The organism is Variovorax sp. MPBD4-3 (genome assembly GCF_058809745.1).
Genome location: NZ_JBXASW010000002.1, coordinates 112581 through 168536 on the forward strand (window position 1 = coordinate 112581; position 55956 = coordinate 168536).

50 protein-coding genes and 1 pseudogene (1 of these 51 cut by a window edge) are annotated in these 55956 nt (G+C 69.1%); 12 read left to right on the top strand and 39 right to left on the bottom strand.

Translation table 11 applies throughout. From position 1 onward, the window contains the following. The 3 genes from AC1RVW_RS01605 to AC1RVW_RS01615 form a co-directional block, all read left to right on the top strand. On the top strand, positions 1–923 hold the 3' portion of the coding sequence (locus AC1RVW_RS01605; protein WP_493197642.1) for a 2-hydroxyacid dehydrogenase. It extends 10 nt beyond the left edge of the window; the window shows 923 of its 933 coding nt (coding positions 11–933); its start codon lies beyond the left edge, outside the window; the stop codon is at positions 921–923. Positions 924–1080: 157 nt separating this feature from the next. After that, the gene (locus tag AC1RVW_RS01610; RefSeq protein ID WP_493197644.1) at positions 1081–2484 is read left to right on the top strand and encodes an aspartate aminotransferase family protein; all 1404 of its coding nucleotides are present in this window, start codon (positions 1081–1083) and stop codon (positions 2482–2484) included. 67 nt (positions 2485–2551) lie between these two features. After that, positions 2552–3046: an Lrp/AsnC family transcriptional regulator gene (locus AC1RVW_RS01615; protein ID WP_007828485.1), complete on the top strand. Its 495-nt coding sequence runs from the start codon at positions 2552–2554 to the stop codon at positions 3044–3046. A gap of 36 nt (positions 3047–3082) precedes the next feature. Here AC1RVW_RS01615 and AC1RVW_RS01620 read toward each other — a convergent pair whose 3' ends face one another. The 14 genes and pseudogenes from AC1RVW_RS01620 to AC1RVW_RS01685 all read right to left on the bottom strand — a co-directional run bounded on the left by AC1RVW_RS01620 (position 3083) and on the right by AC1RVW_RS01685 (position 15897). Beyond that, positions 3083–3781 carry an HAD-IA family hydrolase gene (locus tag AC1RVW_RS01620; protein WP_493197646.1) on the bottom strand — a complete coding sequence of 233 codons (699 nt, stop codon included), beginning with the start codon at positions 3779–3781 and terminating at the stop codon, positions 3083–3085. A gap of 205 nt (positions 3782–3986) precedes the next feature. Then, positions 3987–4181: pseudogene (locus AC1RVW_RS01625) on the bottom strand (NAD(P)H-quinone oxidoreductase); the annotation flags it as partial. 11 nt (positions 4182–4192) lie between these two features. Further along, the gene (locus AC1RVW_RS01630) at positions 4193–4522 is read right to left on the bottom strand and encodes a hypothetical protein (RefSeq protein ID WP_081270952.1); all 330 of its coding nucleotides are present in this window, start codon (positions 4520–4522) and stop codon (positions 4193–4195) included. Positions 4523–4649: 127 nt separating this feature from the next. Beyond that, complete coding sequence (locus AC1RVW_RS01635; protein ID WP_493197648.1) at positions 4650–5900, bottom strand: FAD binding domain-containing protein; 1251 nt, start codon at positions 5898–5900, stop codon at positions 4650–4652. Further along, positions 5897–6367 (bottom strand): VOC family protein, encoded by a 471-nt coding sequence (locus AC1RVW_RS01640; protein ID WP_081270950.1) that lies wholly within the window; start codon positions 6365–6367, stop codon positions 5897–5899. The genes AC1RVW_RS01635 and AC1RVW_RS01640 overlap by 4 nt, the downstream gene beginning before the upstream one ends. 53 nt (positions 6368–6420) lie before the next feature. Next, entirely contained in the window at positions 6421–8535 is a 2115-nt protein-coding gene (locus tag AC1RVW_RS01645) for a xanthine dehydrogenase family protein molybdopterin-binding subunit (protein ID WP_493197650.1), read from the bottom strand. Beyond that, the gene (locus AC1RVW_RS01650; RefSeq protein WP_081270948.1) at positions 8532–9014 is read right to left on the bottom strand and encodes a (2Fe-2S)-binding protein; all 483 of its coding nucleotides are present in this window, start codon (positions 9012–9014) and stop codon (positions 8532–8534) included. Before AC1RVW_RS01650 ends, AC1RVW_RS01645 begins: the two co-directional genes overlap by 4 nt. Positions 9015–9049: 35 nt before the next feature. Continuing rightward, positions 9050–10162 carry an NADH:flavin oxidoreductase/NADH oxidase gene (locus AC1RVW_RS01655; protein WP_493197652.1) on the bottom strand — a complete coding sequence of 371 codons (1113 nt, stop codon included), beginning with the start codon at positions 10160–10162 and terminating at the stop codon, positions 9050–9052. A 22-nt stretch (positions 10163–10184) separates the two neighbouring features. Further along, on the bottom strand, positions 10185–11327 hold the full coding sequence (locus AC1RVW_RS01660; RefSeq protein ID WP_081270946.1) for an amidohydrolase family protein: 1143 nt from the start codon (positions 11325–11327) through the stop codon (positions 10185–10187). Positions 11328–11367: 40 nt separating this feature from the next. Beyond that, positions 11368–12093 (bottom strand): ABC transporter ATP-binding protein, encoded by a 726-nt coding sequence (locus AC1RVW_RS01665; RefSeq protein ID WP_253820017.1) that lies wholly within the window; start codon positions 12091–12093, stop codon positions 11368–11370. Further along, positions 12083–12823, bottom strand: a complete 741-nt coding sequence (locus AC1RVW_RS01670; protein ID WP_106937856.1) for an ABC transporter ATP-binding protein — start codon at positions 12821–12823, stop codon at positions 12083–12085. The genes AC1RVW_RS01665 and AC1RVW_RS01670 overlap by 11 nt, the downstream gene beginning before the upstream one ends. Further along, complete coding sequence (locus AC1RVW_RS01675) at positions 12820–13755, bottom strand: branched-chain amino acid ABC transporter permease (RefSeq protein ID WP_106937855.1); 936 nt, start codon at positions 13753–13755, stop codon at positions 12820–12822. The genes AC1RVW_RS01670 and AC1RVW_RS01675 overlap by 4 nt, the downstream gene beginning before the upstream one ends. Next, positions 13752–14612: a branched-chain amino acid ABC transporter permease gene (locus AC1RVW_RS01680; RefSeq protein WP_285412504.1), complete on the bottom strand. Its 861-nt coding sequence runs from the start codon at positions 14610–14612 to the stop codon at positions 13752–13754. The genes AC1RVW_RS01675 and AC1RVW_RS01680 overlap by 4 nt, the downstream gene beginning before the upstream one ends. 34 nt (positions 14613–14646) lie before the next feature. Further along, a complete protein-coding gene (locus tag AC1RVW_RS01685) occupies positions 14647–15897 on the bottom strand; it encodes an ABC transporter substrate-binding protein (RefSeq protein WP_106937854.1) in 1251 nt (416 codons plus the stop codon). 412 nt (positions 15898–16309) lie between these two features. On the opposite strand from AC1RVW_RS01685, the gene AC1RVW_RS01690 reads away from it, so the two are divergent. Beyond that, positions 16310–17650, top strand: a complete 1341-nt coding sequence (locus tag AC1RVW_RS01690; RefSeq protein WP_493197655.1) for an MFS transporter — start codon at positions 16310–16312, stop codon at positions 17648–17650. Positions 17651–17661: 11 nt separating this feature from the next. Here the strand turns inward: AC1RVW_RS01690 and AC1RVW_RS01695 are convergent, their stop codons facing one another. Then, a complete protein-coding gene (locus tag AC1RVW_RS01695; RefSeq protein WP_081270939.1) occupies positions 17662–18882 on the bottom strand; it encodes an MFS transporter in 1221 nt (406 codons plus the stop codon). A gap of 111 nt (positions 18883–18993) precedes the next feature. Here AC1RVW_RS01695 and AC1RVW_RS01700 point away from each other — a divergent pair, with 111 nt between their 5' ends. Then, the gene (locus tag AC1RVW_RS01700) at positions 18994–19974 is read left to right on the top strand and encodes a LysR family transcriptional regulator (RefSeq protein ID WP_106937852.1); all 981 of its coding nucleotides are present in this window, start codon (positions 18994–18996) and stop codon (positions 19972–19974) included. 73 nt (positions 19975–20047) lie between these two features. Beyond that, positions 20048–21016, top strand: coding sequence for a LysR family transcriptional regulator (locus tag AC1RVW_RS01705; RefSeq protein ID WP_493197657.1), 969 nt, complete (start codon positions 20048–20050; stop codon positions 21014–21016). A gap of 36 nt (positions 21017–21052) precedes the next feature. Here AC1RVW_RS01705 and AC1RVW_RS01710 read toward each other — a convergent pair whose 3' ends face one another. Continuing rightward, complete coding sequence (locus tag AC1RVW_RS01710) at positions 21053–21727, bottom strand: TetR/AcrR family transcriptional regulator (RefSeq protein WP_106937850.1); 675 nt, start codon at positions 21725–21727, stop codon at positions 21053–21055. 125 nt (positions 21728–21852) lie between these two features. On the opposite strand from AC1RVW_RS01710, the gene AC1RVW_RS01715 reads away from it, so the two are divergent. Further along, a complete protein-coding gene (locus AC1RVW_RS01715) occupies positions 21853–23202 on the top strand; it encodes an amidohydrolase family protein (protein ID WP_493197659.1) in 1350 nt (449 codons plus the stop codon). Positions 23203–23240: 38 nt separating this feature from the next. Here the strand turns inward: AC1RVW_RS01715 and AC1RVW_RS01720 are convergent, their stop codons facing one another. From AC1RVW_RS01720 to AC1RVW_RS01740, 5 genes are all read right to left on the bottom strand, one after another. Continuing rightward, positions 23241–24218 (bottom strand): Bug family tripartite tricarboxylate transporter substrate binding protein, encoded by a 978-nt coding sequence (locus AC1RVW_RS01720; protein WP_493197661.1) that lies wholly within the window; start codon positions 24216–24218, stop codon positions 23241–23243. Next, positions 24215–24922 (bottom strand): VOC family protein, encoded by a 708-nt coding sequence (locus tag AC1RVW_RS01725; protein ID WP_285412496.1) that lies wholly within the window; start codon positions 24920–24922, stop codon positions 24215–24217. The genes AC1RVW_RS01720 and AC1RVW_RS01725 overlap by 4 nt, the downstream gene beginning before the upstream one ends. Positions 24923–25146: 224 nt before the next feature. Beyond that, positions 25147–25968 (bottom strand): alpha/beta fold hydrolase, encoded by an 822-nt coding sequence (locus AC1RVW_RS01730; protein ID WP_493197663.1) that lies wholly within the window; start codon positions 25966–25968, stop codon positions 25147–25149. Positions 25969–26093: 125 nt separating this feature from the next. Beyond that, positions 26094–28193 carry an ATP-binding protein gene (locus tag AC1RVW_RS01735; RefSeq protein WP_493197665.1) on the bottom strand — a complete coding sequence of 700 codons (2100 nt, stop codon included), beginning with the start codon at positions 28191–28193 and terminating at the stop codon, positions 26094–26096. Next, positions 28190–28567 (bottom strand): response regulator, encoded by a 378-nt coding sequence (locus tag AC1RVW_RS01740; RefSeq protein WP_172839931.1) that lies wholly within the window; start codon positions 28565–28567, stop codon positions 28190–28192. Before AC1RVW_RS01740 ends, AC1RVW_RS01735 begins: the two co-directional genes overlap by 4 nt. 155 nt (positions 28568–28722) lie before the next feature. Between AC1RVW_RS01740 and AC1RVW_RS01745 the strand changes: the two genes are divergently transcribed. After that, positions 28723–29457, top strand: coding sequence for a response regulator (locus AC1RVW_RS01745; RefSeq protein ID WP_081270341.1), 735 nt, complete (start codon positions 28723–28725; stop codon positions 29455–29457). 43 nt (positions 29458–29500) lie between these two features. Here AC1RVW_RS01745 and AC1RVW_RS01750 read toward each other — a convergent pair whose 3' ends face one another. Next, a complete protein-coding gene (locus AC1RVW_RS01750) occupies positions 29501–30022 on the bottom strand; it encodes a Dps family protein (RefSeq protein WP_081270340.1) in 522 nt (173 codons plus the stop codon). A 328-nt stretch (positions 30023–30350) separates the two neighbouring features. Between AC1RVW_RS01750 and AC1RVW_RS01755 the strand changes: the two genes are divergently transcribed. Both AC1RVW_RS01755 and AC1RVW_RS01760 read left to right on the top strand, forming a co-directional pair. Next, on the top strand, positions 30351–32651 hold the full coding sequence (locus AC1RVW_RS01755; RefSeq protein ID WP_493197668.1) for an FdhF/YdeP family oxidoreductase: 2301 nt from the start codon (positions 30351–30353) through the stop codon (positions 32649–32651). 118 nt (positions 32652–32769) lie between these two features. After that, a complete protein-coding gene (locus AC1RVW_RS01760) occupies positions 32770–33147 on the top strand; it encodes a VOC family protein (RefSeq protein ID WP_493197730.1) in 378 nt (125 codons plus the stop codon). 52 nt (positions 33148–33199) lie between these two features. Here AC1RVW_RS01760 and AC1RVW_RS01765 read toward each other — a convergent pair whose 3' ends face one another. Genes AC1RVW_RS01765 through AC1RVW_RS01785 form a run of 5 tightly spaced genes read right to left on the bottom strand, consistent with a single transcriptional unit; the run spans position 33200 to position 39297 of the window. Then, positions 33200–34528 carry a four-carbon acid sugar kinase family protein gene (locus tag AC1RVW_RS01765; protein WP_493197669.1) on the bottom strand — a complete coding sequence of 443 codons (1329 nt, stop codon included), beginning with the start codon at positions 34526–34528 and terminating at the stop codon, positions 33200–33202. Then, positions 34525–35793, bottom strand: coding sequence for a ribulose-bisphosphate carboxylase large subunit family protein (locus AC1RVW_RS01770; protein WP_409196872.1), 1269 nt, complete (start codon positions 35791–35793; stop codon positions 34525–34527). The genes AC1RVW_RS01765 and AC1RVW_RS01770 overlap by 4 nt, the downstream gene beginning before the upstream one ends. Positions 35794–35798: 5 nt before the next feature. Beyond that, positions 35799–36338, bottom strand: a complete 540-nt coding sequence (locus AC1RVW_RS01775) for a VOC family protein (RefSeq protein ID WP_285414748.1) — start codon at positions 36336–36338, stop codon at positions 35799–35801. Positions 36339–36381: 43 nt separating this feature from the next. Continuing rightward, a complete protein-coding gene (locus AC1RVW_RS01780; protein WP_493197671.1) occupies positions 36382–38271 on the bottom strand; it encodes a TRAP transporter large permease in 1890 nt (629 codons plus the stop codon). A gap of 6 nt (positions 38272–38277) precedes the next feature. Next, positions 38278–39297, bottom strand: a complete 1020-nt coding sequence (locus tag AC1RVW_RS01785; RefSeq protein ID WP_493197673.1) for a TRAP transporter substrate-binding protein — start codon at positions 39295–39297, stop codon at positions 38278–38280. 134 nt (positions 39298–39431) lie between these two features. Here AC1RVW_RS01785 and AC1RVW_RS01790 point away from each other — a divergent pair, with 134 nt between their 5' ends. Then, entirely contained in the window at positions 39432–40508 is a 1077-nt protein-coding gene (locus tag AC1RVW_RS01790) for a LacI family DNA-binding transcriptional regulator (protein ID WP_081270333.1), read from the top strand. 9 nt (positions 40509–40517) lie between these two features. Here the strand turns inward: AC1RVW_RS01790 and AC1RVW_RS01795 are convergent, their stop codons facing one another. Continuing rightward, entirely contained in the window at positions 40518–40931 is a 414-nt protein-coding gene (locus AC1RVW_RS01795; protein WP_081270332.1) for a BLUF domain-containing protein, read from the bottom strand. A 94-nt stretch (positions 40932–41025) separates the two neighbouring features. Continuing rightward, positions 41026–41853: a Crp/Fnr family transcriptional regulator gene (locus AC1RVW_RS01800; RefSeq protein WP_493197676.1), complete on the bottom strand. Its 828-nt coding sequence runs from the start codon at positions 41851–41853 to the stop codon at positions 41026–41028. On the opposite strand from AC1RVW_RS01800, the gene AC1RVW_RS01805 reads away from it, so the two are divergent. After that, on the top strand, positions 41852–44098 hold the full coding sequence (locus AC1RVW_RS01805; protein ID WP_493197678.1) for a DUF6351 family protein: 2247 nt from the start codon (positions 41852–41854) through the stop codon (positions 44096–44098). The two genes, AC1RVW_RS01800 and AC1RVW_RS01805, sit on opposite strands and share 2 nt — an antisense overlap. A 129-nt stretch (positions 44099–44227) precedes the next feature. On the opposite strand, the gene AC1RVW_RS01810 is transcribed toward AC1RVW_RS01805, so the two are convergent. The 10 genes from AC1RVW_RS01810 to AC1RVW_RS01855 all read right to left on the bottom strand — a co-directional run bounded on the left by AC1RVW_RS01810 (position 44228) and on the right by AC1RVW_RS01855 (position 55943). Next, positions 44228–46021: a carboxylesterase/lipase family protein gene (locus AC1RVW_RS01810; RefSeq protein ID WP_493197679.1), complete on the bottom strand. Its 1794-nt coding sequence runs from the start codon at positions 46019–46021 to the stop codon at positions 44228–44230. Between the two features lie 70 nt (positions 46022–46091). After that, on the bottom strand, positions 46092–47873 hold the full coding sequence (locus AC1RVW_RS01815) for a tannase/feruloyl esterase family alpha/beta hydrolase (RefSeq protein ID WP_081270328.1): 1782 nt from the start codon (positions 47871–47873) through the stop codon (positions 46092–46094). 179 nt (positions 47874–48052) lie between these two features. Further along, on the bottom strand, positions 48053–48955 hold the full coding sequence (locus tag AC1RVW_RS01820; RefSeq protein WP_081270327.1) for an SDR family NAD(P)-dependent oxidoreductase: 903 nt from the start codon (positions 48953–48955) through the stop codon (positions 48053–48055). Between the two features lie 36 nt (positions 48956–48991). Beyond that, entirely contained in the window at positions 48992–49933 is a 942-nt protein-coding gene (gene kce / locus AC1RVW_RS01825) for a 3,5-dioxohexanoate:acetyl-CoA acetone transferase (protein ID WP_081270326.1), read from the bottom strand. A gap of 59 nt (positions 49934–49992) precedes the next feature. Continuing rightward, the gene (locus AC1RVW_RS01830; RefSeq protein WP_493197682.1) at positions 49993–50742 is read right to left on the bottom strand and encodes an ABC transporter ATP-binding protein; all 750 of its coding nucleotides are present in this window, start codon (positions 50740–50742) and stop codon (positions 49993–49995) included. Then, a complete protein-coding gene (locus AC1RVW_RS01835; protein WP_081270324.1) occupies positions 50739–51494 on the bottom strand; it encodes an ABC transporter ATP-binding protein in 756 nt (251 codons plus the stop codon). The genes AC1RVW_RS01830 and AC1RVW_RS01835 overlap by 4 nt, the downstream gene beginning before the upstream one ends. Then, positions 51491–52810 (bottom strand): branched-chain amino acid ABC transporter permease, encoded by a 1320-nt coding sequence (locus AC1RVW_RS01840; protein ID WP_493197684.1) that lies wholly within the window; start codon positions 52808–52810, stop codon positions 51491–51493. Before AC1RVW_RS01840 ends, AC1RVW_RS01835 begins: the two co-directional genes overlap by 4 nt. 4 nt (positions 52811–52814) lie before the next feature. Then, positions 52815–53756, bottom strand: a complete 942-nt coding sequence (locus tag AC1RVW_RS01845; protein WP_493197686.1) for a branched-chain amino acid ABC transporter permease — start codon at positions 53754–53756, stop codon at positions 52815–52817. Positions 53757–53847: 91 nt separating this feature from the next. Then, positions 53848–55092 (bottom strand): branched-chain amino acid ABC transporter substrate-binding protein, encoded by a 1245-nt coding sequence (locus tag AC1RVW_RS01850; protein WP_493197688.1) that lies wholly within the window; start codon positions 55090–55092, stop codon positions 53848–53850. A 59-nt stretch (positions 55093–55151) separates the two neighbouring features. Further along, complete coding sequence (locus tag AC1RVW_RS01855; protein ID WP_081270320.1) at positions 55152–55943, bottom strand: SDR family oxidoreductase; 792 nt, start codon at positions 55941–55943, stop codon at positions 55152–55154. Between the last annotated feature and the right edge of the window lie 13 nt (positions 55944–55956).

A 55956-nucleotide genomic window follows, 5' to 3' on the forward strand; every position in this document is an offset into this window, starting at 1 on the left:
CCTTCCTCTACAAATCCGACCCGGCAAGAGGCCGCCTGTGGGCCGACGTGTTCCGCCGACGCGCGCCCGACATCGACTTCCGCATCTGGCCCGACATCGGCGATCCGGCACAGGTGCGCTTCCTTGCGGCGTGGGAGCCGCCGGACGACCTGGCGACGCGCTTCCCCGATCTGCAGGTGCTGTTTTCCTCGGGCGCGGGCGTCGACCAGTTCGACTTCGCGTCGCTGCCACCTGCGCTGCCCGTGGTGCGCATGGTCGAGCCCGGCATCGTGCGCGGCATGGTCGAGTACGTGACGCATGCGGTGCTCGGCCTGCACCGTGACATGCCGCAATACCGGCGCCAGCAGCAGGAGGGCCTTTGGAAACCGCTGACGGTGCGCCCTGCGGGCGAACGCCGCATCGGCGTGCTCGGGCTGGGCTCGCTCGGGCAGGCCGTGCTGGCACAGCTCGTCGCGCTGGGCTTCGACTGCGCGGGCTGGAGCCGTTCGCGGCATGCCGTCGACGGCGTGCAATGCCATGCCGGCGCGGACGAACTGCCGGCCTTCCTCGCGCGCACCGACATCCTCGTGTGCCTGCTGCCGCTGACCGATTCGACGCGCGGTTTTCTCGATGCGCGGCTGTTCTCGTTGCTGCCACCGGGCGCCGGACTGGTGCATGCGGGGCGCGGGCCGCAACTCGTGGATGCCGACCTCCTGGGCGCACTCGCCAGCGGACAGATCGGCGATGCGGTACTCGACGTGACCGATCCCGAGCCGCTGCCGCCGGAGCATGACTTCTGGCGCCATCCGCGCATCCAGCTCACGCCGCACATCGCGAGCATGACGCAGCCGTTGAGCGCGGCGGAAGTGGTGCTCGACAACCTCGCGCGCTTCGAGGCAGGCAAGCCGATGGTCGGGCTGGTCGACCGCGCGCGCGGGTACTGAGCGGAGGAATCGCAGGCCGCCGCACGATCTGCTGCATGCCGCATGCACAACCGCAGGCTGCTGCGTGCGGCACCCCCAAAGCAGCACCACCTCGCAGGGCGTGCCGCCTAAGCTGAAGGCATCGAAAGCTTCCTCCGCTCTCGCTTCTTCACAGCCCATGACGCACCCCACCGCACTGCCCCCACAAGCCGCACTCGACGCCGTCGACCGCGCGCACCTCATCCACCCCGTCTCGCCCTGGCGCGTGCACGAGCAGCGCGGGCCCACCGTGCTGGCCTCGGGCCAGGGCGCCTGGCTCACCGACGGCAACGGCCACCAACTGCTCGACGCCTTCGCCGGCCTGTGGTGCGTGAACGTGGGCTACGGCCAGGAGAGCGTGGTGCAGGCCGCCACCGAGCAGATGCGCAAGCTGCCGTACGCGACCGGCTACTTCCACTTCAGCAGCGAGCCGGCCATCCGCCTGGCGCAGAAGCTGGTGCAGCTCACGCCCGCGTCGCTGACCCGCGTGTACCTCACGCTGGGCGGCTCCGAGGCGGTCGATGCCGCGGTGCGCTTCATCGTGCAGTACTACAACGCGACCGGCCGGCCGTCGAAGAAGCAGTTCATTTCGCTGGAGCGCGGCTACCACGGCTCGTCGTCCACCGGCGCGGGCCTCACGGCGCTGCCAGCCTTCCATCGCGGCTTCGACCTGCCGCTGCCCACGCAGCACTACATCGCGTCGCCCTATGCCTACCGCCACGCCGACGGCGCCGATCCGCAGGCACTGATCGCCTCGTCGGTCGCGGCACTGCGCGCCAAGGTGGCCGAGCTGGGTGCGGACAATGTGGCGGCCTTCTTCTGCGAGCCGATCCAGGGCTCGGGCGGCGTCATCGTGCCGCCCAAGGGCTGGCTCAAGGCCATGCGCGAGGCCGCGCGCGAGCTGGACATCCTCTTCGTGGTCGACGAGGTCATCACCGGCTTCGGCCGCACGGGCCCGATGTTCGCCTGCGAGGCCGAAGGCGTGGAGCCCGACCTGATGACCATGGCCAAGGGCCTGACGGCCGGCTACGTGCCGATGGGTGCGACCATGATGTCCGAGAAGGTCTACGCCGGCATCGCCGACGGTGCGCCCGCGGGCGCATCCATCGGCCACGGCGCGACCTATTCGGCGCACCCGGTCGGCGCCGCTGTCGCGCTCGAGGTGCTGCGGCTCTACGAGGAAGGCGGCATCCTGGCCAACGGCCAGCGCGGCGCGGCGCATTTCTCGGCCGGGCTCGACGCGCTGCGCGCGCATCCGCTGGTGGGCGACGCACGCCACCGCGGCCTGCTGGGCGCGCTGGAGCTGGTGAGCGACAAGGCCAGCAAGCGCGGCTTCGATGCGGCGCTCGGGTTGTCCGACCGCATCTTCGCAGCCGGCTATCGCAACGGGCTGGTGTTCCGCTCCTTCGGCGATCACATCCTCGGCTTTGCGCCCGCGCTCACCTTCACGCAGGACGAGTTCGCGCAGCTGTTCGCGCGCCTGAAGAAGACGCTCGACGACGTGCTCGACGCGCCCGACGTCCGCGCTGCGCTGGCGACTTGAAAGGACTGCCCCGGCATCGCGCCGACGAAGCAGAATCGAGGCCTCTTTCGCTTTTTTCAGGACTGCCATGTCTGAAGCTTTCAAGATCGACCGACTTGACCTGCGCATCCTGGCCCAGTTGCAGAAGAACGGGCGCATGACCAACGTCGACCTGGCCGACGCGGTCGGGTTGTCGCCCAGCCCCTGCCTGATCCGGGTGAAGCGACTGGAGCAGGCCGGCTACATCGCCGGCTACGGTGCGCACCTGCGGCTCGAAAAACTCGGCGACACGCTGACCGTGTTCACCGAGGTCACCCTGTCGGACCACCACCGCGAGGATTTCGTGCGCTTCGAGGCCGCGATCCGCGAGGTCGACGAGGTGCTCGAATGCCATCTGGTCAGTGGCGGCTACGACTACCTGCTGCGCTTCCTCACCCGTGGGGTGAACCACTACCAGGAAGTGATCGAGGGGCTGCTCGAACGCAACATCGGTATCGCGAAGTACTTCAGCTACATCGTCATCAAGTCGCCGTTCATCAAGACGCACTGTCCGATCGAACGGCTCTTTCCCCACGAGCGCTGAACGGCGCCTGCGCGATGCAGGCGCCGGCCGTGGTGCTCAATGCCCGGCTTCGACCGCATCGGCCAGTTCGGCCAGCGTGCGGAAGTGGTAGTCGGGCACGGTGTGCTTCGACTCGATGGTGCCGCCCGAACCTTTCTGCGCATGACGGCGCTCGATCCAGCAGGTCGTGATGCCCAACTGCTTTGAAATGCCGATGTCGTGGTACTGGCTCTGTGCCACGTGCAGGTTGTCGGCCTGCCTGAAGCCCCAGGCGCCTTCGAAGCGGCCGCGTGCATAGGCGAAGTAGCGCGCATCCGGCTTCTCGCACAGCGCGTCGTCGCAGCTCAGCAGCATGTCGAAAGGCGAGCCCAGCGTCTTGTCGAAATGCGCCAGTGCCCAGGCCTGCGCATTGGTCATCGTCACCAGCTTGAAGCGCTTGCCGAGCCGCTTCAGCGCTTCCACCGCATCGGGGAAGGCCGGCCATTGCGAGACCGAATCGCGCAGGCCCTGGGCAATGGCGTCGTCATCGGGCAGGCCCAGCGCGGGGGCAACGGCGTGCCAGCAGCGCGCCAGGTCGTCGGGATACCAGCCGGCGTTGCCCTCGGCGCGTGCGCGCCGGTAGGCGGCGAGGAAGTCGTCGTCGCTCACCCGGGCATCGGGCGCCACGCTGCGCAGATAGGCGAGCATGCCGCCCTCGAAATCGATCAGCGTGCCGACGACGTCGAAGGTGAGGACCTTGAAATCTTTCAGGGACATGGAACAGCTCCAGGAAGGAAGTGGGATGGCTTCGTCGAGCATAGGTCCGCCACCGGGAGCACGGTCCTGAACTGGGGTTGCGCCGCGGCACAGGATGTCGTTGTCGGCGGCCCTCCAGCATCTTCTTGCGCAAAGGGTGAATGGCCCGGCGGCCTGCCGCCTCGGGGCAGTCGCAATCAACCGGCCTCGGGATCGCGAGGCAGCCCGTTCCGGCGATTTCCAGGCCCATGATGTCCGAGTCACCGAAGTTGGCGCGCCCGTAGGCCCCTTTGCGATGCGACATGTCGGCGCGGTTGACGCCGATCGAGGCATTGGCCACCAGCAGGTCATGGGGCCGAACCTGCGGGCGGGCAATCTCGCGGGTCGTGAGCACTTCGCGTCCGAGCGGCTGCCTGAGCACCCGGGCGTTGCTTACTTCGCGCCGGGCAGGTCCGGCGTGCCGCCCTGCTGTGCGGGCTTGCGGTCGGGGTGGCGCGCTTCGCGCGATGCGACGCGCGTCTGGCCCGACTTGGCGGACTTGTCGCTGCCGATGCTGTCGTCCTCGGCCGTCTTGAGTTCGTCGCCGCCCACGGCCTTGACCTTGCCGGGCGTCCTCGCGTCCTTCTTCGCTTCGGCGCGCAGTTGCGGCTTGCTGTCGAGGATCGGCGAACGCGTGGACGATGCGTCGCCGCCGGCCTGGGCGTGGGCCAGGCCGGCCGTGGCTGCGAGTGCGAAGGCTGCGAGCGTGTAGATAGCTTTCATCTGGAGACCTCTGTGTGCTTGTCGGTGAATGGATGTGTGATGCGCTGTTCGCTCACCACGCCGTGATTCTTCAAGCGCGCGGCTTCGCATTCATTTCAGGCCAGGGGTCGCGGATTACGTGTGTAACTCAGCCGGCCGGTACCGTGCCTTGCGGCCGCAGCGGCGGGACCGCGGTCTCGCGCATCACCGCTTCCGTCGAGCGATAGCGTTCGGCCATGGCGCGCTCGGTCGGCGTGCTGAGCTGTGCCTGCATGTAGGCGCCGAGTGCGCGCGCGTGGTGCACGATGAAGCTGCCCGCCTCCCGGCGGCTTCGTTCGTAGGCCTTCAACGCGTCGGCAACATCCGCGTGGCTGTCGAGTGCGCGCACCAGCATGGCCGCATCGCTGCCGGCCTTGGTGACGCCCATGCCGCAGTGGGGCCTGGCGACGAATGCCGCGTCGCCCAGGAGCGCGACGCGCCCGAAGGCCAGGCGCTCGCTTTCCAGGTCGAAAATTGGCTGGAAGAAGAGGTTGTCGGTTTTCTCGACGACCTCGGCGAACTGCGGTGCGAGCACGTCCTGGGCGGCATGTCTTGCCGCGGCCAGGACCTCGGGGCGAATCAAGGGCGGCGGAATGCCGTCGGGCCACGTTTTGCCGGACGCGTCGGTCAGCATCTCGCGCAACGTGGTGGCCTGGTCGGCGGGCCGGTACCAGACGAAGTTGTAGCGACGTTTGCCCGGCGCCACGCTGTTGCCGTGTCCCGCGACCGGGTAGGCGATCATCTGTTCGCGTGGCGGCAGGCCGAAAGCGAAGAACGGAAAGAGTTCCTCCAGCGTGCGGGGCGAGAGGCTGGCTTCTTCGACCAGGCCGCGCCACGCCACGTAGCCCGCGTACTGAGGCATCGCCTGCGGCAGCAGGACCTTGCGAACCGTGGAGCGCAGGCCGTCGGCGGCCACCAGCAGATCGCCGCGCTCGAGCTTGCCGTCGGAGAACACGACGCGCACGCCCTGCGCATCCTGCTCGAACGACACCAGCTGCTTGTCGTTGTGGTAGCGCTCCGACGGAAAGGCCCGGCGCAGCACCTGGTAGAGGCGCCCCCAGGCAGTGAGCGTCTGCGGCAGCGGCCTGGAATCTTCGCGCGTGCCGTCGCGCGCAAGCGTGATCCGCTCGCGCACCTCGACGCCGATGCCGTCCGCGACGTCGACACCGGCCGCCGTCAGTACCTCCATGAGCTCCGGATGCGTCACGACGCCCGCACCGCGGCTCTCGAGATCGTCGGCCACGCGTTCGTACACATGCACATCCCAGCCGCTGCGCAGCAGCAGGTTGGCCGCGAACAGCCCGCCGAGCGATCCGCCGATGACCAGGGCCTTGCGAGCCGGTGCAGACGACGCGCTCATGCCGCAGCTCCCGGCGCAGTGCCCGCGGCGAGCGCCCGCGCCTCTTCCGCAGCGAAGTTCAGTTCGATCGTCACGCCGGAGGGGTCTTCCACGAACACCTGGTGCAGCCCCAGGCTGGGAACGGTGCGCTCGCGGAACGCCAGGCCGGCGTCGCGCAGACGCTGGTGCACATCCGGGAGATCGCTGGCCAGGAATGCCAGGTGGTCGACAGCGGCACTGCCATGCAGCGATGCCTGCGCCTTGTCGCCGAGGTAGGCGATCAGGCCTTCGGGCGAACTGGCATCGATGCCGATGATGTGCACCACACCGAACTGCGCCTCGTCGCCCCCTTTGTAAAGCCACAGCCCCGGAAAGTCGAAGGGCGGGCGAAACCCTTCCTGCAGGCCGAGCACGTCGACATAGAAGCGGCGCGATGCGTCGAGATTTGTCGTGCGAACCGAATAGTGCGCGAGGGTCTGGATGGTCATTGTGTCCTTTGGGCAATGAAGACGAATGGGAAAAAAGAAGAGAGCCGCGCGCCTCAGCCCGCGGAGATGAGCGCTGCCAGGCGTTCGGCCGTGAGCGGGAGGTCCCGGGCACGCAGGCCCAGCGCGTGGGCCACGGCATTGGCCACCGAAGCGGCTGCCGGGCCGGCGGCCGCTTCGCCCACGCCGAGGCTCGGTTCGTGTGGTCTGTCGATGACGTGCACGGCGAGTTCGGGGATCTCGTCGAAACCCAGGATCGGGTAGTGGTCCCAGTCGCAGGACGTGATGCCCGTGGCGTCCCATGTCACGCTTTCCTTGAGCGTCCAGCTCAGCGACTGGATGAGTCCGCCTTCGATCTGGTTGACGAGGCCGTCGGGGTTGATCGCCGCGCCCGCATCGACGGCGACCCAGGCCTTCTCGACCCGGATCTTTTCCTCGACGCTGACCTGCGTCACCACGGCGCAGTAGGCGGCGTGGTTCTTGTAGCGCCCCAGCGCGATGCCCAGGCCGCTGCCCGAGCCCGCCTCGGTGCGCTGCGACCATCCGGCCATGTCTGCCACTGCCTGCAGCACTTCCCTGGCGCGGGGATCGGACAGATGGCGCAGCCTGAACGCGACGGGGTCCTCGTCGCGCAGCGCGGCCAGTTCGTCCATGAAGCACTCGATCGCGAACAGGTTGGCGTAGGAGCCGAGCGAGCGCAGCGCGGAGACCCGCACGGGCGAATCCGCAATGAAGTGATGGTCGACCTGCTGGTGCGGCAGGTCGTAGATGGCGATCGCGTTGCGGTGGCCGCCGCCCATCGGCAGCGGCATGTCGCGCGGCACGGACGGGTGTTGTGGCGGCTCGAGCGCCCAGGCGCCCAAAAGGTTGACGCCTTCTCCCCAGCCGGGGCGGTTCATGTGGGTGTGGCTCCAGACGGCCATCTCCCAGCGCTCGATGCGCCCCGTGTCGTCCAGGCCCGCCTGCAGCCGCACCGCGCTCGCCGAGCCGAAAGGTGCCACGGACATCTCGTCTTCCCGCATCCACTGCACCCTCACCGGCAGGCCGGTGCGCGTGGCGATGAAGGCCGCGTCGAAGGCCACGTCGTCGGCGCCGTTGTGTCCATAGCAGCCCGCGCCCGGCGCATGGATGACTTCGACCGTGCCGGCGTCGCGCCCCAGCGCGCGGGCGATCTGGCCGCGCAGCGGAAAGACGCCCTGCGTGTGCGACCAGATGCGCAACACGTCGCCGCGCGGGTCGGCCACCGCGCACGACGGGCCGATCGACGCATGGGCCAGATACGGCCGCGAATAGGTGGCGGTGTGGGTTGGGCGGGAGGCGGCAGGCGAACCCTCTTCATGCACCCGTTGCGCTTGGCTGGGCATGTGCTGCAGCAGCGACACGGTGTCCTCGCTGGCGTGCGGCAGCGGCACATCGGTGAATTCGAGCAGCTTTCTGGCCTTGGGCAACGCACGGACCAGCGCGCCTTCATGGGGCCCCACCAGGGCCAGGAAATCGCCGCAGCGCACCACCTGCGCGACACCGTCGAGCGCCTGGAGCTGCGCCAACGGCAGCGACTTCAGGCGTTGGGCGGGATGCCGTCCGCGCAGCATGCGCGCATGCTGCATGCCCGGAATCACGAGGTCCTGCAGATAGGCCGCGCCGGTGAGCTTGGCAGCGAAATCCAGCCGCGGCAGCGACCGCCCGGCGTAGGGCGTCTCGGTGCGGCGAGGAGCCGGCGGCGGCGCCAGGATGCCCACGTCCAGGCTGACGCCATCGCTCAGGGCCCAGTAGCTCGTCTGTAGTCCGCCGCCTGCATCGCGAAAGCATCCGGCGTCGGCATGGACCTGCGCGGGCGCGACGTTCCAGCGTCTTGCAGCCTCTGCGCGGAACAGGGCAAAGGCGTGCGCGCAGGCCCAGCGCACGGCGGCCCCGCCGTACTGCACCGACAGGCTGCCGGCCGTGTAGCCCTCGTCGGGCGACAGTTGGGTGTCGCCTGCCACCAGCGCGACCTGCGCCGGCGCCAGGCCCAGCGCGTCGCAGGCGATCTGGACCAGGGCCGTCGCGATGCCCTGGCCCAGTTCGACCTTGCCCGTGAACACGGTGAGCTGTTGTCCCGGACCCACCCGCACCCACTGGTTCAGCAGCGGGTGCGCCTGGATGGCGGGTGGCGGGGTCTCTCCGGGGCTCATGCCGAGGCCTCCTCACGCAGGCGGGCGGCCGCGGCCTCGATGGCCCGCAGGATCCGCGCATGCGCGCCGCAGCGGCAAAGATGGCGGTGCAGCGTGTCCTGCAGCTGCGCCGGCGTGGGCGAGGTGGTGCGGTGAAGCAGTGCCGTGACCGACATCATGATGCCGTTGATGCAGTAGCCGCACTGGGCCGCCTGCAATTCCAGGAATGCGTCGAGCACCACGGCGCCGACCGGGTCGCCGGCCAGCTGTTCGGGGGTCGAGAGCGAGCGTCCGGCCACGCCCCACATCGGCATGTCGCACGACTGCACGGCCCGCCCGTCCATCAACACCGTGCAGGCCCCGCAGTTGCCGGCGCCGCAGCCGAAGCGAACGCCCTTGCAGTCCAGGTCGTTGCGCAGCACGTAGAGGAGCAGGTCGTTGTCGCCGGCCTGCACGCGGTGGCTCACGCCGTTCACTTGGAGTTCGATGGAAGGGGTCATGGGTGGACTCGAGCGTTGGAAGGAGCGGGCATGCGTCACGCCGCAGGCATCGCCGGCGGCTTGCGCAAGCCGGCCGCGCGCCGGTAGGGCGGCGGATAGAAGGGTTCGACACCCAGCGTCTCCGCCGCGCGCCATACCCAGCGCGGGTCGGCCAGGAAGGGGCGTGCCAGGGCGACCTGGTCGGCCTGGCCCTGCGCGATGATCGCGGCGGCCTGGGCGGGCTCGGCGATGCCGCCGACCGCCCGCGTGACGATCCCGGTGCGCTTGCGCACCTCGTGGGCCAGCCCGATCTGGAAGCCCGGGCCGAACGGAATGCGCGCGCCCGGCACCACGAAGCCGCTGGAGACGCACACGTAGCCGAAGCCGATGGCCTGCAGCGACTGCGCGAGGCGCACGGCATCGTCGATGCCGAGCCCGCCCGCATCCCAGTCCGTGCCGGTGATGCGCGCGCCGAGCACGCGGCCCGCCGGTGCAAGACCGCGCAGCCGCTGTGCGATGCGCAGCGCCAGGCGGTCACGACCCGCCTGATCGGCGCCCCACGCGTCGCTGCGGCGGTTGGACAGCGGCGACTGGAACTGGTGCAGCAGGTAGCCGTGGGCACAGTGGAGCTCGATGACGTCGAAGCCCAGCCGCACGGCCCGCCGCGCGGCGTCGACATAGGCCTCGACGAGGCGGTCGATGCCCGCCTCGTCGAGCGCCTGCGGCGTGTCCCATCCTTCGGCGAAGTGCACGGCGGATGGTGCGGCGCACTGCCACGGGAGCGCCTGCGAGGTCGTCGGCCGCAGCGGCCCGCCGCCTTCCCACGGCGCATGGGCCGACCCCTTGCGGCCCGCATGCCCGAGCTGAATGCCGAAGCGCGTGCCCGGCGCCGACACGGCGCGTGCCGCATCCAGCACCCGGCCCAGCGCCGCTTCGGCCTCGTCGCTGTACAGGCCGAGGCAGCCGTGGGTGATGCGCCCGCGCGCTTCGACCGCCGTGGCCTCGACCATGACCAGGCCGGCGCCCGACATGGCGAGCTGCATCAGGTGCTGCAGATGCCAGGTGTTCGCCATGCCGTCGATGGCCGAGTACTGGCACATCGGCGAGACGACGATGCGGTTGGGGAAATGCACATCGCCGATGCGCAGCGCTTCGAACAGAGGGGACATGGGGGTGTGCTCCGCGGGGTGCTCAACGCACCGGCGTGATGTTCAGCAGCTTCACCGCATTCAGCCCCTCGATGCGGGCGACCTCGTCGGCACTCAGGTCCTTCACCTGCGCGATGAGTTCGCGCGGATGCTCCTCGCCCATGTCGTAGGGGTAGTCGGTGCCCATGAGGACGCGGTCGGCGCCGAAGGTGTCGACCAGGTGCCGCAGCATCTCGGGGTCGAAGACCATGGTGTCGACGTAGAAGGTCTTGAGGTAGCTCGAAGGCGCCCGGTCGATCACCGTGCGGCAGTCGGGGCGCGCGCGCCATGCATGGTCCATGCGCGCCCAGTAGTGCGCCACGTAGCCGCCGCCGTGCGCCGCGATGAACTTGATGTTCGGATAACGGGCCACCACCCCGTCGAAGATCAGATGGCTCACGGCCACCGTGGTGTCCAGTGGGTTGCCGATGACGTTGTTGAAGTAGTGGTTGGTCAGCCGCGCACCGTCGGAGTACCCGACGGGGTGCAGGAACAGCACGGCGCCGAGCTGGTCGGCGCGCGCGAAGAAGGGTTCCAGGCCGAGCGACGCGTCCGTGAGGTTGCGTCCGTTCACGTTGGTGTTGATCTCGATGCCGCGCAGGCCGAGGGTGCCGACGGCGTGGTCCAGCTCCTGGATCGCGAGCTCGGCATTCTGCAGGGGCACCGAACCGAGGCCGACGAAGCGCTCGGGCGTGGCGGCCACCAGCGCGGCGATGCCCTCGTTCACCTGGCGGGCCAGTTTGGCGCCGCGCTCGGGCGGCGCAAAGTAGAAGTAGTGGAACGGTGCCGGGCTGACCGCCTGGATGTCGATGCCCATGCGGTCCATGTCTTCGAGCCGCTGGTCGATGCCCGTGAGCTTGGGGGCGCGGTCGCGCATCTGTGCGACGTTCGTCTGCCGCGTCAGCTCGTTGGCGTAGATCACGCTGGGGTCGTGCGCGCCGACGTCGAGGTCTGCGCTGGCCTTCACCACGTCGGGGTTGAGGTAGTGGCAATGGACATCGACCACCGGGTTGCGCTGGCCGCGCGCGGGCGTGGAGGCACTGGCCGCGCGCGGCGCGGAGAGCGCCGACGCGCGACGCCTCGGCGCGTTGGTGGCACCGTGCGCATGGGTCGGGTCGGTGCAATGGGGCGAACAGGTGTAGAGCATGGGGTGTTCCGTGGATAGCGAAGAAAGAGGTGTGAGAAATTCAGAACACGCCGAGGTGGCGCGTGGCCAGCGTCGGCTCGGCCCGCACCGCCTCGGCCGTGCCGGCGTGCACGACTCGGCCGGTGTTGAGCACGACCACGTCGTCGGCGACGTCGAGCGCCAGGTGGAAGTTCTGCTCCACCAGCACGATCGAGAGCCGGTCGGCTTTCAGCGTCTTGATGGCCTGCGCCACCTCCGCGACGATCATGGGCGCCAGCCCTTCGGAGGGCTCGTCGAGCAGGAGCACGCGGGGGTTGCCCATCAGCGCGCGGCCGATCGCGAGCATCTGCTGCTCGCCGCCCGACAGGGTGCCCGCCCGCTGGCGCGAGCGCTCCCGCAGGCGCGCGAAGGTGGCGTACACGCGCTCGAGCGTCCAGGCCTGCGCGCACGGCGTGGCGCGGGGAGCGGCCTGTTGCGCAACCTGCAGGTTCTCGAGCACCGTGAGGCTCGGAAAGATCCGCCGCCCCTGGGGCACCAGCCGCATGCCGGCGCGCGCGATGCCTTCGGGCGACATGCGCTCCACGGCCTTGCCGCCGAGCCGTATGGTCCCGGCCCGCGGCGACAGCAGCCCCGCAAAGGCGTTCAGCGACGTGCTCTTGCCGGCGCCGTTGCGCCCCAGCAGCGCCAGCACCCGGCCTTCGCCCAGCGACAGGGACAGCCCGTGCACCACCTGGCTCTGCCCGTAGCACACGTCGAGCTTGTTCACTTGCAATGCTTCAGTGACCAAGATAGATCTCCTTGGTTCTCGGATGGTTCACGACCGTCTGGCGGTCACCTTCGACGATCACCTGCCCGTAGTGCAGCACAGTGATCTGTTCGGCGAACTCGAGCGCGACATCCATGTCGTGCTCGATCATCAGGATGGCGGTCTCGCGCGACACCTTCGCGATGAGCCGTTGCACCACGGTGCGCTCGTCCTGCGACAGGCCCGCCAGCGGCTCGTCGAGCAGCAGCAGGCGCGGGCGCTGCGCCAGGCCCAGGGCGAGCTCGACCCGGCGCTGCTCGCCGTACGACACGTCGCATGCCCGCTGCAGCGCCTTGGCCCCGAGGCCCACGCCTTCGAGCAGTTCGACCGCGTGGTCATGCAGGTCGGTGCGCTTCGACAGGTCGACGGCCGCGTTGTGCCGCAGTGCCATCGGTGCCAGCAAGCCCAGCACCACGTTGTGCGCGAGCGTGTCCCTGGGGAACAGCGTGATGATCTGGTAGGTGCGCGACAGCCCGCAACGTGCGCGCGCGGGCACCGGCAGGCGTGTCACGTCGGTCCCGAAGATGCGGATCGAGCCCGCGTCGGGCCGGATCTCGCCGGCGATCAACCCGAACAGCGTGGTCTTGCCCGCACCGTTGGGTCCGATGATCAGCCGCCGCTCGCCCGGCTGCATGGTCAGCGAGACGTTCTGGGTCACGGCAATGCCGCCGAAGGACTTCTTCAGTCCCCGGACTTCGAGCGCGGCGGTCATGCGCGGTCTCCCTTGGCTCGCGCAAACAGCGCGCGCACCCCGGGCACGATGCCGTGCGGCATCACCAGCACGATGAAGACGAACACCGCGCCCAGCAGCATGTTCCAGCGCTCGACATAGCCCGAGGCATAGTTCTTCAGCAGCACGACCAGCAGCGCCCCGATGGCCGGTCCGGCCAGCGTGCCCGCGCCGCCCGCGATCACGCTGAGCAGCACCTCCGCCGAGGCGGTGACCGACAGCACGCTGGGATGCACGTACTTGTGGAAGTAGACGTACAGCAGGCCGGCCACCGCGCCCAGGAAGCTGGCCCCCACGAAGGCGCACCAGCGGATCGCCCAGACGTTGTAGCCGAGCGAGCTCATGCGCCGCGCCTGGTCCCGCGTGCCGCGCAGCGACGCGCCGAAGGGAGAGTCGACCAGGCGTGCGACCACCACCAGCACCAGGGCCGTGATCAGGAGAACGAACCAGTAGTAGGCGTTGCTGTTCTCCATGTCGATGCCCAACGGCATGGGCCGCGTGAGGCCGGACAGCCCGTTGTCGCCGTTGGTGACGGCGGTCCACCGGTAGGCCACGCCCCAGACGACCTGCGACAGCGCCAGGGTCAGCATCAGGAAGCTCAGGCCCGAGGCGCGCAGCGCGATCCAGCCGAACACGCCGCCGATGGCGGTGGTGGCCAGCAGCGTGAGCGGTGCCGCCATGGCATGCCCGAGGCCGAGGTGCAGCGCCAGCCAGCCGGCGATGTACGCCGACAGGCCGAGGTAGGCCGCATGACCCAGCGAGGTGAGGCCGGCATAGCCGACCAGCAGGTTGAGGCTGGTGGCGAAGATCACGGCGATCAGGATCTGGCTGCCGAGGTTGACGTAGTACTCGCCGAGCACCGCCGGCAGCAGCGCCAGCAGTGCCAGCAGCAGGAGACATGCAAGCTTCTTCATGCGCGTGCACTCCCCAGCAGGCCGGCAGGGCGGAAGGCCAGCACGACGATCATCGGCAGGAAGAGGATCACATACGCCAGGTCGGGGACCAGCGCGGTGCCGAAGGTGTAGATGAACCCGATGATGAAGCTCGCGATGAAGGTGCCCACGAGGCTGCCGACGCCGCCCAGGATGACGACGATCAACGCCAGCGGCAGCATGTCCGCGTCCAGGCCCGGATAGGCCGAGAGCATCGGTCCGCCCACGGCCCCGCCCAGTCCGGCGAGCGCCGCGCCGAGGCAGAACACGCTCGTGAAGAGCGCCGAGGCCCGGATGCCCACGGCGCGCGCCATCGGCATGTCGTCGACGCCGGCGCGGATGCGCGCGCCCAGCCGGGTGCGCTCGAGCAGCAGGAACAGCACGGCCGCCGCAACGACCGCAACGACGATGACCGCCAGCCGGTAGCTCGGAAAGCTGAAGCCGAGGACACTGGCGGGCCCTGCCAGCAGGGAGGGCGGCGCGACCGGTATCGGGTCGCCGCCCCACAGCACCAGGCACAGGTCCGCCGCAATGAACGACAGCCCCAGCGTGGCAAGCACCTGCGCCTGCGAATTGCCGGTCAGGCGGCGCAGCACCAGCCGCTCGATGAGGCCGCCGATGGCCGCGGTGGCGAGCGCGGCGGCCACCACCGCGGCGGCGAACCCCCAGCCTGCGCGCGCCACCTGGGCCGCGACGTAGGCGCCCATCATGAACAGTGCGCCGTGGGTGAGATTGGCGATGCGCATCAATCCGAAGATGAGCGCGAAGCCCGACGAGAGCAACAGCAGCAGGCCGCCGAGGGCGAGGCTGTTGAGTGTTTGGGTCAACCAGAATTGCATGGTTCTGCCGGTACGCTGGGGTGCTTCGGCGCGCTCAGCCGACCAGATTGCGCGCAGGCGGCCAGTCGCGCGAATAGACCGGTTCGGCCAGGAACTTCTTCGGGTCGTAGGTCCAGAACTGGCTTACGTTGTCGTAGGTATCGACGATGCTGTTGACCAGCCGGCCTTCCTTGCGCTCGACCTTTCGCACATAGACGTTGCCCACCACGTTGCCGTAGCTGTCGAACTTCACCGGGCCGCGTGCCGTCATCGCCTGGGTCTGCTGCAGCGACGCGCGCAGCTGCTCCTTGTCGAAGGCCTTGCCCTTCATGGGTGCCAGTGCCGCATCGAGCACCGAGGCGCTGACGTGGGTGCAGGCCGCATAGAAACCGGGGTCGTAGCTGTAGGCCTTGCGGAAAGACGCGACGAACGCAGCGTTGACCGGGTTGGCGAGTTCGGCCGAGTACCAGTTCACCGTGACGATGCCCAAGGCCTCGTCGCCCATGTTGCGAAGCACGGCCTCGTCGAGTGCGGTCATGCCGCCGACCAGCGCGAGCTTGCCCCGCAGGCCGTACTCGTTGAACTGCCGGATGAAGCGAAAGCCGTTGGAGCCGGCGAAGCCGAGGAACACCGCGTCGGCCTCGCGGCTGAGCTGCGCGAGGAAGGTGCCGTAGTCGGGCGCGGTCAGGGGCGGGAAGAGCTTCTGCACGACCTTGCCGCCCGCCTCCTCGAAGACCCGCTGAAAACCCGCGGTCATCTCGTGTCCGTACGCGATGTCGTCCGCCACGAGCACCATGCGCTTGTACTTGAGCTTCTTCGCGCAGTAGTCGGCCAGCGGATGGGCGCATTGCGCCGACGTCGAGCTTGCACGAAACAGCCAGGGGCTGGCCTTGCGCTGCGTCATGTCTTCGGCCGCTGCCACCGGGAACACCGGGATCTTGCGGGCGCGCATGTAGTCGTCGGTGGCCAGCGCCTCGAACGCGGCCAGCGGGCCCATCAACACCTGCGCGCGTTCGCGCTCGACGAGTTCCTGTGTCTTGGTGCGTGCCGTCGACGGCACGCCGCCGGTGTCGGCGACGATCAGCTCGACCTTGCGCCCGCCCAGCATCTGCCCGTTGGCGGCGAGGTAGGCCTGCAGCCCGCGCTCCATGTCGAGGCCGCCCGAGGCGAACGGGCCGGTCTTGGCCGTCAGCAGCCCCAGGCGCAAGGGTTCGGCTGCGCCCTGGGCGCGCGCCAGCACGGGCAGGCCGAGCGTGGCGCCGGCAGTGGCGGCGGTGGCGATGAAGCGCCTGCGGTCGATGGTCATGGTGTCTCCGATCTGTGGGGGTGGAACTCGTCCTGCGTCGATCGTCAGTGTCTTTTTAATGATCGATTGATCAATAGTATTCGCTGAAAGGCACTGCGGCAAGACCGAATCGAGGCGGGAGAGGACGGGTTTTCCCGGATCGGCGGTGCGTGGCCCGCGCTTCCTTGGTGATCGGTCGATAGCTTGCGCCGCGTGGCTGTGCCCAGGGAGCGGAGGCTCGGCGCGCACGGATGAGCCCGGATTCGTAGGGCGCCCGGATCAGACCCGAAAAGTCCGACACGCAGAGAAATATTGTCCTTTTCGGACGTCAAGGCGACATTGATCATTTGATCAACGCCGCGCTTCGGACAGGACCGGCGGACCTCGAATGCGAGCCTCGCTCGCCAACTTCCCGACGTTATTGGCTTACGAAATGACTGCTACTCTTTCCGCGTCCGTCCAGCGAAAGGTGATCCGGCGCATCGTCCCGATCCTGATGCTGATGTACACCATGGCCTACCTGGACCGCATCAACATCGGCACGGCCGCCCTGCGCATGAATGCGGAACTGGGCATCTCCCAGCAGGTCTTCGGCCTGGCCGCCGGCCTGTTCTTCATCGGCTACCTGCTGCTGGAGATTCCCAGCAACATCATCCTGCACAGGATCGGCGCGCGCGTCTGGCTCACGCGGATCATGGTCACCTGGGGGCTGATCTCGGCCTGCACCGCCTTCGTGCAGAACGGCTGGCAACTCGTCGCGGTGCGCATGCTCCTGGGCTTCGCGGAGGCGGGACTTTTCCCGGGGCTGATCTATTGCCTGGCACTGTGGTTTCCGCCGAGCATGCGCGGGCGCATGCTCGTGATCCTGGTCCTGCCCTGGGCGGTGATCGTCGGCACGCCGATGTCGGCGGCCATCGTGCAGTACGCCGACGGCCTCATGGGCTTCTCGGGCTGGCGGATCATGCTGTTCGTCGAGGGTCTGCTGCCCGTGCTGCTGGGCTTTTACTCCGCCCGCTACCTGACCTCCAGGCCCGAAGATGCCGACTGGCTCACGGACGCGGAAAAGCGCGAGGTCATCGCCGCCAGGGAGTCCGATGGCGTCGCCGTGTCTGCGCATGCCGAAAAGCCCTTGCGCGCAACGCTGCTGCAACCGCACCTCGTCCTGCTGTCGCTCGCCTATGCGACGGCGCAGATGGGCTTCTACGCAAGCCTGATCTTCACGCCGCAGATCGTGCAGGAATTCGGGCGCCTCTTCGGCACCACGCTGTCGACCGTGCAGGTCGGCTTGCTGTCCGCCATACCGAGCATCATCGGGATGACGCTGTACTGGTTCTGGGTCGCGCATTCCGACAAGACGAACGAACGCGTCTGGCACGCGATTGCCTCTTTCGTCACGGCCGCGGTGGGCATTGCCGTCCTTGTGAGCGTGCGCAATCTCTACGCGTCGATCCTCGGGCTGTCGCTGCTGACGGCCGGCCTGGTCAGCGGCCCGATCTGCATCTGGCAGCTGACCGCGATCGGTGTCAGGGGCAAGACGGCGGCCGTCGTCTTCGCCTACGTCAACTCCTTCGGCATCGTCGGCTCCATGTTCAGCCCGTACTTCATCGGCTACCTCAAGGACCGCACGGGTTCCTACGACGCGGGGCTGCTGTTCCTCGCCATCGCGGCACTGCTGGGCGCCGCGCTGGTTTTCGTCGCGAGTCGCGGGATGCGGCGCGCGGGGCTGCTGGGTGCCAGCGACCGGCGCGCCGCCGTGCGCATCGAGCGGGCCTGACATGCGAGCCCTCAGCGCGCCATGCGCAGGACGAGGGCCGCGAGTGCGGAGGCCGTGGCCAGGGCCGTGACCGCCATCCACCCGAAATGCGCGAACAGCACCGCCGCCAGCGCGGATCCGATGGCCATGCCGATGAACATGCCGGTGAACAGCACCGCGTTGAGCCGGCTCCGTGCGCCCGGATCGATGCCGTAGACGATCGACTGGTGGGCGATCAACACGGCCTGGATGCCGAGGTCGAAGCCGACGGTGCTCGCGACGAGCACCCAGAGCTGCGCACCCGGCGCCATGAACAACGACAGTCCCATGACCGCGAACGACCCGACGACCAGCGCTGCGCCCAGCCGGGTGACGAGTGCCGGACCGCGGCGGTCCGCGACGCGCCCTGCCACCGGTGCGATCAGCGCGCCAGCGGCACCCGCCAGGCCGAAAGCGCCCGCTGCTGCGGCGCCGAGGTTGAAGGGCGCCGCGTGCAGCATGACTGCCAAGGTCGACCAGAAGGCGCTGAACCCGACGGACAACAGGCCTTGCGACCAGGTCGCACGACGCAGTTCGGCATGCCGGTGCCACAGCGCGCCGAGCGAGCGCAGCAGCGCGAGGTACGACAGGTGCGTGGTCGCCTTGAAGCGCGGAAGCCGGTTCCAGGCGACCAGGCCGACCACGGCGATGCTCACGCCGGCCACCGCGAACATCGCGCGCCATCCCCAGTGCTCGGCGACGAACCCGCTGACCACGCGCGAGAGCAGGATGCCGGACAGCAGCCCTGTCATGACCGTGCCGACGACCTTGCCGCGATGCGTTTCCGGCGCGAGCGTGGCCGCTGCCGGCACGATGTCCTGCGCCATCGTGGCGGCCAGGCCGATCACCAGGCTGGCGACGAAGAGCGTGGAGATGGAAGGCGAGAGCGCGGCCATGAACAGCGCGGCGCACAGCACGGCGGCCTTGATCAGGATGATGGTGCGCCTGTCGCGGCGGTCGCCCAGCGGCGCCAGCAGCAGGATGCCCATCGCGTAGCCGAACTGGGTGAGCGTCGGCAGCAGGCCCACGGCCTGCGTCGAGGCGCCGATGTCCGCGCCCAGCACGCCCAGCATGGGTTGGCTGTAGTAGAGCGACGCCACCGACAGGCCGGCGCCGGCCGCCAGCATCCAGGTGAGCGAGGGCGCGAGTCCTGCCGGTTCGGCCGGCCGGACTCCCGGAGCGGCCGATGCATGCACATCTTGAATATGGGACATGGTGTTAACCCTTAAACGTTTCGATGCCGCAAGTCTGACGCCGCTTGCAGGCGATTGGTAGCATCGTGGAGCGAACAACGTTTATTCGCGCGACGTATAAAAGAGGGATTCATGGCATCCACGCGGCCCGATCACATCACCGCTTCCAGCAGCGACCGCGTGGAGCTGCTGCAGACCTTCGTCCACATCGTGCAGGCTGGCAGCCTTTCCGCGGCGGCCGTGCAGCTGGGCTCGACCCAGCCGACGGTGAGCCGCCGGCTGCAGGCCCTGGAACTCTGGCTCGGCGTGAAGCTGCTGCAGCGGTCGACCCACGCGATGAAGCTCACCGAAGACGGCGAGCGGTGTTTCGAGCGGGCCAAGGCGATGCTGGCCGACTGGCATGCGTTCGACGCCGAAATGCGCGGCGTCGACAACGAACCCGAAGGGACTTTGCGCGTGGTCGTGCCGCACGCCTTCGGACAGGCGCTGCTGGTGCGTCCGCTGGCCGAATACCTGCGCCGCTACCCGCGGGTGTCCGTCGAATGGCTGCTCCACGACAGGCAGCCCGACTTCGTTGCCGAGGGCGTCGATTGCGCCATCCATGTCGGGGAGGTGACCGATCCGATGGTGGTGGCGCGCAAGCTCTCCGAAGTGCCGCGCATCGCAGTGGCGGCCCCGAGCGTGCTGGCCGGGAGGCCCACCCCCACGCACGCCGGCATGCTGGCGGACTGGCCCTGGCTGGCGCTGCGCACCTTCTACCGCAACGAGCTGATGCTGGTGCACACGTCCACCGGCGAGCGGCAGCAGCTGGCGATCGCCCCGCGCATGATCACCGACAGCCTGTTCGCGCTGCGCAGCGCGGCGCTCAACGGCCTGGGCGTGTGCGTCGGGTCCAGCTGGCTCTTCAAGGACGACCTGGCGCGCGGCGAGCTCGTCGAGGTGGTGCCCGACTGGCAGGCACCGCCGCTGCCCGTGTTTCTCACGTACCCGCCCGCACGCTTCTATCCCGCCAAGCTGCGCCAGTTCCTCGAGCTCGTTCGCCAGTCGGTGCCCGTGGCGCTGGACACCGCCGCACCCGTCGCTCCCATCACCCCCGCCACGGGCGGAACATGAGACCCGTGCCTAGAATTCGGCCTTCCCGCTGGACCGCCCCAAGACCACCCCTATGCATCTGATCGAACTTCGGATGCTCCGCCAATTCGTCAGCGTGGCCGAGCACGAAAGCATCTCCCGTGCGGCCGAGGCCCTGCACATTTCGGCGTCGCCCCTGAGCCGCACCATCCTGCAGCTCGAGGCGCGCGTGGGCTTCGCGCTGTTCGAAAGGGTGGGCCGCTCGCTGCGCCTGAACAACGCCGGTCGCGAGCTGCTGGCGAATGCGCGCGAGCTGCTGCGAAGCAACGAGACCCTGATGCGCGACCTGCAGCGCAGGGCCGACGGCATCGGCGGCACGGTGGTGATCGGCCACATGGCCGGCGCGCTCTACAACGGCATCATCCCCGGCACGGCGCGGCAGGTGCAGCTCGCCCATCCCTCGATCGCCTTCCAGTTCGAGGGCGCGGAGGAGCTTCAGCAGCTCGAGGCCCTGCGACGCGGCCGGCTCGACTTCGCCGTGCAGACGCAGGAGGTGACCGATCCCTCGCTGGCGTCGCGCCTGTACAGCACCGAGAACTACGTGCTGCTCATGCCCAAGCGGCACCCGCTCGTCGCGGTGGCCGATATCCCCTTGCAGATGCTCGTCGACGCGCAGTGGGTGGTGACGCCCGAACGCAGCGGGCCCTCGCTGCGCGCGAAATTCATGACGGCCTGCCGCCGGCTGGGGTTCGAGCCGCGCGTGGCTTGCGTGGCGGGCGACATCGTCTCGGCGCTCGCGCTGGTGGCCAACGAGTTCGGGTTGTGCGCGGCGCAGGAAAGCCTGGTGCAGTTCGCCGGCGAAATGATCGTCGCGCGGCCGCTGCCGCTGCTGGAGATGCAGACCGAGTACCGGATCGTCTGGCGGCCGGAGGCCGTGTCGCCCGCGGCGCAGCGCTTTCTCGATGCGCTGCCGCACGTGCCGCACCCTGCGCGCGTGCGCCGCGCGGCGCCGCCGAAGCACAGCGCGGCGCGGCCGGTGCGCGGGCGTGGCGAGGGCGCGCGAGGCCGTGCCTCCAAGCGCTGAGCGTGCGGTGCGCGGCCGCACGGCCTGCAGTCGCGCTCAGGACCGTTGCGCCTTCAGCACCACCGGCACGCCGGCAATGAAGGCATCGACACGCATGTCGATGAGCCGCTCGAGATTCCTGGGCGTGGGCAATTCGTAGATCCACTTGCGCACGCCGATGTAGAAGACGCTCGAATGCATGGCCCAGACGAGCTCGACCTCCTCGTCTTCTTCCTGGGCGTTGCGCGGTTCGGGAATGCCGTGGCTGTGACGCAGCTCGCGGGCAATCACCACGAAGTGCCGCTCGCGCAGGCGCGCGAGGTATTTCTGGTTGATGCCGCCGCGGCTGAGGCCCGCGTAGATGAAGATGCGCACCCATTCCCCGCGCAGCACGAAGCGCGCGTAGTCCTTCAGGTAGCGCTTGAGCCGCTCGGGCAGCGGCACCGAGCGGTCCGCCAGCCATTCTTCCCATTCCGGGTTCCAGCGCCGCACGAACACGTCCTCGTAGACGCGGTCGACCAGCGCCTCCTTGGTGGGAAAGTAGCGGTAGAGCAGGGGCTGCGTGATGCCGAGCTCGCCGGCCAGTTCGCGGGTGCTGGCATCGAAGCCCTTGCGCGCGAAGAACGCGGTCGCCGCCTGCACGATCTGGTGTTCGCGGTCCTCTGGCGCGAGGCGCCTTCGCGCCGGCGGCGCCGCGCTGTCTTGGACCCCGGGGGGCTTGCTGGTGGCCATGTGGGTCGGGATGTCCCTGGTTTATTGATCGATTGACAAATTATCTCGCCCGCCTCAAAGTGATCGGACGATAAACAAAGGCGCCTGACGCGTCAAGGCGAGCGCCACGCGACGGAAATGATCCCATGAACCAGAGGACCTTGATCCGCAACGCCGACGTCATCACCATGGAGGATGCGTGCGGCGAGATCCGGGGATGCGACATCCTGATCGACAGCGGCGCCATCGTGCGGGTCGCGCCGGACATCGCGTCCAGCCATGGGCCGAGCTGCGAGGGCGCGGCGGTGGTGGACGCGAGCGGCATGATCGCGCTGCCGGGCCTCATCGATGCGCACAACTGCATGTGGCAGACGGTGCTTCGCGGCTATGTGCCCGACCTGTGGACGGGCAACTACTTCACCCGGCTGTTGCCGCTGCGGCGTTACTTTCAGCCGGTCGACAACTTCAATTCAGGCTGTGTCGGCGGCCACGAGATGCTTTCCTATGGCACGACGACGGTGGTCGACTATTGCCACAACATCCGCGCGCCCGGCTATGCCGACGCCGCGATCGAGGGGCTGCGCGAGTCCGGCATCCGGCACGTCTTCACCTACTCGTTCATGAGCGAACTGCCCGACGCCTTCGACAGCGAGGCCGCGCGCTTCGCGGATGCGCGGCGGGTGTTCGAGCGCTTCGACGATCCGGGCAGCCGCACCACGGTGAACTTCGGCATCGAATCGATCGGGACGGCGAACGTGGCCGGCCAGCTTGCGTTCGCTCGCGCGCTGGGCGCTGCGAGCTGCATTCACCTGAACGCCCGGGGCGACGTCGCGGCGCTGGACGACCAGGGTCTGCTGGGGCCCGATCTGCTGGGCATCCACGGCAACCTGCTCACCGACGAGGAGCTGCGGCGCATGGCGCGCAGCGCGATGCCGCTGTGCTTCACGCCTTCGGCGGACGTGCAGGGCACGCCCGCCGACGTGGTGCGACGCGCCGCCGAGCACGGTGTGCCGGTGGTGTTCGGCTGCGACGTCCCATGCCACGTGGCCTCGGACCCCATGATGCAGCTGCGCGTGATGTACGCCGTGCAGGGTTTCATCGACGGCCTGACGGCGCGTGCCCGCGAGGAAGTCACCGGCCGCCGGCCTGCGGTGCGTCCCGGCATGCCCCTGCTGCGGCCCGCCGACCTGATCCGCCGCGCGACCATCGGCTGTGCGCAGGTCCTGGGCATGGCCGACCGGATCGGCTCGCTCAAGGCAGGCAAGCGCGCGGACATCGTGCTCGTTCGTAAGGGCCTGTTCGGCGACTCGATCGCGGACGATCTGTGCGCCCACCTCCTGCTGCAGACCAGCGCGCGGGAGATCGACACGGTGTTCGTGGACGGACAGGCGCTGCTGTCCGGCGGGCGGCTGCTGAACCATGACGCGGGCCGCACCGCGCAGAGGGTCTCGCAGTCGAGGGCGGCCATCTTCGCTGCTGCCCGCAACGGCGGTTGAAGCGTCGCGCGGGGCTCGAGCCGCGCGAGGCCCGCGTCCTACTGGCGCATGCCCGCGAACTCGACGATGCGCCGATACTGGCCCTCGTCCTTCGTCATGATCTGCGCAAGGTTCTCGTCGCCGCGGCCGACCACGACGCCGATCAGCTCCAGGCGCTGGCGCACGGCCGGTTCGCGCAAGGTGTCCTTCAGTGCGGCCTGGAGCTTGGCGACGATGTCCGGCGGTGTCTTGCGCGGCGCCATCAGTGCATACCAGGCCACCAGGTCGTAGCCCTTGAGCGCGGGATGCTCGCCCAGCGCGGGAACGGCGGGCAGCAGGGCGATGCGCTGCGCGCTGGTCACCGCGACCGGCACGATGCGACCGCTGTCGATGAAGGGCTTGGCGGCCCCAGGCCCGAGGAATGCGAACTCGATCGAGCCGCCGGCCAGGTCGCTGCCGATGTTGCTCGCGCCGCGATAGGGAATGTGCGTGATCGACAGCCCCGCCTGCTTCTTCACGAGCTCGCCCGAGAAGTGCAGCATCGAGCCGATGCCCGAGGTCCCGTAGCTGTACTTGCCCGGGTTCGCCTTCACGGCCGAGACGAACTGCTCGAGCGTCTTCACGCCGCTTTGCGTGGATGCGACCAGCACCAGCGGAATGGCACCCACGTAGCCCACGGGCACCAGGTCTTTCGAGGCGTCGTATTTCTGGGCCGGATTGAGCAGCTGCGTGGCGACGAATTCGCTGCTGGAGCCGAAGACCAGCGTGTGGCCGTCGGGCGCGGCGTTGACGACACGCTGCACGCCGATGGCCCCGGCGGCACCGCCCAGGTTCTCGACCACGACGGGGGCGGCCAGCTGCCTGGCGAGGCCGTCGGCCACGGCGCGCCCCACGGCGTCGACGCTGCCGCCCGCCGGGTAGCCGATGACGATCGAGACGGGACGGCTCGGGTAGGCCACCTGGGCCTGTGCGAGGCCCGCCGCGAACAGCGCCGCCGCCAGCGCCAGCACGCCGCGGGCGCGAAGCAGCGCCTTCATGGGGCCTCCAGTTGCACGGCGGCGCGCCGGATTTCCTTGACGCCTTGGTCCGTGTCCACGCCGACGGCGTAGAAGCCCGCGGGGCCGCCGTTGTAGCGGATCTCGAAGGGAAAGCCGCGCGGCGAGGCCACATCGCCCAGCCATGCGGCCAGCGCCGTCTCGGACTCGCCGATCTCGATCCACGCGATGCCGCGCCCGTGGGTGGTACCCGATCCCGGAACGACCGGCAGGCTCGCCGCATGCGTGCCCGCGTCGGGCTTGAAATACAGGTTGGGCTTGCCCGACGGCCATGCCGTGAGAGCGCTGGGTGTCTGCAGCGCGAAGCCGCGCGTCCCGTTCATCATCTGGCGCCCGGCGTCCTTGCCGGTCGTGCGCTCGTCCACCGTGGTGCGATGGTGCGCGGCGAACGCGTCGAGTTCGTCGCGGGTGTCCGCGCGAAGGCACCAGCCGATGAAGCGTTCGCCCGCCTGCGTCTGGCGCGCCATGAAGGCCGTGAAGGGAACGCCGTCTCGCAGCTTTCGCTGGTCCACGATGCTTTCAAGCTCGATGTACACGTCCGGCGCCAAGGGCACCACGCGATGGCCGACGCCGTAGAGCGGAAAAAAGCCCCCGTCGTAGTTGCCCAGGCCCGTCTCCTGGCTGAGCCTGAAGGTGGATTCGTAGACGTTGGGCGTTGCGAGGCAAAGATGGTCGAAATGGATCAATTCGAAGTCCTTCCAGAATGGCGGCGATCGTTGGATGCGGGTGCTTGCGCCGGAGAGCTCCGGTACGCGTTCGACCGAATCTTCGGCGTCTTCACCATGTCTAGAAAGGACAATATTTATCAGTATTCATGACATTGCAGGTCATTCATGGCGCGCCGCAGCTGCTGCCAGGACCTGGGGCAGCGCCCGCGGCGGGATGCCCCTGCGGCCACCTCGCGCCGCGTTCAGCCCTGCGCGAACGCCAGCAGATCGCTGTTGACGTCATCCTTGCGCGTGGTGCACATGCCGTGCGGCGCGCCCTGGTAGACCTTCAGCACCGCACCCTGCACCAGATTCGCCGACAGCAGCGCCGAGTCGGCGATGGGCACGATCTGGTCGTCGTCGCCGTGGAGGATGAGGGTGGGCACATCGAACTTCTTCAGGTCCTCGCTGAGGTCGGTTTCCGAGAACGCTTTGACGCAGAAATACGAGGCCGGCATACCTGCCGCCATGCCCTGCTGCCAGAACGATTCGCGCACCCCTTCGGACACCTTCGCGCCCGGGCGGTTGAAGCCGTAGAAGGGCATGCTCAGGTCCTTCCAGAACTGCGAGCGGTCGGCCAGCACGGCGGTGCGGATTTGGTCGAAGGCCGCCAGCGGTGTGCCGCCCGGGTTGGCGGGCGTCTTGACCATCAGCGGCGGCACGGCGCCGATGAGCACGGCCTTGGCCACGCGCGCGGTGCCGTGGCGGCCGATGTAGCGCGCGACCTCGCCACCGCCAGTCGAGTGGCCGACGTGAATGGCGTCCCTGAGGTCGAGCTTCTTCACCAGTTCGGCCAGGTCGTCGGCGTACGTGTCCATGTCGTTGCCCTGCCAGGGCTGGCTGGAACGGCCGTGGCCGCGGCGGTCGTGCGCGATGCAGCGAAAGCCTTGCGAGGCCAGCGCGAACATCTGGTCCTCGAAGGCGTCGGAAGACAAGGGCCAGCCGTGGCTGAACACGACGGGCTGGCCACTGCCCCAGTCCTTGTAGTAGATCTCGGTGCCGTCGGCGGTGGTGATGCTGCTCATGAAGAACTCCTGGGGGTGAATGGAGCCTTCACTGTCGACGCCGCGTGTTGCGCGGGCATTGCAGCGGGCGGTGTGCCTGTTTCAGCCGTAATGCGCCCTGCAAGCTCTCAGTCCATCGCGCGCCGTCAGCGTGCGTCCAGCGCGTGAGCAAGGCTTTCCGCGAGCTCCTGCAAGCCCAGCGGCTTGCGCAGCAGCGCGACCACGCCGGCCTCGCGCGCACGCTGCTCGAGCGCCGCACCGACATTGCCGCTGGCCAGGATCACCGGCAGGCCGGGACGCAGGGCGAGCACCCTGGCGGCGAGCTCGCTGCCTGCCATGCCGGGGAGCATCTCATCGGTGAGCACCGCATCGAAGCGCTGCGGGTCGGCCAGGAAGGCCTCCAGCGCGCGTTCGCTCGAATCGAAGCCGACCGGCTCGTAGCCCAGCTCGGCCAGCAGTTCCTCGGCCAGCTCGACCAGCGGCCGCTCGTCGTCCACCACCATCACGACCTGCCCGTTGCCGCGCGGCCAGGCCGGGTCGGCGCGCGCGGGCGGCGCCTCGGACTCGCCGCACACTGGCAGCCACACCGTCACGCGCGTGCCGTGGCCGGGCTCGGACTCGATGTCGATGGCGCCGCCCAGGTCGGTGACGATGCCGTGCACCATCGACAGTCCCAGGCCCGTGCCTTCGCCCAGCTTCTTGGTGGTGAAGAAGGGATCGAAGGCGCGCTGCAGCACCTCGGGCGGCATGCCCGCGCCGGTGTCGGCGACCACCAGCCGCACGTAGGTGCCAGGAGCCAGTTCGCCATGCAGCATCGGCTGCGCCACGCTCGAGGTGGCGCGATCCAGCCCGACCACGATGCTGCCGCCGTCGCCCAGCGCCTGGGCGGCGTTGGTGCACAGATTCATCACCACCTGGTGCAGTTGCGTGCCGTCGCCCAGCACGGCGGCCGTGCCGGCCTCCAGCCGCGTGTCGATGCGGATGGCCTCGGGCAATGTCGGGCGCAGCATCGCCAGGGCCTCTTCCACCACGGCCTGGATGTTCACCGGCAGGCGCTCGGCCACGCCGCTGCGGCTGAACTCGAGAATGCGGCGCACCAGCACGCGCGCGCGCGCGCCGGCCTGCATCACGCGGTCGATGTAGCGGCGCATGTCGCTGCCGGGCTCGGCATGCTGCTGGGCCATCTCGCCGAAACCGAGGATCGCGCCCAGGATGTTGTTGAAGTCGTGGGCGATGCCACCGGCCAGCGTGCCCAGCGACTCCAGCCGCTGGGCCTTCTGCAGCCGCGCCTGCAGTGCCGCCTTCTCGGCCTCGCCGGCTTCCAGGCGCCGCAGCTGGCGCAACAGCCCGGCGATCGTGAGCACCACCAGCGTCGCGAGCAGCAGCGTGCGCACGATGGCGCTTCGCATCTCGTCGTGCCAGGGGCGCAGCGCATGGTGTTCGTCGCGCGTGATGGTCAGGGTCAGCGGCCGCTTGCCCAGGCCCACGGCGGCGACCAGCTTGGCCCTGCCGTCGACGGGGCTCACCGAGCGGTCGATCAGCGGGGCGCCCCGCAGCGCCGTGAGTTCCGGAAAGCGCTGGCCGCTGGGCATGCCGGGCTCCTCCGGCTGGCGCACCACCAGCGTGCCGTCGTCCAGCGTGAGCAGCAGCGCGCTGCCTTCCCCCAGCGCCAGGGCCGAATAGGCGGCCTGCAGTTCCTGCAAGGTGACGATGGCGGTGACGACCCCGTCGAAGCCGCCCCCCGGCGCCGTGAGCCGGCGTGACACCACCAGTGCGGGGCGCCCGTCGGTGCGCGTGACGACCGGCTCGTTGATGAACAGGCCGTCCGCGGAGCCCTGGCGCTGGTGCTGGAAGTACGGCCGGTCCGAGACGTCGGCCAGCGGCTCGCCCGTGACGCGCGAGCGGTGCCGCTGCCGGCCCTGGGCGTCGACCACCGTCAGCACGCTGACCTGCGACACGCCCACCACGCGCGAGGCGAGCGCCTCCGCGACGGCTTCGGGCGCCAGCGCACGGCCGGTGGTCTCCCACCACTCGCCGGTGTCGCGCAGCAGCAGGTCGACGGCCTGGAGGTTGCGGGCGCCCTGCTCGGCCAGGGCCTTGGCGAGGTTGCCGAGCTCGCGTTCGGTCGCGAAGGTGATCTGCTGATGCAGGCGCCAGCCGTCATAGACCGCCGAGCCGGCGAATGCCGCCACCAGCACCACGCCCGCCGCGATGATCCGCTGTCGCAGCCGCTCGCTCGACGTCATGCGGCGAGGGCGGCCGCGACGGCGCCCAGCAGCTCTTCCCGGGAGCAGGGCTTGGCGAGCAGTCGGCTGACCCCCAGCGCCCGGGTGACCTCCGAGGTGTCGCCCAGGCTGCGCGCCACCTGCGCGGAGATGCCGACGACCGCCGAGCGCGGATACGCGGCGTGCACCGCCTGCACGGCGCGCAAGGCGTCGCCGCTGCGCGAGCGCGGATGCGGCAGGTCGAGCACGACGAGGTCGACCGTGGGGTCGGCCGCGGCGTCGAGCGCGGCGCCATGCCGCGGCAGCGAGCGGACCCGGTGTCCCTCGCTGCCCAGCCATTCGGAGATCAGCACGCGCATCGCGCCATCTTCCTCGAAAACCATGATGTTCGACATGAAATCAGTCCCTGTTCGTGCCGGCGCTCCAGCGCCCCAGGAACGTATTGGCGCCGACGCAGGTGCCGGGGCGATGTCAGATCGGCGGCGCTTCATTTCATTTGTAATGTGCCGGTAGGCGCCCGTAGGACCAATTGAATTACGCTTCGGGCGCCATGAACACTGCTGCACCCCACATCCTCGTGGTCGACGACGACCCGGCACTGCGCGAGCTGATGTCCGCGTACCTGACGGAGAACGAATTCCAGGTGACGGCCGTGGCCAGCGGCGCCGAGATGACCGCGGTGCTGCAGGAGACGGTCATCGACCTGGTGCTGCTCGACCTGCGCCTGGGCGGGGAGGATGGCATGCAGCTGGCGCGCGGCCTGCGCGACACCAGCGAGCTGCCGGTGATCATCGTCACCGGCAAGCAGGACGAGGCCGACCGTGTCATGGGCCTGGAGATCGCCGCCGACGACTACGTCACCAAGCCCTTCAGCAACCGGGAAATGCTCGCGCGCATCCGCGCCGTGCTGCGCCGCTATCAGGCGCGCACCGAGGCGGCGCCGGCCGGGCGCAGCACCAAGCGCCGGGCCTACCGCTTCGCGGGCTGGGAGCTGAACCTGCTGGCGCGCCGGCTGACCTCGCCCGAGGGGCAGCGCGTGGAACTGAGCAACGGCGAATTCAACCTGCTGCTGGCGCTGTGCGAGCAGCCCCAGCGCGTGCTCTCGCGCGACCAGCTGCTGGAGCTGTCGCGCCTGCATGGCGCCGAGGTGTACGACCGCTCCATCGACGTGCAGATCCTGCGGCTGCGCCGCAAGATCGAGATCGATGCCTCGGCGCCGAAGATGATCCGCACCGAGCGCGGGGCGGGCTACGTGTTCGAGCCGCAGGTGCAGGTGCTGCACTGAGGCGGCGCGCACCGGGCCCTTGCGTCCCGGTGCCATCGTCCGTTCAGCCCTGGCGGCCGCTCTCGAACAGGAACCATGCGCGGCGCTCGGTCTCGTCGATCCAGACCTCCAGCAGGCTGGCCGTGGCCACGTCGCCGTAGCCGTCGCACATGCCGTGCGTGGCGCGCATGAAGTCGACCAGGCGCAGGTTGTCCTCGCGCAGCTCGGCCAGCATGTCGGCCGGGGTGACGAACGGCGCATCGTTGTCCGACAGGCGCTGGTGGCGCGTGATGTCGCCGATCGAGCGCAGCGTGGTGCCTCCCAGCTTGCGGGCGCGCTCGGCGATGGGGTCGGTCATGGCGAAGATCTGGTCCGACTGCTCGTCGAGCATCAGGTGGTAGTCGCGAAAGTGCGGGCCCGACATGTGCCAGTGGAAGTTCTTGGTCTTCAGGTACAGCGCGAAGCTGTCCGCCAGCAGGGCGGCAAGGCCGCCGCCGATGTCGCGCCGGGCCTCGGCGCCAAGCGCGGTCGGCGTGTGCAAGGGCGCCTGGCGGCGGGCGATGGTGGATTCAGGTGTCATGGACATGGAAGTGCCTGCAGGTTGTATCGGTCGCATCGGAGAGGGTGGATGGACCGCCGGCTGATGCTTGGCCGGTGGCCCATGGATGCACTTTGCGCCGGGCCGGTTGCCGGGTCATTTCATTTCAGGCGGCCATGTTGCAGATGCAATTCCGTGTTGCCGTGCACGTGGCGAATGTCGCGCCGCGCTACAGATGAAACATGTCGCCGCCTTCATGAAACCGCGCTGCAAGCGGCAACCCGCACGATGGCACACGGTCGCCACCGACTTCCCGCGCGCACGCTTCGCATCGTGTGCAGCAACTGAACACTCCAATCCGCCCAAGGACAACGTCATGACCCGCTCCGCCGACGCAGGCATCCGCCAGTACGAACACCCCGCCGGAGGCTGGGACGCGCTGGGCTCGGTCGCCAAGGCCATCCACGGCCAGATGAGCGCCGTCTCGGGCACGCGCATCATGCTGCGCAACAACCAGCCCGACGGCTTCGACTGCCCCGGCTGCGCGTGGCCCGACCCGAAGCACACCTCGGCCTTCGAGTTCTGCGAGAACGGCGCCAAGGCCGTGACCTGGGAAGCCACGCGCAAGCGCGCCACGCCCGAGGTGTTCCAGCGCCACACCGTGAGCGAGCTGCTGGGCTGGCGCGACCACGACATCGAGGACCTGGGCCGCCTCACGCACCCGATGGCCTACGACGCGGCCACGGACCGCTACGTGCAGATCGGATGGGACGAAGCCTGCGCGCGCATCGCGAAGGTGCTGAACGCGCTTCCCTCGCCCGACATGGCGGAGTTCTACACCTCGGGCCGCGCGTCGAACGAAGCGGCGTTCCTCTACCAGCTGTTCGCGCGCGCCTACGGCACCAACAATTTTCCCGACTGCTCGAACATGTGCCACGAAGCCACCAGCGTGGGCCTGCCGCAGTCGATCGGCATCGGCAAGGGCACGGTGTCGCTGGAAGACTTCGACCATGCCGACCTGATCATCTCCATGGGGCACAACCCCGGCACGAACCATCCGCGCATGATGACCACGCTGCATGCGGCCGCACGGCGCGGCGCACCGATCGTGGTGTTCAACCCGCTGCGCGAGCGCGCGCTGGAACGCTTCGCGGCGCCGCAGGACCCGCTGGAGATGGTCACCTTCAGCGCGACCGACATTGCCAGCGACTACCTGCAGGTGAAGGTCGGCGGGGACGCCGCCGCGCTCAAGGGCGTCATGAAGGCCGTGCTGGCCCTCGATGACGACGACCTGGCCGCCGGCGGCGCGGGCCTGCTCGACCGCGATTTCATCGCCGCGCACACCCAGGGCTTCGAGGCGCTGGCCGATGACCTGCGCGCCACCGAATGGGCCGACGTGGAGCGCGCCTCGGGCCTGAGCCGCGCGTCGCTCGAGCATGTGGCAAGGCTCTACTGCAAAGCCAAGGCCACCATCGTCGCCTTCGGCATGGGCATCACCCAGCATCGGCTGGGCACCGACAACGTGCAGCAGATCTCGAACCTGCTGATGCTGCGCGGCAACTACGGGCGCCCCGGCGCGGGCATCTGCCCGGTGCGCGGACACTCCAATGTGCAGGGCAACCGCACGGTGGGCATCGACGAGAAGGCGCCGCTGGCGCTGCGCCAGGGCATCGAGCGGGTCTACGGCTTCACGCCGCCCGCGCGGCCCGGGCACGACGCCGCCGAAGCCGTCGAAGCCATCGAAGCGGGCCGCTCGAGATTCCTCATGTGCCTGGGCGGCAACCTGGCCGTGGCCATGCCCGACCCGCAGCGCACCTTTGCGGCCATGCGCGGCCTGGAAATGGTCGTGCACATCGCGACAAAGCCCAACCGATCGCACCTGCTCACCGCCAGGCAAAGCCTGCTGCTGCCCTGCCTCGGGCGCACCGAACTCGACCTGCAGGCGGGCGGCGCGCAATCGATCACCGTGGAAGATTCCATGTCGATGGTGCACGCCTCCACCGGGCGCCTGCCGCCGCCGTCGGACCAGGTGCGTTCGGAGCCGGCCATCGTCGCGGGCATCGCCAAGGCGGTGCTGGGCGACCGGTACGGCATCGACTGGGATGCCCTGGTGGCTGACTACGGCCGCATCCGCGACGGCATTGAGGGTGTCTTGGCGGGGTTCGCCGACTACAACCTGCGCATCCGGCAGCCGGGCGGCTTCCGGTTGCCGATCGGACCTGCGCAGCGCATCTGGCACACCCCCTCGGGCAAGGCGCAGTTCATCGTCATGCCGGGCATCCAGGAGGACCCGCGCGCGGCAGGCGCGGCGGTGCTGACCCTGGCCACGCTCAGGAGCCATGACCAGTACAACACCACCATCTACGGCTTCGACGACCGCTACCGCGGCATCTTCGGGCGCCGGGACGTGGTGTTCCTGAACCCCGACGACCTGGCCGCGCAAGGCCTGGCGCCGGGCGACCGCGTGGACCTGGAAGCCGTGCCCTTCGAAGGCGAGGCGGCCTCGCCCGGCGCCGTGCTCAGGAACCTCACCGCGGTGGCCTACGACATTCCCAGGGGATCGGGCGGAGCCTACTACCCCGAGGCCAACGTGCTGATCGCGCTGTCGCACCGTGATCCGCGCAGCGGCACGCCGTCGTACAAGTCGGTGCCGGTTCGCGTGCAGCGCGCGCGTTGACGCCGCAGGCGGTCGGCGGCACGGCGCACAGTGCGGCTTGATCCATCGCAAAGCGGGTCCGGACGGCAGCGGCTACAACGTCAAGGCAGACCTTCATATCCTCGACAAAGGCGTTCTCATGTTCGATCACATCGGTATCCGCGCGAGCGACCGCGAGGCCAGCGAAGCCTTCTTCCTGCGCGCACTGGCCCCGCTGGGCGTGAGCGTTGCGATGAAGGGGCCCCACGGGGTGGGCCTGGGAAAGAACGGCAAGCCCTCGCTCTGGATCTACGAGAGCGACGAGCGCCCGGTGGCGCTGCATCTTGCGTTCACGGCGCAGGACCGCAGCCAGGTCGATGCGTTTCATCGTGCGGCGATCGAGGCAGGCGGCCAGGACAATGGGGCCCCGGGGCTGCGCGCGCACTACCATCCTCACTACTACGCGGCCTTCGTCATCGCCCCCGATGGCCACAACGTCGAGGCGGTGTGCCATCTGCCCCACGAGCAGAAGTCCTGAATGCATTGACGCACCGTAATCTCCCTCGGACGCCCTTGAAGTCCGCACTCTTCTAGGCGAAGCCGTGCACCAGACGCTCGAACACGTCCTCCGCGCCCATCTGGCCGCCCTTGAGCATGATCTCCAACCCGTCGATCGCGGCGTCGTCGCTGTGCACGCGGCACAGCGAGGTGCCGGCGCCCATGTCGGCGACATAGGACAGTCCCCACGCGTCGAGCGCCTGAACGCCGTGGCTGGAGGTGTCGCCGCCGGCCACGCCGATGCGTTTGAGCGGCACGCTCGCCAGCACCTTGGCCAGCATGTCGCCGCCCGCGCGTGCCAGCGCCTGGGCGTCCAGGCCGCCGCCCGATGGCGTTGCGCCGGGCGCGCGCGTGCAGGCCAGCACGTGGCGCCCGCGCGCCAGGCTGCCGATGACCAGTTCGGCCTGCTCGGCCACGGCGGCTTCGCCGCGTTGCGCCAGCTTCTGTGCGTCGAGCCACACGACGTCGAACGATTTCGCGGCCGCCACCTGCCGCGCGGTCACGGGCGAGAGGCTGCCCGCGAGCACCAGCACCGGGCCCTGGGCGGGTGGAACGCCGTCACGCGCCATCGGTGGACTGCCGCCGTCCCGGTGTGACGGGCCCATCGCCATCGACAACGCATCCACCACGCTGCTCGGCCCCGCGGCCAGCATCGTGGCGGCTTGCGCCCTGGTCCACAGCACCTGGCCGATGGCGCGCAACTGCATCGCATCGGCCACGTCGAAGAGCACCGCGTCCGCTGGCGGCGAGTGCAGTGCCTGGCGCAAGGCGGCATCCAGCGCATCGCTGCCGCGCGACGCCGCGGTGAACGGCATGGAACGCACATCCGCGAGCCCCTGCTTCGCCAGATGCAGCCGCAGATCCGACTCGTCCATCGGCGTCACCGGATGGCAGCTCATCGTCGGATGCCGGTCGATGCGGTGCACCTGCGCGCCGCTTCCCGCGGCTGCGAACAGGTTGGCGAACAGGCAGTAGCGCCCCAGGTTCGGCTGCCCGCCGATGATGGCGGTCCATGGCTGCTCCACCGCCGCGCGCAACGCACGCACGGCCGCGCCGATCGAGCCGATGTGCGGCGCGCTGTCGAAGGTGGAGCAGGTCTTGTAGTGCAGCACGCGCGCGTCCAGTGAGCGGAACAGGGCGGCCACCGGGCGAAGTTCGGTGCGCATTTCCTCGGGCGTCATGGCGCGCGCCGCGCCCGCGATGCCCAGCACGTCGAGCGGCCCCGCGCGGTCGAGGCGCGCGGCGTCGGGCACTTGGAGGAACAGCAGCGCACGCAGCCCCGCGCGCGCCGCGGTGCCGAGCGTGTCGGTCGCGCCGGTGAAGTCGTCGCCGTAGTAGACGATCGACGGACGCGGCCTCATGGCTTGCCGAAGAAGGCGAGGGCGCGGGCGAGTTCGGGCTGGTCTTTGGCGGCGTCCGCCAGCGGCACGCCCGCGCGCGCGGCCGACCATGCCTGGCGGATGCTCGTCACGCCGGCCGCCGCGCCGTCGGGGTGCGCGAGGATGCCGCCGCCGGCCATGAACAGAAGGTCGTCGCTGCCGATGGCCTTCCACGTCGCCGGCACGGTGCCGGCCCATTGGCCCGAGGAAAAGGCCGGCATCACGCGATCGTCCGCCGCATCTGTCAGGGGGGTGAAGCAGTCCTGCGCCGACGCGATGACTTCGCCGTCCGGCTGCGAGAACTTGCCCTGCAGCCCGTGCACGTGCATGTGGTCCACCCCCGCCAGGCGCCACAGCGTCTGGTATGCCTGGAAAGAGATGCCCAGCAGCGGATGCCGCGACAGTGCGCCGTAGCCGTTGCGATGCCCATGCAGCGCGAGCCCCGTGTGCCGCCGCAGCGTCTGGATGCCTGAGTGCCCGCACCAGTTCAGGCTGGCCATCACGCACGAGCCGCCTTCGCGTTCGACGAGGTCGGCATGCCGCTTCATCGCGTCGGTCTCGTCGGTGATGTTGAACGCCACCATCACATGCTTGCCGGTGCGCGCCTGATGCGCGCGCACGACGGCCATCACGGCCGGCACGCGCTCGGCCAGCGGCGCATGCGCGGGATCGGCGCACACCTCGTCGTCCTTGATGAAGTCGACGCCCGCGGCGCACAGACGGCCGACGAGCTCAGCCGTCTGCGCCGCGGACAGGCCCACGTTCGGCTTGATGATGGTGCCGACCAGCGCGCCGCTGGCCACGCCGGTCGCGCGCCGTGTGCCGGCGATGCCGGCGCGCGGCATCTCGAAGCGCGCGCGGTAGGCCGCGGGCACCTGCAGCGACTCAAGCCGCAGCCCCGTCACCTCGCCCAGGTCATACAGGTTGCCCGACACCGTCGCGGCCAGGGTCGGCAGGTTGGCGCCGATGTTGGCCACCGGAAACGAAATGTCGACGTGCGCGCGCCGCCACGGGCCTCGCGCGCCTTGGCGCTCGAGCAGGGCGTTCGGCAGGCTCGGCGCCCCGGCCGGCGCCAGCTCGGTGATCGCCTCCACCGTGGCGCGTGCGCGCTCGCGCAGCGCGTCGGTCTCGCCTTCGACGCGCGTGAAGGTGCCGCACGATTGCTCGCCGGCCATCACCTGCGCGACGGCCGCCACGTCATGCGGCGTCTCGACCAGGTAGCGCGCGCGAACGCGCTCGGGTGCCATCGCGCTCACAGCTTGCTCAGGTCGGGAAAGGGCCGCACCGGCTCGCTGCCGTCCCAGCCCTGCGACGCGTTGCGGATCAGCTCGAACATCTTGCCCTTGGGGCCCGCGACTTCCGACAGTTCGATGACGGTGCCCGGGTGGTATTCGGTGTCGAAGTAGATGAAACGTCCGCGCTCGCCCACTTCCCCGCTCATCACGGGCTTGAAACCCTGTGCCGTGAGGCGCGCGAGGTCGGCGTCGTAGTCGGCGGTCCAGTAGGCCACGTGCTGCAGTCCCGTGCGGCCGGCCCGCAGGAAGTCGCGGTACATCGATGGCACGTCGTTGCGCGTCTGGATGAGCTCCACCTGCACGTAGCCCGAGTTGGCGAGCGCCACCGAGTTATGCGGCTCGTGCGCCTCGCCGTTGTAGCGGTAGTTCCTGATGGGCACGCGGGGGTTGTAGAACCAGGGGCCCACGCCCAGCTTCGTGCTCCAGTAGTCCATGGCGGCTTCGATGTCGTGCACGACATAGCCCAGTTGGCGGATCTCGCCGAGGAATCGACTCATTGCGTTTGGCTCCGTGGATGTGAGTGTGTTGTTGTGGTGTGCATCAGAATTTCAGGAAGCCGGTCGAGAACCACGGGAACACGGCCACGATCGCCAGGCCGACCAGCATCGCGCCGATGTAGCCCCAGATGTAGCGGATGCCTTCGTCGGGGTTGACCTTGCTCACGGCGCACGCGCCGTAGTAGCCCACGCCGAAGGGCGGCGCGAACAGGCCGATGCCCATGGAGAAGATGACGACCATGGCGTAGTGCACCTCGTGCACGCCAGCCGCCTTGGCGATGGGAAACAGCAGCGGGCCGAACAGCACGATGGCCGGAATGCCCTCGAGCACGCTGCCCAGCACGATGAAGGCGACGATCGACACGGCCAGGAAGCCGTAGGCCCCGCCGGGCAGCGTGCCCATGACCCGCGCCAGGTCCTGCGAGAAACCCGACTGCGTGAGGCCCCAGGCCATGGCCGTGGCGCAGCCGACGATGAAGATGATCGCGCCCGAGAGCGAGGCCGTGTCGACGAGCATCGGCTTGAGCCGCTTCCAGTCGAACTGGCGGTACACCACCAGGCCCACGATGGCCGCGTAGACGATGCCGATGGTCGACACTTCGGTGGCCGTGGCCACGCCCTCGACCACGGCGGCGCGGATCACGAAGGGCAGCAGCACGGCCGGCAGCGCCACCAGCAGCAGCTTGCCGATCTCGCGCTTGCTGTAGCGCTGCACGCCGCTGAGGTCTTCGCGGCGGTAGCGCCACCACACCACCGCGCACAGCGCGGCGCCCAGCACCACGGCCGGCAGCAGGCCGCCCGTGAACAGCGCCGCGATCGAGATGCCGGTGACCGAGCCGATGGTGATCAGCACGATCGACGGCGGAATGGTCTCGGTCTGCGCGCCGGTGGCCGACAGCAGCGCCACCAGGTCGCCGGGCTTGGCGCCGCGCTTGGTCATCTCGGGGAAGAGCACGGGCGCGATGGCCGCCATGTCGGCGATCTTGGAGCCCGAGATGCCCGACACCAGGTACATCGCGCCGATCAGCACGTACGAGAGGCCGCCGCGCACATGGCCCAGCAGGCTGGCGAGGAACTGGATCATGGCGCGCGCCATGCCGGTCATCTCGATGAGCGCGCCCAGGAAGATGAACAGCGGCACCGCCAGCAGGATCAGGTGCGACATGCCCTCGTCGAGGCGGCCCACCATCACCAGCAGCGGCGTGCGCGTGGTGAGCGCCAGGTAGCCGAAGGTCGCCAGCGCGAAAGAGAACGCGATGGGCACGCCGGAGAGCACCGTGGCCGCCACGATGACCACGAAGAAGATCACCAGGTTGAACTTGCCGAGGCCGGCGAACACCGGTGCGGCAAGCCAGAAGGCGCCCACCAGCGCGGCCGTGCCGACGAGCGCGAGCGCGATCTGCCGGCCGGTGCACACGCGCAGCAGGCGCAGCAGTGCCATTGCCAGCATGATGCCCATGCCCGCCGGAATGGCCGCGGCGCGCCACGCGTTGCTGACCTCCAGCGCCGGCGTGACGATGAACGACTCTTCGTGGGCGTAGTCGATCGACGGCCAGATGATCAGGACGAGGAACGCGACCGAGGCCGCGATCGCGAAGGCATCGAGGATGGCGCGCGTCTGCGGGCGCACCTTCTGCACCAGCGCGGTCATGCGCATGTGCTCGCCGCGGCGCAGCGCCACCACGGCGCCGAGCATGGACAGCCACAGGAAGAGGATGGACGCGAGCTCGTCGGACCACACCAGCGGCGCGTGGAACAGGTAGCGCGACACCACGCCGGCGAACAGCACGCAGATCTCGGCGAGCACCAGCAGCGCGGCCACGGCCTCGACCGCCGCGCCGAGCACGCGGTCGATGCGCGACGCCATGCCGCTCAGCGGGTTGGCCGAGGCGCCGGCAAAGGCGGCCGCCTCGAAAGTCGATTCATGCACCATGGGTGGTCAGGCCAGCTTGCCGACCGCGCCCTCGAGCAGCGCCCAGGCCTCGGGGCCGAAGCGGCCTTTCCATTCGCCGTAGAAGCCCGACTCGCGCAGCTTCGCGCGAAAGCTCTCGGCGGCGGGACGGTTGATGCTCAGGCCCTTGGCCTGCAGGTCGCCGACCACCGATTCGTTGAGCTTGCGGATGTCGTCGCGCTGCTGCATGCCGGCATCGTTGATGGCGCGGGCGACGATGGTCTTCAGGTCCTCGGGCAGTGCTTCCCAGGCGCGGCCGTTGGCGATGAACCAGTAGCCGTCCCAGATGTGGTTGGTGAGCGAGCAGAACTTCTGCACCTCGAACAGCTTGGCGACCTGGATGATGGGCAGCGGGTTTTCCTGCGCATCGACGATCTTCGTCTGCAGCGCCGAGTAGACCTCGCTGAACTGCAGGCTGGCCGGCGCGGCGCCCAGGCCCTTGAACATCGAGATCGACAGCGGGCTCACTGGCACGCGGATCTTCAGGCCGTCCATGTCCTTGGCGGTGGCTACCGCGGCCTTGCTGCTGGTGGTCTGGCGAAAGCCGTTGTCCCACATTTTCTCGAAGGCATAGAGGCGCGACTTGGCGATGGCGCCGCGCACATGTGCGCCGAGCTTGCCGTCCATCGCGGCCCACACCTGGGCGTAGTCGTTGAAGGCAAAGCCCACGGCATTGATGGCCGCCACCGGCACCAGCGTGGCGATGACGAGCGCCGAGGGCGTGAAGAACTCGATGCCGCCCGAGCGCACCTGCGCCAGCATGTCGGTGTCGCCGCCGAGCTGGTTGTTGGGGAAGATCTTGATCTCGACGCGGCCCTTGGTCTCCTTGGCGATGCGCTCGGCCGCTTCCTGCGCGCGGATGTTCAGCGGATGCGTCAGCGGCAGGTTGTTGCCGTACTTGTACGAGAACTCGGCGGCGCGTGCGATGCGCGGCAGCGCCGTGACGATGCCGGCGGCGGGGAGGGCGGAAAGGGTGCGCAGGGCGCGCCTGCGGGTCAGCGAGGTCATGATTTTGTCTCCGTGATCGTCCAGTTCTTGCGGACTGCGGTTGATGCAATCTGATGCATCATTGAATTCAGGCCAGAGGGAAGATAAAAGGATGCATGATCACGGTCAAACTTGGCTCTGATGGTTTTTGATGTATGAGGGATAACCCTTCACCGCTTCCCGACTCGTCTGCTTCACCTCTGGAAGCCCGCCGCGCCCGCGTGGTGGACATCGCCCGCGCGGCGCAGGTGTCGACCGCCACCGTCGACCGCGTGCTCAACCGGCGCCCGGGCGTGCGCGATGCCACGGTGCAGCGCGTGCTCAAGGCCGCGGGCGAGCTCGACTACCTGCCCGGGCCGGCGCTGTATGCGGCGCTGACGCCGCCTCCGCTGCGGCTGGTGTTCTTGCTGCCGGCGGGCACCAACCGGTTCATTCGCATGCTGGGCGACATGGTGGGCTACGCGCAGGAGCACTGGGCGCCGTTCAACGTGCAGTGCCGCACGGTGTTCATCGAGAGCTTCAATCCGCATGAGCTGGCGAACGCGCTGCACCGGCACGGCCAGCGCTGCGACGGCATCGCGATGATGGCGCTCGAGCATCCGGCGGTGCGCGAGGCGGTGGCTGCGCTCGCCGCACGCGGGCTGCCGGTGGTGACGCTGATCTCGGACCTGTCGAACTCGGAGCGCGCCGCGTTCGTGGGGCTCGACAACCGGGCCGCGGGGCGTACGGCGGGCTACCTCATCGGCCGGTTCATCGGCACGCGCGCGGCCAAGGTCGCGCTCATCGCAGGCAGCCTGAGCTACAAGGCGCACGAGGAACGCGAGGCGGGCTTCCTGCATGTCATCGACGAGATGTTTCCGCGGCTCGAAGTGGTGGGCCTGCGCGAAGGGCAGGACGACGCGGACAAGAACTACCGCCAGACGCGCGCGCTGCTGGAGCAGCACCCGGACATGGGCGGCATCTACAACATCGGCGGAGCGTCCGACGGTGTGGCGCGCGCCCTGAAGGAAGCGGGGCGCGAGCAGAAGGTGGTCTTCATCGGCCACGGCCTGACGCCCGACACGCGCGCCTTGCTGATCGACGGCAGCATGGATGCGGTGATCACGCAGAGCCCGCACACCACGCTGATGAGCTGCGTGCGCATCTTCACCAACCTGCGCGACAAGCGCGAGGCGCTCAGCGGCGTGGAAACGACGCGCAGCCAGGTGATTTTTCGGGAGAACCTTCCTTAGCCGGTGCACCTAGTGCAGGCGCACCCATTGCGGCGTTCTCGTGAGCGCACGAAAGACTGGCGCTGCTTCCGAGGGTTGGATACCGTTCAGGCCCATGTCCGCCAGAGGGCCAAGGACTTCGCGAACCTGCTCGTCCCACACCAGCAGCGCCATCGACCACCGCGGGAACGCGCGCGCCGCGATGAACCGGTACTCCAGCACGGTCAGGTTCGCATGCCGCGGGTCCTCTGCGATGTTGGCCATCACGCATTCGATGGCGGCCTCGTCGCCTTCGAGGTATTGCATGTAGTTGCGCTGGAAGTGGCACAGTGCGCCGGTGACGCCTACTTCCCGGTTGTTGCGGCGCGAGGCGCGCAGGATGCTTTCGACGTCGCCCGCCGATGGTCCCCTGGACATGCTGCGATAGATCAGTCGGGCCAGCAAGACGATGTCTCCTTGGCGTTCAAAGGCGCATGGTAGGACATTCCCCTTTCATTTGGAACAGCATGGAAATTCCACCCGATGGCGATCGCCGCCTTCACCCTCCCAGGCTCAGCGGCACGGCGCCTTGCTGGTAACCGCGCAAGCCGCCCAGGTCGAGCACGGTCAGTCCGCGCTTTTCGAGGCGGATGAGTCCAAGCGCCTGAAAGCGCCGCAGTGCCACGTTCACGCGCTGCCTTGATACGTTTGCCAGCAGCCCGATCTCGACCTGCCCGACTTCCAGGAAGCGTGGCGCGTCTGGATAGAGATCAGGGTTGAACAGGCTCGCCAGGCAGTTCGCGACGCGCGCGTCGGTGTCCAGCAGCCGCTCGTGCGCGAGCGCGCCGATGAACAGGCTCAGCCGCGCGTTCAACAGCTCCTGCAGGTAATGGTTGAACGGCACGCTGGTGCCGCGCAGCCATTCGAAGGTGCGGCGCGGCATCAGCGCGACCCGCGTGGGCCGCAGCGCGAACACGTCGTAGCGGCGCGCCTCGTGCTTGAAGAGCGATCCTTCGCCGAACCACACACCGGCCGAGACGCCGGTGAGCGTCGATACCCGCCCCTCATGCGAGGCCACCGACATCTTGGCGAAGCCATCGACGATCCCCATCCAGTGCTCGACCTGTTGCCCCGCCCGCGCAATGCAGGCGCCGCGCGCGAACTGCCTCTCCTGCATGCTGCCCAGCACGTGCTCCACATCCGCGGGCGCGAGACCTGCCGCCCACCGCGAGCGCCGCACCATGTCTTCCAGCTGAGGCGCGGCCGGGGCCCGGACGGAATCAGGGATTACCTCTAGCGATTGGCGCCTCATGTGTCGTCGCGACGACCGCAGCGTGGAACGTCCATCCTTAATCTTCCAGAACACACAACAGAAGGAGACTTCCATGCTCGCTACACCTCGCCGTCCGCGCAAGCGGGTTTTTCCGTGGCCCCGGATCCGGCCGCAGGCCGCCGCAGCCGGGCTCGCGATGGCCGGCGCACTGCTCGCCGCGGGTTGCGGCGGAGGGTCGGACGGTTCGGGGTTCTCGTTCATTCCGGGCGCCAGTCCCCCGCCCGTCGTACAGACGCCGGCCGCGTTCCAGATCAGGACGCTCTCTTCCGCACCCGACATGATCAGCGGAGGCGACACGCTGATCGAAATCACCGCGCCCGTGGGCGTCGCGCTCGACAAGGTGCGCGTGAGCCTCAACGGCAAGGACGTGACCGCCCAGGTGCCCGTCGTCAACAGCACCGCCCGCGTGCTGCGCGGACTTGTCACCGGCCTCACGACCGACAAGGCCAGCGCCACCGGCAGCGTCAACACGCTGCTGGTGAGCAATGCCGATGTTGCGGCGCAGCGCACCGAGGCCCGGCTGGTCAACTATCCGATCACCGGCCCGATCCTGTCGGGCCCGCACATTTCGCCCTACGAATGCCGCACGGTGCAGAACGGCCTGGGTGCCGCGCTCGATGCCGACTGCTCGGCCGCGACGCAGGTGGTCTGGTACTACCGCACCAATACCAACGTCTTCAAGCCGCTCGCAGACCCCAAGGGAACGCGCCCGGCCGATCTTGCTACGACCACCACGAACGACGGCACCACCGTGCCCTACATCGTGCGCGTGGAGTCGGGCACCATCAACCGCGGCGTGTACCGGCTCGCTGTGCTCGACAACCCGACCAAGGATTCGCCCGCCGCATGGAAGCCCGGCCCGGGCTGGAACAGGAAGCTCGTGGCCTACTTCGACTGCTGCGGTTCGGCGCAGTACAACCAGGGCGTGCACCCGATCGAGTCGATCCTCGGCGACGTCGGCCACATCCAGCTCTCGCGCGGCTTCGCCTTCATGAACTCGACCGAACTCTGGAACAACCAGCACGCCAATCCGCACCTGCAGGGCGAGACGCTGATGATGCTGAAGGAGCACGTGATCGAGGAATTCGGCGAAGTGCCGAAGTGGACGGCCGGCTTCGGCGGCTCGGGCGGTGCGATCCAGCAGTACCTGATCGCGCAGCTCTATCCAGGGCTCCTGGACGGCATCCAACCGATCGTCTCCTTCCCCGAGACGCTGATGCCCGAGGTGATGGAGTGCCGCCTCCTGAACAACGTCTACAAGCTCGACACCGCCACCTGGACGACGGCCAAGCAGAACGCGGTGAATGGCTTCAACACCAACACCTGCACCGCGTGGGACCTGTCGTTCGCGAGCATCATCAAGTCGGACAACGCGGCGGGCTGCGGGTTCATCGAGCCGGCCAACGTGGCGAACGTCTTCAACCGCGCGACCAACCCGGGCGGCATCCGCTGCGACCTGTTCCAGACCAACGTGAATCTGCTGGGCAAGCGGCCCGGCACGCAGGAGGCGCGACGGCCGCTGGACAACATCGGCGTGCAGTACGGCCTGGGGGCGCTCAATGCCGGCACGATCTCGGTGAAGGAGTTCCTCGACCTGAACGAGAAGGTGGGCGGCTACGACGGCGACGGCAACCCGCAGCCCGCGCGCTCCGAAGCCGATCCGAATGCGCTCAGGCTCAGCTCCGCCGGCGGCTTCAAGAACGGCTTCAGGGGCGCGGGCCTTGCGAACATCCCGATCATCACGCAGCGCGGCAACGCCGATGCCGTGGGCGACATCCACGACACGACGCAGGACCTGATCATCAGAGCCCGGCTGCAACGCGCCAACGGCCGCAGCGACAACCAGATCATCTGGACGCTCGGCTCCACCTCGGGCTACGACTACATGAGCGGCTCGATCGATCTCCTGAACAAGTGGCTGGACAACATGGCGGCCGACCCGTCGCCCGCCTCGATCGACAAGGTGGTGCGCAACAAGCCCGCCGGCGCCAACGATGCCTGCTGGGACAAGACCGGCAAGCGCATCGACGAGCCCGCGTCGCTCGATGCGGCGGCCAGCTGCAACGTCGTGTACCCGCGCTTCACCACGCCGCGCATCCAGGCCGGCTCGCCGCTGGTGAACGACGTGCTCAAGTGCCAGCTCAAGCCGGTCAACCCCGCCGATTACTCAGTGACGATCGCCGGCGCCGATCTTGCGCGGCTGCAGACAATCTTCCCGAGCGGCGTGTGCGACTGGAGCAAGCCCGGCGTGAGCCAGGAGGCGCTGCGCGGCACCTACCTGCGGTTGCCGCTGAACTGACGGCCTGCACCGGGGCATGAGGATGCCTCGGCTTCGCGCGCATGTCGCCGTGCGCGGCGGCTGTCGGCGCTAGCCGACAAGTCGCACGGTGGTGCCAGATATTCACCGCCTGGAATCTACAGCCAGCCGCTACGGCTGCACCGTGATCGCCTTGGCCGAAAGCGACGCGTCGAAGTTCAGCATCGACGGGTAGGGGGACCAGCGGACCCCCAGTGCCGCGTTGTTGGGGTCGCCGGTGCGCGCGAACGCCGCGAGGCTCTTCATCATCGCGTCCGAGAGTTCCAGGCGGCCCGGCGCGTTCGCCTTCGAGTTCGCGAACCTCGCGTAGAGCGACGGGCCGAAGTTGCCGAACACGAACGGCAGGTCGAACGTGTGCGCGGCGCCGAAGATGTCGTTGAACGGTGCCGGCGCCTTGTCCCAGTTGAACTGGTACCACCACAACGGCACGTTCTGCGCCTGCAGCACCGGAAAGATCTGCTTGCGCAGCGCTATGAAGAAGTACTGGTTGTAGAGGTCAGTCCTCGCGTTGAAGCCGGTCACCGGCGTCGTGACGGGCAGGTACTGGCCGGGGATCCATTGCTCGAGGGTGGTGGCGGGCGCCGCATCCGGGTCATAGCTGTAGGCCATCGAGAAGACCGTGGGGTCGTCCAGGAGCCGGCCGCTGATGCCGCCGAACGCCGGCGAGATCGCCAGGTTCTGCGGAAAAAGCTTGGTCTCGTCGCGCGTGTAACCGGCCATCACCGGCACCTTCAGGAAGGCGCCCGCGTTGATCGCCGCGATCGGATCGACCGGGACCACGGTCCCGTCGTTCAACGGGTTGGATGCCGACAGGCCCAATGGCGCCAGTTTCTTGAGCACGGTCTGCAGCAGGGCGTCCGCGCTCTTCGAACGCAGGTAGGCCGCCAGCTCCGCATTGCTGCGCCCGGCAATGTAGGCACCCGCGGCGGTGTCGTCCGCCACCGTGCCGTCGGCCACCAGCAGGGCGGCCAGCAGCGCATTGACCTGGCTCGGCTGGGTGGTGGCCGTCGCCACCCCCCCGCTCAGCGGCACGAGGCGATGGAACAGTGCCGGCTTGGCCTTGACCACCAGCGGCGAGACCATCAGCGCATAGATGTTGACGGCGCCGGCCGACTGGCCCATGAGCGTGACATTGCCCGGGTCGCCGCCGAAGGCTGCGATGTTGGCGTTGACGAACTGCATCGCCTTGATCAGGTCCAGGATCGCGTAGTTGCCGGAATCGTCGTTCGCATCGACGCCGGCCTTGAGCTGGGGCGAGGCCAGGAAGCCCATGATGCCCAGCCGGTAGTTCACCGTGACGACGACCGCATGGGCGGCCTTCGCGAGCGCGGCGCCGTCGTAGACCGGGTCGCCGGTGTAGCCGGTGATGTTGCTGCCCCCGTGGACGAAGACGATGACGGGCAGCTTGTCGGTCGCGGCCGCCGTCGAAGGCGCCCAGATGTTGAGGTACAGGCAGTCCTCGGCGCCCGTGGTCTTGCCGTACGAGGTGCCGATGGTCGCGTCGTACTGGTTGTTCTGGCCCGGGCCGTAGAGGCGGCCGGTCTGGACGCAGGCGTTGCCCAGCTTCTGCGTCGCCTTGACGGCGGTCCAGGGCTCGGGGTCGACCGGTGCCTTCCAGCGCAGCGCGCCGACCGGCGGCTTGGCGAAGGGCACGCCCTTCCAGCTGTAGGTGCCGTTGCTGGCGGAATCGTCGCTGCCCAGCACCTGGCCGTAGACCGTGGCGCGCTGCAGGGCAGAGGGGGCCTCCGGGGGCGGTCCGCTGGCGGGCGGTGCAGCCGGGGAGTTCGGTGCGGGTGCCGCGACGGGCGTGAACACCGGCCCTTGGTTTCCGCCGCCGCCGCAGGCACTCAGCTGCAGCAGGGCAAGGATGGCGCCGGCGATGCCGGCGCGCAGATGGCTGGTCATGGTGAAGTCTCCGTTTGTCTTGTCTTGTGTTGTGCATGCACCGGCGGCAGCATCCGGGCCTCGGCGGGCCTCAGTTCACGCACTGAAAGGACGCCGCGAGGTTCACGTTGCCGCTGCCGCGGTATTGCGCCCAGCGCGGGTAGTCGCACAGCGGCCGGGTGCGCCCCGGCACCCCGGCCGTGTCGGTCACCACCTGGCCGGCCGGCGCCGTCCCCGCTTCGGACCATGCCTCCAGCGCGCTCAGCGAATCCCAGGCGGCGTTGAAGGTGCTGCTCACCGCATGCCCGAGGCCAGCGACTTCGTAGTAGCGCACGAAGGTGTCCACTTCCGAAGGACCCATCCGCGACTGCAGCCGCTGGTAGTACTGCTCGGTGGCGCGCGTGCTCACCAGCACGTCCGCCAGGCCATGTGCCAGCAGCAGCTTGCCGCCGCGCGCCTTGAATGCCGAGATGTCGGTGCTCGCGTCCAGCTGGGTGCTCAGCGCGCTGATGCGGCTGGCCCACGGGCCCGGGTCTTCGGGGTCGAGCGAGAGCGAGTCGAAGCCGGCGTCGCGCGTCACGGAATACCTGATCCACTGGTCGGTCAGCACGCTCACGTACGGCGCGCTCGCCGGCATGGGGCGCGCGGGTTGCGACGTGCCGAACGCCAGGAAGGTCACCACCGGCTCCAGCGGCGAGGTGCGCGTGGTGATGCCGGGGTCGGCGCCCCAGATGTTGTAGCCGGGGTACTGCGTCTCGCCGCTGGCCAGCGCGAAGCGGAAGTTCGTCGGCGTGTTGATGGTCTTCATCGCGGCGATCTGCGCGTCCGACAGGCAGGTGTCGCCGGTGTCGGCGCCACCGGCGCACCGCACCGGCGCGCCGCGCAGCGTGGCGGTGGACGGATCGAAGCGCGCGTTGCACAGCGTCTGGTTGCTGATGAGCCCGTCGCTCGCGCCGTCGAGGGCGTCGCACGCTTCCATGGCCGCGTCGTACAGCAGCGCGCGCTTGGCGGTGTTGGGGTATGCGCCGGGCTGCGCCAGCGCGCGGCTCATGCGGTGGCCGCCCAGCAGCGCCGCCGCGTCGTTCCACGCGGGGTACCACGCGATGGCGCCGTCCCAGTCGGTGGGCCAGCGCTGGATGGCGGTGAGCGCCTCGCGTCCGCCGGTGGAGCCGCCCGCGAAGTACGACTTCACCGGTGCCGCGGCGAACCGCGCCTTGATCACCGCGAGCGCGGCGTCGTGCGTCTTCTTGAGCGCGTCGCCGCCGAAGTTGCGCACCGCCTCGTCGCTGAGCCCGAACAGGCCGTCCTGCGAGCCGAGCGCGTTGGCCTGGTGACCCGAGTCGCTCGCGAAGGTGGCGTAGCCGCGCCCGAGCGGCGTGAGTTTGTCGACGGGCCCGTTGGGCACGTTGCCCTTCACGTTGGGAACGGTGCCGTTGAAGCCGCCGCCGCCGAGCATGACGACCTTCCGGTTCCATGATGTCGGCAGCGCGACGGCGAACTGGATGTTGGGCGCGGTCGGATCGACCGGTGCGATCTTGCCCGCGACCTCGCAGTATTCGGGCAGCGCGGCGGCGCCCGTGCCGCCCGGTGCCACGGTCTTGGCGCTGGTCACCGTCGCACCCGAGGACGGCAGGCCGATGGCCGATGCGGGAATGGCCAGGCCCTGGAGCTGCTCGCAGGCGAGTCCTGCCGCTGGCGGCGGGGCCGCGGGCGGTGCGGGCGGTGCGGGCGGAGCAGTGGGTTGCCCTGCTGCGGCCGGAACGAGCAGCGGGAAACCGCCGCCCCCTCCGCCTCCGCCGCAGCCCGCCAGGATGGCGCTCGCGGCCAGGCAGGCCGCCGCGCCCAGGACGATGTCTCGATGGCTGGTTGTCATAGGTCTCCGATGTCGTTCGTTTGAAAGCGCGCCGCCGTCGCGAGGGCCGCGCCAGCCCCTCGACGGGTGCCGGACGAAGTCTCTCGCCGTGGGCCGCCGAAACCAATGTGCGGGCCTGACACTGCCGCGCCGCGTCCTGTGTGCGGGCAGGACGCCGCGTAAACCCTCGGTTGCCAGGGTCAGTGGGGCAGCGGCACCTCGAAGCCGGCCTTGGCCAGCTCCAGCTGGTACTGCTCGAAGCCGGTGGCCGGGACGCGTTCGCCGTGCCGGTCGCGGATCTCCTCCATGCGCGCGCACACCTGCGAGGCCGTGTCGCCCGAGCCATCGATGAACACGCCCTGCGTCATGGTGATGTGCGCACTCTCGAAGCTGCCCGCGCCGGCCAGCAGGATCGCGCGCGTCGGCGCGTCCTCGCCCACCAGCGCGACCAGCCCGGGGCTCACGTATGCCGGCTGCAGCCGGGCCAGCGCCTCGGCAGGCAGCACGTCCGCGGTCATGGCCGTCGCCGCGGTCGGCGCCAGGCAGTTCACGCGGATGTTCTGCCGCATGCCCTCCAGTGCGAGCGTCTGCATGAGCCCGACCAGCGCCATCTTGGCGGCGCTGTAGTTGGCCTGGCCGAAGTTGCCGTACAGGCCGGACGACGACGTGGTCATCACGATGCGGCCGTAGCCCTGCGCGCGCATGTGCGCCCACACGGCCTTCACGCAGTGCACGGCGCCCATCAGGTGCACGTCCATGACGCGGCGGAAGTCATCGAGCGACATCTTCGCGAACGTCCGGTCGCGCAGCACGCCCGCGTTGTTCACGAGGATGTCGACGCGGCCCCACTCACCGATCGCGCGTGCGACCATGGCTTCCATGGCCGGGAAGTCGGTGACGTCGCCGCCGTCCGCCATCGCGACGCCGCCGGCGCGCGCGATCTCCTCGGCCACGAGGGCGCCCGGCGAGCCGGCGTGGCTGCCCGCCACATCGTTGACGACCACGCGCGCGCCGTGCCGGGCGAGCTCCAGCGCATGGGCCCTGCCCAGGCCGCTGCCGGCCCCTGTGACGATGGCCACGCGGCCTTCCAACAACTTCTGCATTGCGACTCCTTGGAAAAAAAGGGAACCTGGTTCTGGTCAGAACGCCACGGCGTCCTTGCCCTTGAGGCCGAGCATGGCGCGGGCCTCGTCGGGCGTGGCGATCTCCAGCGACAGCTCCTCGAGGATGCGGCGGATCTTTCGCACCTGTTCGGCGCACGACTTCGCGAGCTGGCCCCTGGCCAGGTAGAGGCTGTCTTCCAGCCCCACGCGCACGTTGCCGCCCATCACCGCGCCCATGGTCAGCAGCGGCATCTGGTGGCGGCCCGCGCCCAGGATCGAGAACCGGTAGCCGTCGCGGCCGAACAGGCGGTCGGCGGTGGTGCGCATGGTCACGAGGTTCTCGGGGTCGGGGCCCAGGCCGCCGAGGATGCCGTAGATGCTCTGGATGAACAGCGGCCCCTTCACCAGGCCCTCGTCGACGAAGTGCGCCAGGTTGTAGAGGTGGCCCACGTCGTAGCACTCGAACTCGAAGCGCGTGCCGCAGCCCTCGCCCAGCACGTTCAGGATGTGCTTGATGTCGCGGAAGGTGTTGCGAAAGATCAGGTCCTCCATGCCCTCCACGTAGGGCTTCTCCCAGTCGTGCTTCCACTCGGCCACGCGTCGCGCGGCCGGATGGATCGAGAAGTTCATGGAGCCCATGTTCAGCGAGCACATCTCGGGCTTGGCGCGCAGCGGGTAGGCCAGGCGTTCCTCGAGCGTCATGCGCGTGCTGCCGCCGGTGGTGATGTTGATCACCGCGTCGGTGGCCGCCTTGATGCGCGGCACGAACTGGTCGAACACCGCGGGGTCGGCCGAGGGCCGTCCGTCCCCGGGGTCGCGCGCGTGCAGGTGCAGGATGGCCGCGCCGGCCTCGGCGGCCTCGATCGACTGCTCGGCGATCTGCGCGGGCGTGAGCGCCAGGTGCTCGGACATCGTCGGTGTGTGCACCGAGCCCGTGACCGCGCAGGAGATGATGACCTTGTCTGGAATGCTTTTCATGGCGTATGCCGTCGATGGATGGAAGAGGTGGGTGATGGGAAAAAAGGGGGCGGCCGGCTTCAGACCGCCAGCCATTCGGACACGAGCTTCTGGTCGCCCATCAGTGCCTGCGGCGTGCCCTCGAACACGATGCGGCCGTGGCCCATCACGCACACGCGCGTCGACACCTTCAGCGCGATGGCGAGCTTCTGCTCCACCAGCACCACCGACAGGCCCTTGCGGTGCATGTCGACGATGCATTCGCCCACCTGCGCCACGATCTTCGGCGCGAGCCCTTCGGTGGGCTCGTCGATGAGCATCACGCGCGGGTTGCCCAGCAGCGAGCGGCACATCGTGAGCATCTGCTGCTCACCGCCCGACATGCTGCCGGCCTTGGTGTTGCGCCGCTCCTTGAGCCGGGGAAAGTAGTCGAACATGTCCTCGATGCGCCAGCGGTGCGCGCCAGGCGCCGCGCGCTGCTCGCCCATGCGCAGGTTCTCGTCGACCGTGAGGTTGGCGAACACCTCGCGTTCTTCGGGCACGTAGCCGATGCCGGCGCGGCACACCGCGTACGGCCGTGCGCCGGCCAGCTCGCGTCCCGCCAGCACGACGCGGCCCGCCGAGGGCGGCACCAGCCCCATCACGGCCTTCATGGTGGTGGAGCGGCCGGAGCCGTTGCGCCCGAGCAGGCTGATCACCTCGTTGCGCGCCACCCGCAGGTCGACGCCGTGCAGCACATGGCTCTTGCCGTAGTGCACGTGCAGCCCACTGACCTGCAGCAGCGCGTCGCCGGGTGGCGTGGCGCCGGTGGTTGCCGTTGCCGTCGTCATGGCGCCACCTCCTCGCCGAGGTACGCTTCCTTGACGGCCGCATTGCCACGGATCTCCTCGGGCGTGCCGGTGGCGATCACCTGGCCGTACACCAGCACGCTGATGCGGTCGCTCAGCGAGAACACCACGTCCATGTCGTGCTCCACGATCATCAGCGCGCGGCCCTGCGTCACCTCGCGGATCAGCTGGGCGGTGTAGTGGGTCTCCTCGGTGGACATGCCCGCCATCGGCTCGTCCAGCAGGATCACCTTCGGGTCGGAGGCCAGCGTCATCGCGATCTCGAGCGAGCGCTGCTCGGAGTACGCCATCTCGCCCGCGACGGTGGCGGCGCGCGCCTGCAGCCGCACCAGCTCCAGCAGGCGCTCGGTCTGCTCGCGGATGCCGCGGTCGCGGTCGATGAATGTCCAGAAGTTGTACTGCAGCCCGTGCAGGCGCATCACCGCCAGGCGGATGTTCTCGAACACCGTGAGCTTCGGGAAGATGTTGGTGATCTGGAACGAGCGCGCCAGCCCGAGCCGGTTGATGGCCTGCGGCGTGCGCCCGGCGATCTGCTGTCCCTCGAAGCGGATCTCCCCGGCCGACGGCGCCAGGTGGCCCGAGATCAGGTGGAAGAGCGTGGACTTGCCCGCGCCGTTGGGCCCGATCAGCGCGTGCCGTTCGGCGCCGCGCAGCTCCAGGTCCACGCCGCGCATGATTTCCGTGGGGCCGAAGGACTTGCGCAAACCGCGGATGCTGAGGATCGCGTCGTTCATGCGGTGCCCTCCGGGTGTGTGGCCAGGCGGGTGGAGGGGTGAGCGTTCGCGCCGGCCGCCGAGGGGCTTTCAGCGTCGGCCAGCGCGCGCAGCCGCTGCCGGGCGAGGTGCGCCAGCCACGCGCCCGACGCCAGCAGCGCCGCCGGCACGGCCCAGGTCGCGAACGCGGCGGGCAGCCACGCGCGGCCCAGAAACTGAAGCGGCGGCCAGGCGCCGGCGGGCTGCAGGCGGGCCATGGCGCGATAGTCCTGCGAGAACACGCGCTGCAGCATCTCGATGGCGAAGGTGCCGCCCAGGCTCAGCAGCACCGCCGCGCCGACCGAGAGTGCCACCAGCGGCACGATCCGCGCGAGGCCGAAGCGCTGGCGCAGGCGCGCGGCGGTGCCCCCCAGCCCCGCGAGCCCCGAGGGCATGAACATCATCACCAGCACGAAAAGGATGCCCTGGTACAGCAGCCAGGACTGCGTGAGATCGGACACCGCATAGCCGAAGAAGGTCATCAGCGCCGCGCCCAGCGCGGGGCCGAGGAACACCTTGACGCCCCCGATGTAGGTGTTGAGCACCACGGCGGCCGACAGGGCCGGGTCGAACACGACGTAGTTCGCGGATTCGTTGGACACCACCTGCAGGCTGCCGGCGATGCCCGCGAACATCGCCGACAGCGCGAACACCAGCATGCCGAGGCCGTGCACGTTGTAGCCGAGGAAGCGCAGCCGGTGGCTGTTCTCGCGCAGGCCGAAGGTGAGGCGGCCCAGCGGCGTGCGCGTGTACAGGTACAGCAGCCCCACCGACACCAGCACCCAGGCCAGCGTGAGGTAGTACACCTGCAGGGTCGAACCGAAGTCCAGGCCCCATGCGGGCATGCGCATGGTCGACACGCCTGCTTCGCCGCCGAACAGGCCCTTGAGGTGCGGCGCCAGCGAATGCACCAGTTCCGCGATGGCCAGCGTGATCATCGCGAAGTAGGTGCCGCTGCGCTGCGTGGCGAACCACCCCGCGATGGCGCCGAAGACCAGCCCGCACGCCGCGCCGGCCAGCGGCAGCAGCGGCGTGGGCAGCAGCCCCGCGCCGCCCACGGCGTTCATGGCGTGCACGGTGCCGAAGGCGCCGACGCCGAAGTAGGCCGCGTGGCCGAACGACAGCATGCCGGCCTGGCCGCACAGCAGGTTGTAGGCGCTGGCGAACAGCGCGGCGATGAGCATCTGGATCGCCGCATTGAGCAAACCCTGCGTCAGCAGGAAGGGCAGGGCGGCCAGCAGCGCGGCGCCGGTGGCCGCGAGCGCGAGTGCGCGCAGGGAGACGATGGCGGGTCTCATCGGCTCAGCCCTTCTCGCCCATGAGCCCGCCCGGGCGCACCAGCAGGATCAGCAGCATCAGCGCGAACGGGATGGTGGCCGACAGGCTCGACACCTTCAGCGTCAGCAGCCCGCCCACGCCGCGCGCCCAGTCGCCGGCGCCGAACAGCGCGAGCAGGTCGGCCAGGCTGCGGTCGATGCCCACGGCCAGCGAGGTGATGACGCCGATCAGCAGCGACGCCAGCATGGCCCCGCCGAGCGAGCCCAGCCCGCCGACGACGACCACCACGAACACCATCACCCCGAGCTCGAGCGCCATGTTGGGGTTGGTGGTGTAGAACGCGCCGGCCACCGCACCGGCCAGGCCCGCGAGCGCCGCGCCCACACCGAACACCCCCATGAACACCAGCGGCACGTTGTGCCCGAGCGCCTCCGCCATGCGCGGCTTGTAGATGGCCGAGCGCACCACGATGCCCACCCGCGTGCGCGTGAGCAGCATGTAGATCGCGACGAACATGGCGATCGCGATGCCGCCCATCACCAGCCGGTAGGCCGGGTACTGCGCACCGCCGAGGGAGAAGGCCGGCACGTCGAGCGCGGCCGGGATGCGGTAGTCGACCGGGAAGTTGCCGAAGAACAGCTTGATCGACTCCGCGATGATGAAGGACAACCCGAAGGTCAGCAGCAGCTCATGGGCGTGGCCGTGGTGGTGCACCCGGCGCAGGAAGAAGCGCTCGACCACCACGCCGATCACGCCGACCAGCAGCGGCGAGGCGATCACCGCGGGCCAGAAGCCGATGACGCCCTGCAGCGAGTAGGCGAAATACGCCCCGAGCATGTAGAACGAGGCGTGCGCGAAGTTCAGCACGCCCATCATGCCGAAGATGAGCGTCAGTCCGGCGGACACCATGAACAGCAGCAGTCCGTAGACGATGCCGTTCATGAGCGAGACGATGAGCTGGTCCATGGGTTTTCTCCTGGTGGCAGCCGAGGCTGCGCCGGCGGGGGCGTCATGGCCCCGCCGGTGTGGTGGATGCAAGTGGCGCGAAGGGCCGTGCTCAGGCGGGGCGCTTCATCGCGCAGCTCGTCTGCGCCGGCGTCGAGGCTTCCTCGGCCGAGAAGCGCTTGACCGGCTTGAAGCCCATGTCGGTGTCGTCCGCCTTGTAGCGCGCGTCCTTGGCCACCGTCGACACCACGATGGGCATCTGCACCTGGTGGTCGGCCGCGCGCATGCTCATCTCGCCCATGGGCGTTTTGATCTTCGCGGTCTCGATGGCCCTGGCCAGCGCGTTCACGTTCAGCACGCCGCCCTCGGGCTTGGTGCGCTTGAGCGCGTCGGCCACCATGGCCATGCCGAACACCGTCTGCGGCTCGATGAAGGCCGGCGCGTGCCCGGTCTTGGCCTTGTACTCGTTCACGAAGCGCTCGCCCTCGGCGCCGCCGGCCTCCGCGTTGAAGGTGTGCGCCACGAAGTGGCCCACCGCCAGGTCGCCCGCGTTGGCGAGGTTGCCGGGCTGGTCGAGGAACACGGTGCCGAAGCGCACCTTCAGCCCGGCGGACTTCGACGCCTTCATCAGCAGCAGCAGGTCGTTGGACCAGTTGCCGGTGAGCACCGAGTCGGCCTTCGATGCGCTGATCTTCGCCACGTAGGGCGCGAAATCCTGCACCTTGTTGACGTCGTGCAGCGTCTTCTCCACCACCTGGTAGCCGCCGGCGGCGGCGTTGTCGGAGATGGCACGCTCCATGTCCTGGCCCCACGAATAGTTCTGGTTGATCGCGTACACCCGCGTGCCCAGCGCGTTGGCCTGCTTCATCGCGCTGACCAGCGCCTTGGTGCGGATCTGCGCGTCGCCGCTGAAGCGGAAGTGGTGGAAGTTGCACTTCTCGCCCGTGAGTTCCAACGCTTCGGCCCCCACGTTGATGTAGATGATCTCCTTGCCGGGGTTGCGCAGGTTGTGCTTGCGCACGTCCTCCGTGATCTGCCCGCCGATGGCCGAGGACGCGCCCTGCACGATCAGCTGCACGCCGTCGGCCGCGGCCGCCTTGAGCTTGTCGGCGGCGCCCGCGGGACCGCCCTGGTTGTCGTACTCCAGCAGCTGCACCGGCTCGCCGTTCCAGCCGCCGGCCGCGTTGATCTGGTCCACCGCGAAGCGCACGGCCGTGCGGTAGGCCTGCCCCGACGAGGCCTGCGGGCCCGACAGCGTCTCGAGCACGCCGATCTTCACGGGCGCGGCCGACGCGCCGAAGCACAGCAGGCCCAGCGTGCAGGCCAGGGCGGAGGGAAAGGTGGCGAGTGTGTGCATTGATGTCTCCATGCTTCTTGAAAAAATAGGGTGCCCGTTGTGCGTGCGGCGCAGGGGGCTCAGAGGTATTCCATGTTCCCGTCGACGCTGATGGCCTGGCCGCTCAGGTTGCGGGCGGCGGGCGAGCTCAGGAACAGCGCCATGGCGGCGACGTCCTCCACGGTGACCATGCGGCGCAGCGAAATCTTGCGCAGGTACTCCGCGCGCATGGCCTCCACCGAAACGCCGGCGGTGGCCGCGCGCGCACCGATCACGCCGTTCATGCGTTCCCCCTCGACGGTGCCCGGAAGGATCGCGTTGACCCGCACGCCCTGCGGGCCGAGCTCGATGGCCAGCGACTTCATGAGCCCGACGATGGCCCACTTGGTGGATGCGTAGGGCGTGCGGTAGGCATAGCCGAGACGGCCGGCGACCGAGCTCATGGCGATGAGGTTCGGGCCCATGGTGGAGCGCCTGAGCAGCGGCACTGCGCGCTGGGCGAAGTAGAACTGGCTGTTCAGGTTGACCGAGACGGTGCGCTCCCAGTCGGCGCGCTTGAGGTCCTCGATCGCGCCGGTGGGGCCGGCGATGCCCACGTTGTTGACCAGCACGTCGAGGCCGCCGAGCGCGCCCTGCACGTCGTCGAAGACGCGCTCCACGTCCTCGGGAACCGAGGCGTCGGCCGTGCTGTAGGTGAGTTCGGGCGCTTCGCGCGCGAGGCGTTCGAGCGCGGAGCGGTCGATGTCGCACACATGCACGCGCGCGCCCGTCTCGCGGAATGCCAGGGCCACCGCCGCGCCGATGCCCGCCGCCCCCGCGCTGACCAGCACGCGCAGGCCGGGTGGCGGGCGCAGTGAATCGATGATGCTCATGTGTTCCTGTGGT

Excerpts from the sequence above, each read along its gene's own strand:
- AC1RVW_RS01670 (WP_106937856.1), bottom strand. The coding sequence starts at position 12,823 with ATGACCGCCGCGCTCGAAGTCCGGGGACTGAAGAAGTCCTTCGGCGGC.
- AC1RVW_RS01855 (WP_081270320.1), bottom strand. The coding sequence starts at position 55,943 with ATGAGCATCATCGATTCACTGCGCCCGCCACCCGGCCTGCGCGTGCTG.
- AC1RVW_RS01640 (WP_081270950.1), bottom strand. The coding sequence starts at position 6,367 with ATGACCATCCAGACCCTCGCGCACTATTCGGTTCGCACGACAAATCTC.
- AC1RVW_RS01705 (WP_493197657.1), top strand. The coding sequence starts at position 20,048 with ATGCTCCGCCAATTCGTCAGCGTGGCCGAGCACGAAAGCATCTCCCGT.
- AC1RVW_RS01720 (WP_493197661.1), bottom strand. The coding sequence starts at position 24,218 with ATGAAGGCGCTGCTTCGCGCCCGCGGCGTGCTGGCGCTGGCGGCGGCG.
- AC1RVW_RS01770 (WP_409196872.1), bottom strand. The coding sequence starts at position 35,793 with ATGGCACCCGAGCGCGTTCGCGCGCGCTACCTGGTCGAGACGCCGCAT.
- AC1RVW_RS01760 (WP_493197730.1), top strand. The coding sequence starts at position 32,770 with ATGTTCGATCACATCGGTATCCGCGCGAGCGACCGCGAGGCCAGCGAA.
- AC1RVW_RS01750 (WP_081270340.1), bottom strand. The coding sequence starts at position 30,022 with ATGTCCATGACACCTGAATCCACCATCGCCCGCCGCCAGGCGCCCTTG.
- AC1RVW_RS01620 (WP_493197646.1), bottom strand. The coding sequence starts at position 3,781 with ATGTCCCTGAAAGATTTCAAGGTCCTCACCTTCGACGTCGTCGGCACG.
- AC1RVW_RS01810 (WP_493197679.1), bottom strand. The coding sequence starts at position 46,021 with ATGACCAGCCATCTGCGCGCCGGCATCGCCGGCGCCATCCTTGCCCTG.
- AC1RVW_RS01820 (WP_081270327.1), bottom strand. The coding sequence starts at position 48,955 with ATGCAGAAGTTGTTGGAAGGCCGCGTGGCCATCGTCACAGGGGCCGGC.
- AC1RVW_RS01610 (WP_493197644.1), top strand. The coding sequence starts at position 1,081 with ATGACGCACCCCACCGCACTGCCCCCACAAGCCGCACTCGACGCCGTC.
- AC1RVW_RS01630 (WP_081270952.1), bottom strand. The coding sequence starts at position 4,522 with ATGAAAGCTATCTACACGCTCGCAGCCTTCGCACTCGCAGCCACGGCC.
- AC1RVW_RS01790 (WP_081270333.1), top strand. The coding sequence starts at position 39,432 with ATGAGGGATAACCCTTCACCGCTTCCCGACTCGTCTGCTTCACCTCTG.
- AC1RVW_RS01650 (WP_081270948.1), bottom strand. The coding sequence starts at position 9,014 with ATGACCCCTTCCATCGAACTCCAAGTGAACGGCGTGAGCCACCGCGTG.
- AC1RVW_RS01815 (WP_081270328.1), bottom strand. The coding sequence starts at position 47,873 with ATGACAACCAGCCATCGAGACATCGTCCTGGGCGCGGCGGCCTGCCTG.
- AC1RVW_RS01800 (WP_493197676.1), bottom strand. The coding sequence starts at position 41,853 with ATGGAAGTCTCCTTCTGTTGTGTGTTCTGGAAGATTAAGGATGGACGT.
- AC1RVW_RS01805 (WP_493197678.1), top strand. The coding sequence starts at position 41,852 with ATGCTCGCTACACCTCGCCGTCCGCGCAAGCGGGTTTTTCCGTGGCCC.
- AC1RVW_RS01700 (WP_106937852.1), top strand. The coding sequence starts at position 18,994 with ATGGCATCCACGCGGCCCGATCACATCACCGCTTCCAGCAGCGACCGC.
- AC1RVW_RS01730 (WP_493197663.1), bottom strand. The coding sequence starts at position 25,968 with ATGAGCAGCATCACCACCGCCGACGGCACCGAGATCTACTACAAGGAC.
- AC1RVW_RS01680 (WP_285412504.1), bottom strand. The coding sequence starts at position 14,612 with ATGCAATTCTGGTTGACCCAAACACTCAACAGCCTCGCCCTCGGCGGC.
- AC1RVW_RS01780 (WP_493197671.1), bottom strand. The coding sequence starts at position 38,271 with ATGGTGCATGAATCGACTTTCGAGGCGGCCGCCTTTGCCGGCGCCTCG.
- AC1RVW_RS01660 (WP_081270946.1), bottom strand. The coding sequence starts at position 11,327 with ATGCTCTACACCTGTTCGCCCCATTGCACCGACCCGACCCATGCGCAC.
- AC1RVW_RS01690 (WP_493197655.1), top strand. The coding sequence starts at position 16,310 with ATGACTGCTACTCTTTCCGCGTCCGTCCAGCGAAAGGTGATCCGGCGC.
- AC1RVW_RS01655 (WP_493197652.1), bottom strand. The coding sequence starts at position 10,162 with ATGTCCCCTCTGTTCGAAGCGCTGCGCATCGGCGATGTGCATTTCCCC.
- AC1RVW_RS01755 (WP_493197668.1), top strand. The coding sequence starts at position 30,351 with ATGACCCGCTCCGCCGACGCAGGCATCCGCCAGTACGAACACCCCGCC.
- AC1RVW_RS01830 (WP_493197682.1), bottom strand. The coding sequence starts at position 50,742 with ATGACGACGGCAACGGCAACCACCGGCGCCACGCCACCCGGCGACGCG.
- AC1RVW_RS01765 (WP_493197669.1), bottom strand. The coding sequence starts at position 34,528 with ATGAGGCCGCGTCCGTCGATCGTCTACTACGGCGACGACTTCACCGGC.
- AC1RVW_RS01710 (WP_106937850.1), bottom strand. The coding sequence starts at position 21,727 with ATGGCCACCAGCAAGCCCCCCGGGGTCCAAGACAGCGCGGCGCCGCCG.
- AC1RVW_RS01615 (WP_007828485.1), top strand. The coding sequence starts at position 2,552 with ATGTCTGAAGCTTTCAAGATCGACCGACTTGACCTGCGCATCCTGGCC.
- AC1RVW_RS01835 (WP_081270324.1), bottom strand. The coding sequence starts at position 51,494 with ATGAACGACGCGATCCTCAGCATCCGCGGTTTGCGCAAGTCCTTCGGC.
- AC1RVW_RS01775 (WP_285414748.1), bottom strand. The coding sequence starts at position 36,338 with ATGAGTCGATTCCTCGGCGAGATCCGCCAACTGGGCTATGTCGTGCAC.
- AC1RVW_RS01685 (WP_106937854.1), bottom strand. The coding sequence starts at position 15,897 with ATGACCATCGACCGCAGGCGCTTCATCGCCACCGCCGCCACTGCCGGC.
- AC1RVW_RS01735 (WP_493197665.1), bottom strand. The coding sequence starts at position 28,193 with ATGACGTCGAGCGAGCGGCTGCGACAGCGGATCATCGCGGCGGGCGTG.
- AC1RVW_RS01675 (WP_106937855.1), bottom strand. The coding sequence starts at position 13,755 with ATGAAGAAGCTTGCATGTCTCCTGCTGCTGGCACTGCTGGCGCTGCTG.
- kce (WP_081270326.1), bottom strand. The coding sequence starts at position 49,933 with ATGAAAAGCATTCCAGACAAGGTCATCATCTCCTGCGCGGTCACGGGC.
- AC1RVW_RS01740 (WP_172839931.1), bottom strand. The coding sequence starts at position 28,567 with ATGTCGAACATCATGGTTTTCGAGGAAGATGGCGCGATGCGCGTGCTG.
- AC1RVW_RS01745 (WP_081270341.1), top strand. The coding sequence starts at position 28,723 with ATGAACACTGCTGCACCCCACATCCTCGTGGTCGACGACGACCCGGCA.
- AC1RVW_RS01850 (WP_493197688.1), bottom strand. The coding sequence starts at position 55,092 with ATGCACACACTCGCCACCTTTCCCTCCGCCCTGGCCTGCACGCTGGGC.
- AC1RVW_RS01635 (WP_493197648.1), bottom strand. The coding sequence starts at position 5,900 with ATGAGCGCGTCGTCTGCACCGGCTCGCAAGGCCCTGGTCATCGGCGGA.
- AC1RVW_RS01785 (WP_493197673.1), bottom strand. The coding sequence starts at position 39,297 with ATGACCTCGCTGACCCGCAGGCGCGCCCTGCGCACCCTTTCCGCCCTC.
- AC1RVW_RS01845 (WP_493197686.1), bottom strand. The coding sequence starts at position 53,756 with ATGGACCAGCTCATCGTCTCGCTCATGAACGGCATCGTCTACGGACTG.
- AC1RVW_RS01695 (WP_081270939.1), bottom strand. The coding sequence starts at position 18,882 with ATGTCCCATATTCAAGATGTGCATGCATCGGCCGCTCCGGGAGTCCGG.
- AC1RVW_RS01840 (WP_493197684.1), bottom strand. The coding sequence starts at position 52,810 with ATGAGACCCGCCATCGTCTCCCTGCGCGCACTCGCGCTCGCGGCCACC.
- AC1RVW_RS01645 (WP_493197650.1), bottom strand. The coding sequence starts at position 8,535 with ATGAGCCCCGGAGAGACCCCGCCACCCGCCATCCAGGCGCACCCGCTG.
- AC1RVW_RS01715 (WP_493197659.1), top strand. The coding sequence starts at position 21,853 with ATGAACCAGAGGACCTTGATCCGCAACGCCGACGTCATCACCATGGAG.